Source organism: Ensifer sp. 22460, from assembly GCF_052044935.1.
Classification (GTDB): domain Bacteria; phylum Pseudomonadota; class Alphaproteobacteria; order Rhizobiales; family Rhizobiaceae; genus Ensifer.
In genome coordinates, this window is sequence record NZ_JBQENZ010000012.1 from 112,606 (window position 1) to 168,356 (window position 55,751).

Below are 55,751 nucleotides of genomic sequence, written 5' to 3' on the forward strand. Positions count from 1 at the left end.
ACGGCGACTGAGAGCGCGGTCACGGTAAGGATCAGGATCTTGTTCGGCATCATGCTTCCTTTCGATCGGGTTGTCCCTGATCGAAAGGATAGCCGGTGAAGAGCGCCGTTCCAGTTAAACTTTGGTAATTTAAGTCATTGGCCGCAAAGAGGTTTTTTGCTGGCCAAATTGTGTCGGTCAGAGATCGGACAGGACGTGGCGCAGGAAGCCGGTGAGGTCCTCCGTCACGTAGTCGATCTGCTCATCCGTATCGTTCGACTTCTCCCAGGACTCCGCAAACGTGTATTCGAGGTTGTGCGGCACCAGCAGCACCGTCTTCATGCCGAGCGCCTTCGGCACCAGGAGGTTGCGCGGCAGGTCCTCGAACATCACGGCGTTCCGGGTGTCGACCCGGTGCAGGCTCATGAACTTGTCATAGGTCTCACCAGCCGGCTTCGGCACGAAATCGGCGGCAACGATGTCGAAGATGTCGTCGAAATGGTCGAGGATCCCGAGCGCTCGCGCCGTCATCTGCGCATGCGCGACACTGCCGTTGGTGAAGATGAACTTGCGGCCTGGAAGCGACTTGATGGCTTCGCCGAGTGCCGGATCCGGCGGCACGATCGAGTAGTCGATCGCATGCGCCTGCTCGAGGAACTCGTTCGGGTCGATGCCGTGGTGGATCATCAAACCTTTGAGCGTCGTGCCGTGGTCGCGGTAGTAGTCTTTCTGCAGCTTCTTCGCATCGGCCGGGTCCAGCGACAAAAGCTTCGCCACATAGGCCGTCATGTTGCGGTCGATTTGCGCAAACAGGTTGACGTGGTGCGGATAGAGCGTGTTGTCGAGGTCGAAGACCCAGTCGGTGACATGGGCGAAGTCGGATTGGTTCGGCAGGCGGTTGAGCTTTTTCATGACCGCCTTATGACATGGGGAAAGGTGGCGGCAAATGAGAAAAATGCAAATCGCTGCTCGGGCCGCAATGCTGGCGCATAGAATTCCACTTTGAATTGTCAAACCGGCGTGGCATCTTCCGGCGCGCGGTTTTGGCTCGGGGGAATGTAGGTGCCAATGTCGGACGAACTGTTCTATCTGCTGTTTCTGTTCGGATTCTATTCGTTCACTGTCGGGACCTATTTCGCGCTCGGTTACGGCATCACTTGGCTCAACGAGCGCAATCCCGAGCGAAAGATCCAGAAGGGACGCGGCTCCGACAAGCGGCGCAAAGCCGAGATCCGCCAGAGCCTGGCATCGATGTTCAGCGCCTGCCTGCCGCTGACGATCGGCCTCTATGCGCAGCAGAAAGGCTGGGCGCCGGCACCCTGGGATTTCAGCTGGTGGTGGGCGGTGCCGTTCTTCGTGCTCAGCATGATCCTCTACGATGCCTGGTTCTATTTCATGCACCGGCTGCTGCACACCAAGTGGCTCTATCCGCTGCATGCCCTGCATCATAAAAGCGTCGCGCCGACGATCTGGAGCACCTATTCGGAAGATGTCTTTGACAACTTCCTGCTTCAGAGCTTTTCCGCCGTCGTCGTTTTCGTCGTGCCGTTTCCGCCAGTGATCCTCATCGGGCATAGGCTGTTCGAGCATTTCAATGGCATGATCGGGCATTGCGGCTTCGAGTATTTCGCCACGTCGACGGCCCGTTATCCGTCTCCCCTGTTGTGCACGACGTTCCATGACCAGCACCATTCAGGCTTCAAATACAATTACGCCAACTATTTCTCGTTCTGGGATCGTGTGCTCGGCACGCTCGCACCCAACTACGATCAGCGCGTGAAGACGTTTGAGGACGAGGCGCCGCGGATCGCGATCAATCCGTCCGTTGTGCTCGCCGAGGCTCAGGAAAAGGCGGACTGAAACGCTGGAGCGCGCGGGGCCTTGGCAATGCCGGGAGCCGCGTGCTAGCTCGCAGCCATGGAAACCTGGGTCCTCATCACCGTCGCTGCGGCATTCCTTCAGAACGTCCGCTCGGCCATGCAGAAACACCTGAAAGGCGTCATGGGCACGACGGGCGCGACCTTCGTGCGCTTCGGCTTCGGCCTGCCTTTCGCCTTTCTCTATCTGTTTCTGCTCTGGCAGGTGGCCGGTCGTCCGCTTCCAGTGCCGAATGGCACGTTCTTCCTCTGGGCTATTATCGGCGGGCTGGCGCAGATTGCTGCGACCTTCCTGCTCGTCCACCTCTTCTCGTTCCGCAACTTTGCTGTCGGCACTGCCTATTCCCGCACCGAGCCGGCGCAGGCGGCGGTGTTTGGCCTTATCTTCCTCGGCGAAAAGGCGAGCCAGGGAACCCTGGTGGCAATCGCCATCTCGGTCGTCGGCGTGATGCTGATCTCGGTGGCGCGCACGACACTCAGCCCACGCACGCTCGTGACCTCGGTGTTCAGTCGCACGGCCGGCATCGGTCTGCTGTCAGGTACGTTCTTCGGTCTTTCGGCCGTTTCCTATCGTTCGGCCTCACTGGCGCTCGCGCCGAGCCTTCCGGCGCCCGACTACATCATGCAGGCGAGCTATACGCTCGGATTCGTCATCCTGCTGCAGACCGTGGTCATGCTGATCTGGATCGTGCTTCGCGAGCGTGACGAGCTGCCACGCATCGCCGCCGCCTGGAAGCCCGCCTTCGTCGTCGGCTTCGTCGGCGCATCCGCCTCCTTCGGCTGGTTCATGGCGATGACGCTGCAGCAGGCCGCTGTCGTCAAGGTCGTGGCGCAGGTGGAAATGCTCTTCACCTTCGCCTCGTCCTTCTTCATCTTCCGCGAATGGATCAACCGGCTCGAACTTTTCGGCTGCCTGCTGATCGTGCTCGGCGTGGTGATGCTCGTACTGATCTGAAAACGCGTGCTGATCTGAAAAAATAGGCGCCCGAAAACCGGCGCCTTCGCGCATGCGGGCGTGGTAGAACGCCTGCATGTTGTTCGATCTTCCCTCCGATGAAACGCTCTACGACGCGCTGATCGCGCGAAGCACCGAATACGAAGGTGCTGCCTTCGTTTGCGTCAAGACGACAGGCGTCTTCTGCCGCCTGTCTTGCCCCGCCCGCAAACCGAAGCGCGAGAACACGATCTTCGTGGGCTCTATCGGGACCTGCCTGGAGACGGGTTTCCGTCCATGCCAGCGCTGCCGGCCGCTCGCGACGTTCGGCGCCAAGGACCCGCTCGTCGAGGACCTGCTGCAGGCGCTGGAAGCGGCACCGGAACGGCGCTGGAGCGAGGACGATATCGTTCGTCGTGGCCTCGATCCCTCGACGGTCCGGCGCGCTTTCAAGCGCAGCCTCGGCATCACTTTCCTCGATCTCGCGCGTCATCGTCGCCTGGGGCTGGCCGCCCGCCAGCTTGCCGACGGCGGCCGGGTGATCGATGCCCAGCTCGAGGCCGGATACGAATCGCCAAGCGGCTTTCGTGCCGCATTCCAGAACCTGCTCGGCGACGCACCGGCGGCAGCGCAGGGGAGGGCCCTGCTTTTCTCCGACTGGATCGAAACGCCGCTCGGGCCCATGGTCGCCGTTGCCGATGCCACGCATGTGCATCTGCTCGAGTTCCACGACCGCAAGGCGCTGCCGACCGAACTGGAGAAACTGAAGAAAGGGACACGCTCGGCCATTGTATCAGGCAGAACGGCGCCGATCGACCAGATCGAAAGCGAGCTCAACGGCTATTTCGCGGGCAAAACGGGTGCTTTCGAAACGCCGCTCGCACCGGGCGGCACGGCCTTCGAACGCAACGTTTGGGCGCAGCTTGCAAAAATTCCCGTCGGCGAAACGCGATCCTATGGTGACATTGCCCGCGAGGTCGATACGATCCAGGCCGCGCGTGCCGTGGCCAAGGCCAACGGTTCCAACCGGATCGCCATTGTCATCCCCTGCCACCGTTGCATCGGCTCGGACGGTTCACTGACGGGGTATGGCGGCGGGCTCTGGCGGAAGCAATGGCTGCTCCGGCACGAAGGAAAACTGAAACCCAAGGGATTGTTCGTGGAGGAAATGCAATGAGCCAGAAGGAAAAGGCGCTCGCCTTTGCTGCCCTGCATCGGAAGGGCGACCCGGTGGTGCTCTATAATATCTGGGACGCCGGCAGCGCCAAGGCCGTGGCCGAAGCCGGTGCCAAGGCTCTTGCCACCGGAAGCTGGTCGGTGGCGGCCGCCCATGGTTTCGGCGATGGCGAGAAGGTGCCGATGGCGTGGCTCGCCGATGTCTCGCGGCTGATCGTGGCTTCGACGGAGCTGCCCGTCACCGTTGACTTCGAAGGCGCCTATTCCGACGATCCGGCGACCGGCGCTGCCAATGTCTCGCGCATTCTCGATGTCGGTGCCATCGGCATCAACTTCGAGGACCAGGTGGTCGGCAAGGGCGGCGTGCATGCGGTCGAAAAGCAGGCGGCACGCATCCGCGCCATTCGCGAGATGGCCGATAGGCGCGGCATCCCGTTGTTCATCAATGCCCGCACCGACCTGTTCCTGCAGGAGAGCGATGAGACGCGGCACGGCGGCCTCGTCGACGAGGCGATCGCGCGCGGCAAGGCTTTCGCCGAAGCAGGCGCTAACGGCTTCTTCGTGCCGTGGCTGGTGGACGAAGGCCTGATCGCCAAGGTTTGCGCCGCCTCCAGCCTGCCGGTCAACATCATGATGCGGCCGGCAGCGCCCGACGTGAAGACGCTTGCCCGCGCCGGCGTCGCGCGCATCAGCCATGGCCCGTTCCCCTACCGGGCGATGATGGAGAAGCTGAAAGCCGCAGCGACCGAGATCTACAAGGGCTGATCGGGCATCGCCCTCAAAAGGAAAGCGGGAGAAGGCCGATGCCGTCTCCCGCTTCTTTGTTTGATACGGTGTAGGTCGTTAAAGTCGATCAGGGCACGATCAGCGTGCCGGCTCCGCGCTCGGTGAAGATTTCGAGCAGCACCGAGTGGGCCGTCTTGCCGTTGAGGATGACGACGCCCTGGACGCCCGCCTTGATCGCCTCGATGCAGGTCTCGACCTTGGGGATCATGCCGCCGGAGATCGTGCCGTCGGCGATCAGCGCGCGGGCCTGGGAAACCGAGAGCTCCTTGATCAGGTTGCCCTGCTTATCGAGAACCCCGGGAACATCCGTCAGGAACAGGAGGCGCGTGGCGTTCAGCGCACCGGCGATGGCGCCGGCGAAGGTGTCGGCGTTGATGTTGTAGGTGTGGCCGTCGCGGCCGGGCGCCACCGGTGCGATGACCGGGATCATCTCCGAGCGGGCGAGCAGGTCGATCAGCGTGCGGTCGACTTCGACCACTTCGCCGACGAAGCCGAGATCGAGGACGCGTTCGATGTTGCTATCCGGATCCTTGATGGTCTTGCGTGCCTTTTCGGCGAAGACCATGTTGCCGTCCTTGCCGCAAAGGCCGATCGCCCATTCGCCCGTCTGGTTGATGAGCGCGACGATCTCCTTGTTGATCGAGCCGGCAAGCACCATCTCGACGATCTCGACCGTCTTCTCGTCGGTGACGCGCAGGCCGCCCTCGAACTTCGATTCGATGCCCATCTTCGTCAGCATCGCGCCGATCTGCGGGCCGCCGCCGTGCACGACGATCGGGTTGACGCCTGACTGCTTCAGAAGCGCGATGTCGCTGGCAAAGGCGCGGCCGAGCTCGCTGTTGCCCATGGCATGGCCGCCATATTTGACGACGATCGTCTTATTTTCGTAGCGCTGCATATAGGGCAGGGCCTGGGTGAGCAGGCGTGCCTGGATTTCACTTTCATTGGCGGACATGGCGGACCCTCGAAAAATACCGGCTGCTGTTTAGCGCAAGTTCCGGACCGATGGAATGATCGGCGAGCAATATAAAGCCGGAATGACGGAGATGGCTGGTGCATTGTGATCCGCGCCCTATCTCTGTTTACGGACGAGATTTTGGGGCGCACGCTGAATGATCGAGGAGGATGTAGCCGCGTTGCTTGGTCGCGTCTCGCTTGGCGATCGCGACGCCTTCGCCGAACTCTACCGGCAGACGAGCCCGAAACTCTTCGGCATCTGCGTTCGTATCCTCGGAAATCGGGGTGAAGCGGAAGAAGCGCTGCAGGAAATCTACGTCAAGATCTGGCAGCGGGCTGACCGATTTTCCCAAGGACAGGCGGCGGCGACGTCCTGGCTGGCGGCCATTGCACGCAATCAGGCGATCGACGTCGTCAGGGCGCGAAAACCGGCCGCCAACGCGATTGACGAAGCCTACGATTTGGCTGATCCTGCTGCCGATCCGGAAAAATCGGCGGTCGTCAGAGCAGAGGGCAGGCGGATCGACGCCTGCATGGAGGAGCTTGAAAAGGACCGCGCGGAGGCGGTTCGGCGTGCCTATGTCGAAGGTCTGAGTTACCAGGAACTGGCGGATACCTTCGCTGTGCCGCTGAACACGATGCGGACTTGGTTGAGGCGCAGCCTCATGAAGTTGCGAGAGTGTATGGAGCGATGACGACACCAACCCCAGAGGGCCGAGACTTCCGCCGCGACGAGGTGATCGCCGGCGAATATGTGCTTGGCGTGTTGTCTGCTGACGACCGACGCAAGGTCGAGGCCCGTCTTGCCTCCGATCGCAACTTCGCCGCCATGGTCGACCGCTGGCAGAGCAATCTCTCCTCCTTCGACGAGGCCTATGACGCGGTGGTGCCCCCACCCAGGAGCTTTTCGGCAATCGAGCGGCGGCTCTTCGAAACGGCGCGGCCCGAGCCGGTCACGCCGCGCCGCGGGCTGTGGAATTCACTGGCCCTTTGGCGGAGCCTGGCACTGGCTTCGCTGGCCGCTGTCATGGTCATGGGCGCTTCGCTCGCCGGCCTGTTCGAAGCGCCTTCGGCCGGCACCTCGCTCGTCGCGGAACTCGCCGGCAAAGGCACTGCCATCGATCTCGTCGCCCACTTCGATCTGGCATCGGGGCGGCTGAAGGTAACGCCGGTTGCAGCAAGGCAGGCGGAGCAGAAATCGCTCGAGCTTTGGCTCATCAATGGCAGCAATCCGGCGATCTCGCTCGGCGTGCTGCCGCAGTCCGGCGAAGGCGAGATCACCGTTCCATCCGCCTTCCAGTCGAGAATTTCGGCAGGCTCGGTTCTTGCCGTCAGCGTCGAACCACTGGGCGGATCGCCGACCGGATCGGCGACCGGGCCGATCATCGCGCTCGGCAAGGCGCGAAACCTCTAATCCGCCACAGAGCAAGAATTACCATTTTCTATCAGATAGATACGTTTCAGGAAAATTCCTGAAACTCTTTCTCTCGTGCTTCCGTTGCTTGTTATGTTCCCGCGGTGGGAACGGCAGCTTCGGCGGGGCGGCTCACGCGTCGCCTCCCTCAACAGGAAGGAAGAGAAAGATGTTCACGTCTGCTATCCGCACTCTGGCGACAGCGTCCCTTCTTGCGGCAAGCGCACTTGTCGCCCATGCCGAAAATCCGATGGTCGGCGGCGCGCCGATGTATGCGGAGAAGAATATCGTCGAGAACGCCGTCAATTCGAAGGATCACACCACGCTGGTCGCGGCCGTCAAGGCAGCCGGTCTGGTAGAAACCTTGGAGGGCAAGGGCCCGTTCACGGTGTTCGCTCCGACGAACGCCGCCTTCGACGCGCTGCCCGCGGGCACGGTCGAGACACTTCTTAAACCGGAAAATAAGGAGAAGCTCACCAAGATTCTGACTTGCCACGTTGTTGCCGCCGACGCGATGTCCTCGGCGATATCAGGCATGATCAAGGACGACGGTGGCGAACATGACGTGAAGACCGTCGGCGGTTGCGTTCTCAAGGCCAGGGAGGATGGCGGCAAGCTGATGCTGACCGACGAGACCGGCGGCACGGCGACAGTAACGATCGCCGACGTCAAGCAGTCGAACGGCGTCATCCATGTGATCGACAAGGTGCTGCTGCCGAAGGGTTGACGAGCTTGCGCCGAGGCGGCGGTTCGTCGTCCCGGCGCTTTGCCAGCGGCCAGATGGCCGCTGGCTTTTCGAACCGCGCCTCACGGTGCTTTGATCCGCATTGTTTTGCCGTCGTTGTGGCCGGTCGCTATGCTCGCGAAAGGATCGGTAGGGGAGGCTTTCATGATCAACCGGCGCGTCTTCCTGTTGGCGGGCTCCGCATTCGCCGCGGTGCCGATAATCCAAAGTCTCACGCCGCTCGCCCGGGCCGCCGGCGGCGAATCCTTCGAGATCGTTAGGAGTGATGAGGAGTGGCGGGCGGTTCTGACCGACGACCAATACCGAATCCTGCGGCATGAGGATACCGAGCGCCCCTTCACCAGCGCTCTCAACCACGAGAAGCGCAAGGGTCTCTTCCAATGCGCCGGTTGTGCGCTTCCGCTTTATTCGTCCGAGGCGAAGTATGACAGCGGCACCGGCTGGCCCAGCTTCTGGCAGTCATTGCCCGGCGCCGTGGCAACGCGCGAGGACACTTCCCTGTCCATGACCCGCACGGAGTGCCATTGCCGCCGCTGTGGCGGGCACCTCGGCCATATTTTCGATGACGGTCCACCGCCGACCGGCAAGCGCCATTGCATCAATGGCCTGGCGCTTGCCTTCGTACCGGCCGCCAAATCCAGCTAGCACTCCGGCTGGTGCGCTACAGCGCCGCGCGTCTTATCAGACGCGCAACGGTCGCTGTAGCACTTTGATTTACTGCATGTCTTCGTCCTTGAATCGAGGTCGATCTAAGGAGACATGCAGTAGCATCGGGCGTTCCGAATGTTCAGAACGACCCGGCCGGCGGCGAGGCTGCCGCGGCGCCGGAGAGTGCAGCCTGAAGCTTCTGCTCCTGTTCCGGTGAAAGCGACGTCTTCAGGACGCGGCCGCGCAGGTCCGGGAATTCGGCGAGCACTTTCTCAGGCTGAACCTTCCGCACGAGGATGAACAGTGCCGAGGAATTGTTTGGAATGGTGTTGCCGAGCGATTTGATGAACTCGTCGTCGATGCCGTAGTCCGTCAGCGAACCGGAGAGGGCGCCGGCACCGGCGCCGAGCGCGCCGCCGATCGCAAAGCCCGCCAGCGGGTTGAGGAAAAGAAGGCCGACGAGCCCGCCCCAGATCGAACCGGAAAGCAGCCCGGACGTGGCACCGACGGCCGTCAGGTTCAGGCTCTGCTTGAGATGAACCTTGCCTTCCGTGTCGCGCACGACCACGACCGCGTCCTCGAGGTCGATCAGGTATTCCTTCTTCAGCCCGGCGAGCCGGACCAGAACCCTATCGGCTTCCTCAGGGGAATCGAACCCGACAACGATCAAATCGGACATGACTTTCTCCTATCTCTGGCCGCGCCACCGATGTGGACGCAACGCAGAGATAGAGCGGATTGCATGTCGGGGTAGTGACAGAGATCAAAGACTTTGGGTCGATCGACCCCGTGCGCAGCGCGCGGTTCAAGACGCGCTTCGAACGCTTTCCAGGATCCCCTTAGCGGGCGATCGCCGTGCCGATCGCGGCACGCAGTTCGTCGATCCCCTCGCCCTTTTCCGAGGAGGTCGAGAGAACCTCCGGGAAGGCTGCGGGATGCTTCTTGATCTTCTCGAGCGTCTCGGCGATCAGCCGCGGCACGCCGGCGGCCTTGATCTTGTCGGTCTTGGTGAGCACGACCTGGTAGGAAACAGCCGCCTTGTCGAGCAGGGCGAGCACGTCCTCGTCATTCTTCTTGATGCCGTGGCGGGAGTCGATCAGCACATAGACGCGCTTCAGCGTCGAGCGGCCGCGCAGATAGTCGAACACCAGCTTCGTCCAGGCGTCGACCTGCTCCTTCGGCGCCTGGGCATAGCCGTAGCCCGGCATGTCGACGAGCGCCATCGGCGGCAGGTCGTCGGCCTCGCCGGAATAGCCATCGGGTACGAAGTAGTTGAGTTCCTGCGTGCGGCCCGGCGTGTTGGAGGTTCTCGCCAGCCCCTTATGGCCGACCAGCGCATTGATCAGCGACGACTTGCCGACATTCGAGCGGCCGGCAAAGGCGATTTCCACCGGTCCCTCCGGCGGCAGGAACTTCATGGCGGGCACGCCGCGAATGAAAATCCACGGCCGGCCGAACAACGGCTTGTCGTCTTTGGTTTTGCTTTCGGCCATCGGCGGTCGGTCCTTCATCGAGAAAGTCCATGGCTTCCCGGTTTTGGCCGTGGATGTCAAGGCGTCGGCGTGCGGACCGGCCGTGTGGGGATGGTTTGCGCCCGCCGGAACTCGTTGAAGAGATAGGCAAGCAGCGCCAGAAAGATGAAGGTGCCGCCGATGATCGTCCGGCTGCTCGGCACTTCGCCATGAATGATCGCGACCCAGAGCGGACCGAGCACGGTTTCGGCGGTGCCGAGCAGGGCGGCCAGCGCCGAAGGCACCAGCCGGGCACCGGTGACGAAGAGCGCCATGCCAAGCCCGAGGTTGAAGGCGCCGAAGACGAAGAGAAGTGCCAATTCGCCCGATGTCACCGCAAGCCCGGAAGACTGGCCCCCCGCAATGGCGCTGGCGGCGAAGCAGCCGAAGCAGGTGGCGGGCGTCATCCGCACATGCGGATAGCGGCGCGTGATGACGGTTGCCAGCGCGAAGACCACAGGGATCAGCAGCGCCAGCGCATCGCCAACCGGCGACACGCTGCCCGTCAGGCTTTCCGACACCATGATCGCGACCCCGACGATGACGGCCGTGATCGCGCCCCAGGTGAAGCGCGATACCCGCTCGCGAAACAGGATCCAGCTCATCAGCGCCGCAAACAGCGGCACGCCGGCGCCGAGCAGCACAACATTGGCAATCGTCGTATAGGAAATGGCGATTATGAAGGAGGTCGAGGCGATGGTGAAGCAGAGCCCGACGGCGATGCCCGGCCAGCCCATGCCCTTGAAGAGTGCCAACGTGCCGCGCGGTCCGTCGCGCACCAGCATGAAGGCAAGCAGGAAGAGGCCGGCAAACAGGCAGCGCCAGAAGACGATCGTCCAGCTGTCGGGGATCTCCAGGAAGCGGGCGATGGCTCCTCCGAAACTCCAGAAGAAGGCCGAGCCGAAGACGAGCAGGGCGCCAAGCTTCTCGTTGGCGGCGAACGGAGCGGAGGTGGCCGACGGGTCGGTCATGGCAAATTGTCCTGGAGCGAGGCGCAGAGATTTCGATATCGCCTGATGCCCGCGCCGCGCGCCCGCGTCAACGCCATTGCGTGTCGCGCGAGGGCGCAGAAACGAAAAAGCCCCGGACCGTGGTCCGGGGCTTTGGGATTGTCGTGCCGGCCGGCGTCATTCCGCCGGTTTGGGTTTCTTCGAAAACAGGCCCTTCAGGTTGTCGAAGAGCTCGATCTTCACGCCCTGGCGCTTCATGATGATCGACTGCTGGAGCACCGAAAGGGTGTTGTTCCAGGCCCAGTAGATCACGAGACCGGCCGGGAAGGATGCCAGCATGAAGGTGAAGACCACGGGCATCCAGGTGAACAGCATTGCCTGGGTCGGATCCGGCGGCGTCGGGTTCATGCGCATCTGCACGAACATGGTAACGCCCATGATGATCGGCCAGACGCCGAGATGCAGGAAGGTCGGACCGTCGAACGGCAGCAGGCCGAAGAGGTTGACGATCGTCGTCGGATCGGGCGCCGAGAGGTCGTGGATCCAGCCGAAGAACGGCGCATGGCGCATCTCGATGGTGATGTAGATCACCTTGTAGAGTGCGAAGAACACCGGGATCTGGATGAGGATCGGCCAGCAGCCCGCCAGCGGATTGATCTTCTCGTCCTTGTAGAGCTGCATCATCGCCTGCTGCAGGCCCATGCGGTCGTCGCCGAACTTCTTCTTCAGTTCCTCCATCTTCGGCTGAACCTTCTTCATGTTCGCCATCGATGCGTACTGCTTGTTGGCGAGCGGGAAGAAGAGGCCCTTGACCACGATCGTGGTGATCAGGATCGCGATGCCGAAGTTGCCGAACAGACGGAAGAAGAAATCCATCATTTTGAACATCGGCTTGGTGATGAAGTAGAACCAGCCCCAGTCGATCAGCTTGTCGAAGTTGGGGATCGAGTAGGCCACTTCGTAATTGTCGACGACAGGAACTTCCTTGGCGCCGGCGAAGACGAGGTTCTTGACCTCGGACGTCTGGCCGGGGGCCACGGTCACGGCGTCGCTCTTGTAGTCGCTCTGGTAGCGGGCGCGGCCATCGGTGAAGTGCGTGAAGCGGGTGTCGTAAGGGGTCGCCTGCGGCGGGACGATCGCTGCTGCCCAGTACTTGTCGGTGATGCCGAGCCAGCCGCCGGTCGCCTTGCCGGGTTCGACGGACTTTTCGTCTTCGATCTTGCCGTATTTCAGTTCCTGCAGGCCGTGTTCGCCGAGGACGCCGATGAAGCCTTCATGCAGCACGTAGACGCTCGGCGTCGTCGGCTTGTTGAAGCGGGTCACGCGGCCATAGGACGAAAGCGCCAGCGGCTCGGCCGTGCCGTTCTTGATGCTGTCGACCACCTGGAACATGTAGTGGTCGTCGACCGAGACCGTGCGGGTAAAGGTGACGCCCTTTTCGTTGGTGAAGCTCAGCGTTACCGGGGTCGCCGCAGTCAGCTTGTCGCCGCCTGCAAGCGTCCACACGGTCTGCGGGCCGGGCACGCTGCCGGTCGCATCGCTGCCGACATAGCCGAGTTCGGCGAAGTAGCCGTCGGTGGTCTCTGCCGGACTGAAGAGGGTGATGACGGGGCTCTTCGGATCGACCGTCTCGCGGTATTCCTTGAGCTTGAGGTCGTCGAAGCGCGCGCCGGTCAGGTTGATGGAGCCGGAAAGGGCTGGCGTGTCGATCGCAACGCGGGCCGATTTGGCAATTGCCTGGTCGCGGTTCTCGCCGGCGCCCGGAATTGCACCGCTGCCCGGCAGAGCTTGGCCCGAAGGCTGCTGCGTCGGGGTCGCTGGCTGCGACTGCGACTGCGCCTGTTGCGCCTGCAGGGCTTCCGCAGCGATGCGTTCCTTTTCCATCTTCGGATTGACGTAAAGGAACTGCCAGGCAATGAGGATCAGCACGGACAGGCCAATCGCCACGAAATAGTTGCGGTTTTTTTCCATCATGGTTTCCTGGAACCGGCCGGCGGCCGCTTCTGTTTCGGCTTGTTTTCGATGCGCTCGCCAAGCCCCCGGGTCAAGGCGTCGAAGGGGGCGTTCAGGAGATCGCGTCGGGCGACAATCACATAGTCGTGTCCGGGTTTCATTGCAAACCCGGCGGAAAGCCGCACCGCCTCTTTCAGGCGTCGGCGCATCCGGTTTCGCTCGACGGCATTGCCGTGTTTCTTGGTAACGGTGAAGCCGACGCGGGCTTCGCCCTCCGGATCGTTGCGGTCGAGCACTTCGAGGAGAAACAAGGGGCCTCTACGGCTTTCTCCTGCCCGAACGGCCAAAAACTGCGGACGGCTTTTCAGCCGCCCGACAGTCGTTTTGTCTTTATCTGACGTCATGTGCCCGGACACTGGTTTCGGGCAGTTTCGGCTTAAGCCGAAAGACGCTTGCGGCCACGAGCCCGGCGGGCTGCGAGGACCTTCTGGCCACCCTTGGTAGCCATACGCGAACGGAAGCCGTGACGACGCTTGCGGACAAGCTTGGACGGTTGGTAGGTACGCTTCATTTATTTAATACCGCGGTGTGCGGCCCTTCTTGGGTTTGCGTGTAGCAAGGAGCGTTTACGTTACCGGACGCGGCTCCGCCTTGCGGGCAGGAGGGCTTGACCGGACGTGCGCGGCTTATAAGGGGAAATTTCCCGGAAAGTCAATTGCGGCCGGCGATTCAGTGGCCGCGGGATCGTAAAAGTAACCGGCACACTGGATTGAGGCGTGTCACAGGCGCGCGAAAGGCGGGCATCTAGCCGAGATTGGTAAACAGAACTCTAACCGGCGCTCCCCAGAATGCCTGCCGGCTGCGACGAGTTTTATTAACTACGGCTATTTTAGGGTCGCCTCGGTGCAATGGGGTGGCGGCGTGTCCGATAAGCGGACAGGTCTCGCGACCTTGTGGAGGTCGGGATGAAAATACGCGGTAAAATCTATCTGATCGTCGGGATCATGAGCCTGCTGGCGGTTGCGGTGACCGGGATGTCGCTGGTCGCTGTCAGCAGATACAACGAGAAATTCCACCAGTACGAGAATGTTGCGACGCGCGCCTTCAACGCGGAACGCCTGAACCGTCTGGTGACCGCGGTCGTCATGGAATCGCGCGGTATTTACGCCGCCCCGACCATCGAGAAGGCCAAGCCCTTCGCCGAAGGCATCCGCAAGAACCTCGACAAGATCGACGCGCTGCTCACCGAGTGGCGCCCGCTGATCCCGGCTGAAACGAAAGCGTCCTTCGATACGTTGGTCGCCCGCGCCGCGGAGTTCAAGACTTTCCGCGTCGAGACGGCGCGGCTTGGCGAGGAGGTCTCGCCGCAGGCCGCCAACGAGCAGGGCAACACCGATGCCAATCGCGCGAACCGCAAGGCTTTCCAGCAGCAGATCGACGGCGTTGTCGACATAAACCTGAAGACGCTTGAAGTCGTTACGGCTGACGTTGCCACCTTCGAGCGCGGTGTAATCATCACCATTCTCGCCATCGCCGGCCTCGGCATGCTCGCCGGCCTCGGCGCGGCCTTCTATATCGCAACGAACCATTTGAGCCGCCCGATCCTCGAGCTGACCGGCAAGATGAAGCAACTGGCTGGCGGCGATCTGACCGTCGACGTGCCCTTCGCTGGCCGCAAGGACGAAATCGGCGAAATGGCTGAAGCCGTTCAGGTCTTCAAGCAGAACGGCCTTGCCGTTCGCGACCTCAATGCACAGGAAGCGGTGCTGCGTGAAAAGAGCGCCGACCTCCAGTCGAGCATCGGCGTCGTCGTGGCGGCCGCTGCCGCCGGCGATTTCACCAAGCGCATCGGCAAGGACTACGAGAACGACGACCTCAACCGGTTCGCCGCAAGTGTCAACGAACTGGTCGGCAGCGTCGATGCGGGCATCGCCGAGACCCGCCGGGTCGTCGCGAGCCTGGCGGGCGGCGACCTGACCCAGAGCATGAACGGCCATTTCCAGGGCGCCTTCGCCGAACTGCAGAAGAACGTCAATGAAACGCTGTCGACGCTGCAGAAGACGCTGCGTGAAGTCCGCGTGACGACTGACACGATCAACGGCAACTCGTCCGAACTGCGTGCCGCAGCCGACGACCTCTCGAAGCGCACCGAGCAGCAAGCCGCGGCCCTCGAGGAAACCTCGGCCGCCCTGGACGAGATCACCGTTGCGGTGAAGAGCTCGACCGAGCGGGCGCAGGAAGCGACCGTCATGGTCAACGAGGCCAAGCACAGCGCCGCGCAGTCGGCCGCTGTCGTACGCAACGCTGTCGACGCCATGGGGCGCATCGAGCAGGCTTCGAGCGAGATCGGCCAGATCACCAACGTGATCGACGAAATCGCCTTCCAGACCAACCTCCTGGCGCTGAACGCCGGCGTCGAGGCGGCGCGTGCCGGTGATGCGGGCAAGGGCTTTGCGGTCGTCGCACAGGAAGTGCGCGAGCTTGCCCAGCGTGCGGCAAGTGCCGCCAAGGACATCAAGTCGTTGATCTCGAAGTCCGGCAGCGAAGTGGCGACCGGCGTCCGGCTGGTTCAGGAAACCGGTTCGGCTCTTGGTGAGATCGAAGACCGCGTCCTGAAGATCAACGATCATATCCATTCGATCGCAACGGCGGCGCGCGAGCAGTCGACGGGCTTGAGCGAAGTCAGCACCGCGGTCAACCAGATGGACCAGGTGACCCAGCAGAACGCGGCGATGGTGGAGGAGGCGAATGCCGCCACCCACAAGCTCTCCGCCGAGGCCAACAACCTCGCCAACCTGATCGCCTACTTCAAGGTGGACAATACCGTGGCAAGGCCGGTGGTCGTCGCGCGTGAAATCGCCCGCCCGGTCGAATCGCCGGCGCGCCGCATGATGGGCAACGTCGCCCGTGCCTTTGGCGGTAGCTCCGCTGCGGCTGTGGCGAAGGACGATTGGCAAGAGTTCTGATCGGCGCCTTGCCTCGCGACTGCTTGTTTCCGCAAGAGGTAGGCGATTAAGGGCGAAAGCAGGCAGCATTTGAAAGCGCTACAGCGACCTTTGCGCGTCTGAGAGGACGCGCGGCGCTGCAGGTGATCGGAGCCCGCGGTACCGTCATGGTGCCGCGGGTTCGCTTTTTTGGCAGCCTCGAATGCCAGCCGCCGGTCTGGCGTCACAGCCGCCGACAACGCACCGGCCAGACGATTGCAGAACTGTTCCCTGGGTGACTTACACCGATCCGGATTCTGTGCAGGTAGGCCAGACCGAGGCGGCAGCGCGCCGAAGATTTCGCTTCGGCGATGCGAGGGGAGGGAGATAAGCGGGATGTGGTCCTTTGCAATTGCCAACGGCGCGACACTGAATGATGTCCGCGCCTATGTCGCACCCCGCCCGGCCGCTCCGAGATTGGAAAACAGACGGCCATCTCCTATTATGGACCCTTGGCGCGAAGCCGATTGGCTCGGGCACGTGTGCGGGCTCTCGGGCGTTTTGGTTGACGGGCAGGGAAGTTTGTAAGGCATGGCGGAAGAGACGCGTCCGGCAACGGCAAGTGAGCCACTGAAGACGAGTGCGGGGTTCTTCCGGGGCCTTTCCGGCAAGCTGCTCCTGCTGACGATCGTCTTCGTCATGCTGGCGGAGGTGCTGATCTTCGCGCCGTCTGTCGCCACCATGCGCATTCGTTGGCTTGAGGATCGGCTGAACACGGCTGCCGCCGCTGCCGTCGTTGTCGACGGCTTGCAGAATGTCGAGCTGCCGCGCAGCGTGCAGAAGGACACGCTGATGGCGACCGGCACCAAGGCGATCGTCATCCGCCGCAAGGATGCGTCGCGCATGATCGCGCTCACCGACATGCCCCTTGAGATCGAAGGCGAATACGACGTCGCCAATTCCACGGCCTTTGCAGCGATCCGCGATGCCTTCGATACCCTGCTCTTCGGCGGCGATCGTGTGATCCGTGTCTACGGGCCGCTCGGCGAAAGCGACGCGACGATCGAGCTCCTGATGAAGGATGCGAGCCTGCGCAAGGCGATGCTCGTCTATTCGCGCAACGTCTTTGTCCTGTCGCTTATCATTTCGCTGATCACGGCGGCGCTGATCTTCCTCGCCATCAACCGCATGCTGATCACGCCGATCCGGCGGATGACGGCGAGCATGCAGGAATTCTCGGACGATCCGGCCGATCCGGGTCGGGTGCTCGTGCCGCCGGAGGGGCGAGATGAGCTTGCCGTCGCCGGCCAGCATCTCGCCAGCATGCAGCGCGAGTTGCAGAAGACGCTGAAGCAGCAGAAGAGCCTTGCCGAGCTTGGCCTTGCCGTGTCGAAGATCAACCACGACATGCGCAATATTCTGTCTTCGGCACAACTGATCTCCGACCGCTTGGCCGACGTGGATGATCCCGTGGTCAAGCGTTTCGCCCCGACCCTGCTGCGCACCATCGACCGGGCTGTCGGCTATACGCGCGAGGTCCTCTCCTATGGCCGCACCACCGAGGCCGAGCCGCATCGCCGCTTCGTGGCGTTGAAGCCGCTTGTTTCCGATGTCGCCGAACTGCTGGCGATCGATCCCCAAGCGGGCATCGATTTCCAGATCCAGATGCAGGACGACATCGAGGTCGATGCGGACAGCGAGCAGCTCTTCCGGGTGGTGCACAATATCTGCCGCAATGCCGTCCAGGCCCTGACCAACCATGAGCCGGAGGACGGCCGTCCGCGGCTTGTCACGGTGTCGGCCATGCGCATCGGCAGCGTCGTCACCATCTCCGTCGACGATACCGGCCCCGGCATGCCGCCGAAGGCGCGGGAAAACCTGTTCGCCGCTTTCCGCGGCTCGGCCCGCTCCGGTGGCACCGGACTTGGTCTCGCGATCGCGCGCGAGCTGGTGCTTGCCCATGGCGGCACGATCGCGCTTGTCGAAAAGCGGACGCCCGGCACGCTCTTCCGCATCGAACTGCCCGACCGGCCGGTGCCGCTCGACGCATTCCGCTCGAAGTTTCGCCACTAGCGCACGGCAATTCCCGCCCCATGAGGCGGGTAGCCGCTAAGGCTGGCGCCTCCAACAAATTTTTCCGGGGCCGCTTCCGCGGCGCAACACCCTGCTTTTCAGGGCATTGCTGCACCGCAGTCGTAGCGACTGTCCACAGCAAGTCGGGGCATCGTCGTAAAAATGAAATTTTTTTGCCGAACGGCGCTTGCAATCCCCGAAAGGACCCTTTAGAGAACCGCTCACGCAAGCGGTTCGACCGCTTCAGGCAAGCACCCGTAGCTCAGCTGGATAGAGCACCAGACTACGAATCTGGGGGTCAGGAGTTCGAATCTCTTCGGGTGCGCCATTCTTCTTCAATAGCTTAGGCTAGTCCAGATCCCCGTCGTTTGTGCGGGGATTTTTGCGTTTTGGGGCCATCCTTTCAGTCAAGCGCGGCGCTGTGCGACGTTGGCGCAGCTGTCGGTCGCGCAGCCGTTCGGCCACGCTTGGTTGCGAGCCGATTGCTTTGGCGGCGGTGCGCGAACGGCCGAGCGATCCCGCTCGCTCGGATGGCGGCCCGAGTTTCTCGATATGACGCAAACCCCACCGCTGCGAAGATCGCAAGGATGGTCACGGCGATCGCGCTGAGGATGGCCGCGCTGTTGAAGCCTGTCGTAAAGGCCGCCCGGGCATTCTCGATGAGGCCCGCCGGCAGTTCCGCCTGCACCGCCCACGGGCCCCACAGACTGTCGCTGACAGCCTCGCGGGCCGCGTCCCCGAGGTCATCGGGTGTGCTGAGACCAATCGAATGGCGATAGATCGCAGTCGAGATGCTGCCGAGCACGGCGATGCCGAGCGAAATGCCGAGATTCCTGCACGGTTTCGGTCATGGCCGAGGCGGAGCCTGCCTTCTCGGGCGGTGCGGAGCCGACGACGAGGTCGGTACCGACTTCGCACATGAGACGTTGCTCGTCGACGAGCATCGTCATTTGCGGATGACCGTCCACTTCGAGGGGTAGGGGCCTTGCCCACAGTCACGACGATTTTTGCTACTGCGACATATTCGCCGCGCGGAGCGTGGGGGCAATTGTTCAATGCTCCGAAGTGGTTACGTGACAAGGAATATATATTAGTATAATGTAATTTCTAGAGGTCGTGGAGGCGCCGAACCCGTCTCGGAGCCTTTGGGGGATAGTGACTCCGGATCACAAAAAGGCGGAAGCGCCTTCACGAACTTTTGACGCCTGTGTCTGAGAATTGGCCCAATGACTTCCTATATTCACGAAGATATCGCGGCCGCTGAAGGAAAGGAGGTGCCGGATGTATCGCTATATGATGAAAGAACTGCTGGTGATCGTAGCTGGCCTTTCGATATGTGCCTTCACGATCCTGTTCTTCCTGGTTAACTCGACGCCCAATCTCTGACGGACGCCAAACGGCGTTCCGCGAGCGTTGGTGTCACCGAAGGTGCGCCAGTATGTCCAGAGTGCGCCGATCCTTCTCTCCCCCGAAATAGTGCTCAAGCGCCTGTTCGAACAGGTGCCCGCCCTCGTCGGCCTCGGCAAACAAGGTCATCGATGACCGGAACTTCACGTCGTCGGGGCTGGAGAAGATGTCGTGTGCCGATTTCCCTGAAACCGCATTGACCAGTTCGGTGCATTGCCGAAGCCGCAGCCCCAGCAGCGGGTGGGCGAGATAGGCCCGCGCTTCGTCGAGCCCGGAGATCGCATAGCGCTCTGCCATCGGCGAATGGCCGAGGCCGGCGATCTGCGGGAAGACGAACCACATCCAATGTGTCCGTTTGCGGCCGTGGCCGAGTTCGTCCAGAACCGCGGCATAGACACGGTCCTGGGCTTCGACGAAACGTTTGAGCTCGAAGGGATCAGGCATTACCGCGTCTCCTTCTCCACGCCTGCGGCGGTGGCGTCAGTTACCAGCGATGATGAACATGAACCTTCACCAGCCGCTCGTAAACTGCGGTGATGGCCGCCTTGGTCTGCTCGTCTATGGCTGCAAGCGCGCTGGCGGCTGCGTTGGATTTTGCCTGCGCCTCGTTGCGGGCGCCGGGGATGACCACCGAGACGGCCTGCTGCTCGAGGATCCAGCGTAGCGCGAACTGTGCCATCGGCACGCCTTCGGGCACCAGCGGACGAAGTTGCTCGACGGCTTCCAGCGCCGCTTCGAACGGCACACCGGCAAAGGTCTCGCCGACGTCGAAGGCTTCGCCGTGCCGGTTGAAGTTGCGGTGATCGTCAGCGGCAAAGGCGGTTTCCCGGGTGATCTTGCCGGAAAGCAGGCCGGAGGCGAGCGGCACGCGTACGATGACGCCGACATTCTTCTTCTGAGCTTCCGTGAAGAACAGGTCGTGCGGGCGCTGGCGGAAGATGTTGTAGATGATCTGCACGGTCGCAACGCCGGGATATTCGATCGCCTTCAGCGCTTCCTCGACCTTTTCGACCGACACGCCGTAGTGCCGGATCTTGCCCTTGGCGACGAGCCGGTCCAGCGCACCGAACAGCTCCGGACGATAGTAGACCTCGGTCGGCGGGCAGTGCAGCTGTACGAGATCGAGCGTCTCGACGCCGAGATTGGCGAGGCTGCGGTCGATGAAGGCCTCGATGTTCTCGCCCGTATAGCCTTCGGTCACGTGCGGGTTGAGCCGGCGGCCGGCCTTGGTTGCAACGAAGGGCCTGTCGCCGCCGCGCTCCTTCAACACTGCCGCGATGATCTTTTCGGACCGGCCATCGCCATAGACGTCGGCCGTATCAACGAAGGTGACGCCGGCATCAAGTGCGGCATTGAGTGCACGCTTGCCGTCTGCCTCGCTGACATCGCCCCAGGAGCCTCCGATCTGCCAGGCGCCGAAGCCGATCTCGGAAATGGTTGCGCCGGTCTTGCCAAGAACTCTCGTTTTCATGGTGCTGTCTCCTGTTTTGCGTCGTCGATCATAGGCTGTGTGGAGCGCTTCTATTATGACCGGTCTGATCGAGTAAATTAGAGCGAGATAGAGAGCGGGAAACCGCGCACACTTTTCTCGACAGGCTGGCTGAGAACGCGTTTTCGGGCGGAAGCTGATCGCTTGGGGCGTGGGCGCGCCGGGAGCTAGTCGTCGAGCGAGACTAAGGCCTTGCCGCGGCTGAGATCGACGACCATGGAAAGGATCGCCTCCGCTTCATCCTTGCGCAGGTCCACGGTCAGAACCGGGCCCTTGTCCGTGAAGCTCTCGCCGGCAATGGTCACGTCGCGGGCGAGGAGCCGCGCCTTGATCAGCGCCATGTCGGAAAAGTCGACTGCGACGGTCGCACGCACGGTTTTGATCATCTCGATCTTTTCCGCAGCCCTGAGGCAGAGCGCCGCCGTGCCGCCATAGGCGCGCACCAGGCCACCGCTGCCAAGCAGGATACCGCCGAACCAGCGGGTGACCACCACGGCGACCCGGTCGAGCTCTTGGCCGTCAATCGCGGCGAGAATAGGCTTGCCGGCCGTGCCGCTCGGCTCGCCGTCGTCGCTGAAGCGATAGGCCTGGCCGATGCGCCAGGCCCAGCAATTGTGGTTCGCCGTGGGATCGGAATGGGCGCTCAGGAAATCCTTCGCCGCCTGTTCATCGGCAATAGGCGCGGCAATGGCCAGAAACCGGCTCTTCTTGGCGTCCTGGGTTGCCGTTTCGATGCGCGTGAGGGTGAACATGGCTGCTTCCGTTTCTGAAACGCTGATAACGGATTGCGGGCAAGGGCGCCACCATGGTTTGGGGCGCGACACAGGGCTTGAGTATCGGAGCGGGTCCGAACTTTTCCGGCCCTCATTTCTGTGCTTGTCACGGAAATGCAGTCACGGCGCGTCTGCGGCGCCGTCTGCAGTGTCGCCTTGAAAGGTTCTTTCGCGCCGCCGACGCGGCGCAGCTGGATCTCTGTGACAAGCACAGAGATGAAGAGGAGAGGGCAGCGCCACGACGACCGGGTGAAGCCCCAGCCCCTTCATCGCCTCTCCCGCGTTCGGGAGAGGCATTCTTGTCTGTGAGGACGAGTGACGATCAGCCGATCGCCATCAGGCTGGCATTGCCGCCGGCGGCCGCCGTGTTGATCGAGGTCGAGACCTCCTCGAGCAGCCAGTTCAGGCAATAGGCGTCGGGGTTCCTGCCGATCTCTTCGGTCGAAGCCGCCTGGACGAGAACGAGCGGGCCCGGCAGGCCGGCAATCGCCTTGCTGACCTCGCGCACGCGTTCGCCGTCGCCTTCGACGAGTGCACCAGCGAACGGACCATCGGCCGCCCATTCCTTCGACCAGGAAAGTCGGGCGGAAACGCTCGCCGGCAGGTCCTTCAACGAGGCCTGGAGGCCGGAAGCGGCGTCGACGACCACGGTGTTGCCGGTCGCAAGCGCAGCACCCAGCTGGTGGTAGAGACCGGTTTCCGTCGCCGGAACCAGCAGGACGCGGCCGCGCGGGTGCAGCGCATAGAGGTTGCGTTCGCCGACCGGGCCCGGAAGCTCCGAAAGCAGGCCGAGGGCCGAGTTGCTGCCGGCGGTGCGGGCAGCTTCTGCCTCAGTCTTGGCACCCTTGCCGTCGAGCCACTTGGCAAAGTCGAGCAGCGCCGGATCGGTGTGAACCGAGCTGTGCTGTGGCGGAACCGGTGCGGTGGCGACGAGACGGCCGAGATAGAGCGGGCCGCCGGCCTTCGGGCCGGTGCCGGAGAGGCCGCGTCCGCCGAAGGGCTGAACGCCGACGACAGCGCCGATGACGTTGCGGTTGACATAGAGATTGCCCGCCTTCACCCGTGCGGTCACATGCGCGATCGTCTCGTCGAGGCGCGTGTGCAGGCCGAAGGTCAGGCCGTAGCCGGTGGCGTTGATGTCGTCGATCAGCTGGTCGAGATCGTCGCGGCGGTAACGGATGACGTGCAGCACCGGACCGAAGACTTCGCGCTTGAGGTCGGAGAGCTTGTCGAGCTCGATGATCGTCGGTGGCACGAAGGTGCCCTCTTCGGTTCCGGAGGCAAGGCCGATCTGCTCGACCTTGCGGCCGAGACCGCGCATCGCGTCGATATGCTTCTCGATGATGCCCTTGGCTTCGGCGGTGATGACCGGGCCGACATCGACCGAGAGCCGGTCCGTGCGGCCGATCTTCAGCTCGTGCAGCGCACCCTTCAGCATCGAAAGCGTGCGGTCGGCGACGTCTTCCTGCAGGCAGAGAACACGCAGCGCCGAGCAGCGCTGGCCGGCGCTGTCGAAAGCCGAGGCGATGACATCGCCGACGACCTGTTCGGCAAGTGCCGAGCTGTCGACGATCATGGCGTTCTGGCCGCCGGTCTCGGCGATCAGCGGGATCGGTCGGCCGGCGGGCGAAAGCCGGTCGGCAAGCTGCGCCTGGATCAGGCGCGCGACTTCGGTCGAGCCGGTGAACATGACGCCGGCGATTTCCGGTGCAGCCACCAGGGCCGCGCCGATACGGCCGTCGCCGGGGAGCAACTGCAGGGCGTCGGCGGGGATGCCGGCCTCGTGCAGGATGCGCACGCCTTCAGCGGCAATCAGCGGCGTTTCCTCGGCCGGCTTTGCCAGCACCGGGTTGCCGGCAACGAGGGCCGCGGCAATCTGGCCGGCGAAGATCGCCAGCGGGAAGTTCCACGGGCTGATGCAGACGATGGGTCCAAGCGCCTTGTGGGCCGGGCCGAGCGTGCGGCGCGTCTGTTCGGCGTAGTAACGCAGGAAGTCGATCGCTTCGCGTACTTCGGCAATGGCGTTCGGCAGAGACTTGCCGGCTTCGCGGGCAATCAGGCCGAGCAGCGTCGGCATGCGTGCCTGCATCAGATCGGCGGCGCGCACCAGGCAAGAAGCACGTTCGGCCGGCGAGACGGCGGCCCAGCTTGCGGCGGCCTTGGCGGCAAGGGTCGCGGCCTGACGGGCATCGGCTTCGGAAGCCTCGGTGACCGAGCCGACCACGTCGCGGTGGTCGCCGGGGTTGACGACGGCCCGCGTTTCGCCCGAGGCCGGGCCGGTTGCCAGCTGCGGAACGGCCTTCCAGTCGACGGCCGCACTGGCCTGAAGTGCTGCGGTCAGCGAGGTGAGGCCCGCTTCGTTCGAGAGATCGAGACCGGCCGAGTTGCGGCGCGTTTCGCCGAAGAGATTGTCGGGCAGAGCGATCTGGTCATGCGGCGCGCCGACGATGGGCATGGCGCGGACGATCTCGACCGGATCGGCAATCAGTTCGTCGACCGAGACCTTCGGGTCGGCGATGCGGTTGACGAAGGAGGAGTTCGCACCGTTCTCGAGCAGTCGGCGAACGAGATAGGCAAGCAGCGTCTCATGTGTGCCGACCGGCGCATAGATACGGCAGGGACGGTCGAGATTGCCCTTGCCGACCACCTCGTCATAGAGCGGCTCGCCCATGCCGTGCAGGCACTGGAACTCGTACTTACCGACCTTGAAGTCCTTGCCGGCCATTTCGTAGATGGTCGCAAGCGATTGGGCGTTGTGCGTGGCAAACTGCGGGAAGATCACGTCGGTTGCGGCCAAGAGCTTCTTGGCGCAGGCGATGTAGGAGACGTCGGTGTAGATCTTGCGGGTATAGACCGGGAAGTCTTCGAGACCGTCGAGCTGGGCGCGCTTGATCTCGGCGTCCCAATAGGCGCCCTTGACGAGGCGAACCATGACGCGGCGTTCGGCGCGGCGGGCAAGATCGATGATGAAATCGAGCACGTAGGGGCAGCGCTTACCGTAGGCCTGGACGACGAAGCCCATGCCGGCCCAGCCGGCGAGGTCCTTGTCGAGGCAGAGTTCTTCGAGCAGGTCGAGCGAAAGTTCGAGGCGATCGGCTTCCTCGGCGTCGATGTTGAGACCGATGTCGTATTTCTTGGCGATGAGAGCGAGCGCCTTCACCTTCGGCAGCAGCTCTTCCATGACGCGCGAGGCTTGCGAACGGGCGTAGCGCGGATGCAGCGCCGAAAGCTTGATCGAGATGCCGGGACCTTCATAGATGCCGCGGCCGGCGGACGCCTTGCCGATGGCATGGATCGCCGTCTCGTAGTCGCGGTAGTAGCGCTCCGCGTCGGCAGCCGTCGTCGCCGCTTCGCCGAGCATGTCGTAGGAATAGCGGAAGCCCTTCTGTTCGAGCGCGCGCGAACGGCGCAGCGCCTCGTCGATGGTCTCGCCGGTCACGAACTGTTCGCCCATCATGCGCATCGCCATGTCGACGCCGCGGCGGATGACCGGCTCGCCGCAACGGGCGATGAGACGGGTCAGAGCGGCCGAAAGGCTGCGGTCGTTCACGGTGGCGGTGAGCTTGCCGGTGACGACGAGACCCCAGGTGGCGGCGTTGACGAACAGCGAGCGGCCGCCGCCGATATGCGACTTCCAGTCGCCGTCGGAGATCTTGTCGCGGATCAGCGCGTCGCGCGTTGCGGTATCAGGAATGCGCAGCAGCGCTTCGGCAAGGCACATCAGCGCCACGCCTTCCTGGCTCGACAGCGAATACTCCTGCACCAGACCCTCGACGCCCGAACCCTTGTGCTTGGCGCGCAGTGCCTCGATCAGCTTGCGTGCGGTCTTGGCCGCTGCCGCGCGGGTCGCGGCGTCAAGCGTTGCGGCTTCGATCAGCGCCGGCAGCGCTTCCGTTTCCGGGCGGCGGTAGGCGGCAGTGATTGCCTGGCGCAGCGTGCTCTGCGGCCGCACCGGCGGGGCGAAATCGGCGAAGGGAGCCTGCGGCGCGCCGGTTTCGGTCGTGGTCTTTTGAAGCGGTGTCTGGCTCATCGAGCGCTATCCTCCGGGAAGCGGTTTGGAGGGCGCGGCGCGCCCCCGATCGTGGGCGGAAAATACGCTTCCTTTCGCCGTACATCCATCCGGCATTTTTTGTCTTTTGCGGAATGTTTCACCGCTACGGCCGAACATTACCGGAGACAATGCGGATTGTTCGCGATATCACCGGATGATCAGAGATCAGGCTGCCTTACCGAAATGCTTCTCGCGCGCCATCAGGCACTCGTCATCGCCGGGCATGCAGGTGCGGCAGACGATTGGCCTGATCGCATAGATCTTGCAGCCGACGTGCTCGCCGAGCTTGCCGCCGAGTGCGGAGCAACGATCGTCCTCGCAGCGCATGCCGCCGAGATCGGTCGACACATATTCCGCCGGGATCAGGTCGAGCTCCTCGTCCGTCTCCAGCGAGAAGCGCGGCCAGTCGGCCGAATAGGCGCAGCAGGCGCCGCAGCTCTGGCAATCGAAGATGTCGTCGGAAGCGGAATGGGTCATGCGCCAAACTAGCATGAAGGTCTGCTGTCCGAAATGGCCCTCACGCGATGGTCGCGTCACGGCGGGCAATCTCGTAGTCTTCCGTATGCACCAGCACGCCATCGTCGGTCACGACGGCGATGCCGTAGGCCGCCGGCTCGTCGACAGACAGAGACGTATCGGGTGTGTCGAAGGGCATCGGCTGCTGGTGCACGGGGCTCTTGAAGATCGAGAACGGAATGCCGCGGCTGGAGCCGCTGATCGTGCGGTGCACGTGGCCGGCAAAGATATGCCGCACGTTGCCGTGTCGTTTGACGAGCGCGTAGAACTCCGTCTCGTTGGCGAGCCGGATCATGTCCATGCCGGTAAAGCCCGTTCTGTGTGGCGGATGATGCATGAACAGCAGCGCCGGTTTGTCGCCGGCCTCGGCAAGCTGCCGGTCGAGCCAGGCAAGACGTTTGGCACAGAGCACGCCGACATGGCTGGTGGGATAATCATAGGGCGGCGCAAAGAGCGTATCGAGCAGGATGACGCGGCAATCCGGAAAATCGATCGCCTGCTGCACGAAGCCGTGTTCGTCTGTCGCCGTATCGGCAAAGACGTCGAGGAAGACCTCGCGCCGATCGTGGTTGCCGATGGTTATGGCAACCGGCGGCGTGAGCTGATCGATGAGCCGTTTCAGCCGTTCGTAGGAGGTGCGATCGGCGTAGTGGGTGAGGTCGCCGGTGAAAATCACCCGGTCGGCGTCCGCATGGTAACGGTTGACGTGTTCGATGCCATTGGCCAGGCGCTGGTAGGGATCGAGCCCGATGATCGTCGTGCCTTCGGGCACCATGTGTAGGTCGGTAAAGATGATCAGCTTTGTCATGGAGATCCAGAAGGTTGCGTCGCGGGTGGCCCAAGCTGTCGCGCGGCGTATGACGCGTCAAGCGGCAACTTTGGGGCGACTCTCTCGGAGCTCGGCGGTTCTTCTTGCGGCGGGCCTAGGAAAGCGCTAATGCAAACGCATCTGATATATCAGCTATGATCGCCGCTAGGGCGACGGCAAGCGAATTGGAGAAACTGCATGCGGTGGAAGCGCACAATCCAGTTGCTGGACGTTCATTGCGAGGGTGAGATCGGCAAGGTCGCGATCGGCGGCGTGCCGAAGATCCCGGGAAACTCGATCGCCGAGCAGCTCAACCACATCAACACGGTCGATGACAGCCTGCGCCGGTTCCTGTGCCTGGAGCCGCGCTCCGGTTCGATCGGCTCGGTCAACCTGCTGGTGCCGCCGAAGCGGCCGGAGGCAGACGCCGGCTTCATCATCCTCCAGGCCGACCAGGCGCATGCCATGTCCGGCTCGAACTCGATCTGCGTCACGACGGCGCTGCTCGAATCCGGCATCATCGAAATGAAAGAGCCCGAAACGGTGGTCATGCTCGACACGGCCTCCGGCCTCGTCAAGGCCACTGCGACCTGCCGCGACGGCCGGTGCGAGAAGGTGAAGCTGACGATGGTCCCGTCCTTCGTGCATGAGCTCGACGTCGAGGTCGATACGCCGAAGTGGGGCAAGATCAAGCTCGACCTCTGCTACGGCGGCATCTTCTACGCGCTGGTCGATGTCGGCCAGATCGGCACAACGATCGACAAGGCGAACGCCCGCGAGATCGTCGAAGCGGGCATGATCCTGAAGGATATCGTCAACCGCACCATCCCCGTCGTCCATCCGGAGATCCCGGAAATCAAGGGCGTCGCCTACGTCATGTTCCGCGATGTCGAGGCGGACGGCACGATCCGCACCTGCACGACCATGTGGCCGGGCCGCGTCGACCGCTCGCCTTGCGGCACCGGCAGCTCGGCCAATCTCGCGACGCTGCACGCCCGCGGCAAGGTCAAGGTCGGCGACGTCCTGAAGTCGCGCTCGATCATCGGCTCCGAGTTCGAAGTGGGCCTCGAAGGCGTGACGACCGTCGCCGGCCGCGAGGCGATCATCCCGACGATTGCTGGCCGCGGCTGGACCTTCGGCCTGCACCAGGTGGCGCTCGATCCCTTCGATCCGCTGGCCGACGGCTTTGCGCTGACCGATACCTGGGGACCGCAGGCGGGCGAAATTCGCTAACCCGACCTGCTTTGAAACATGCAGTTCCGAATGAATCGTCGCTTCACACCGTTTCTGGAATTGCCCAAACGAAAACGCGGGCCGAAGATCCCTATGATCTCCGGCCCGCGCGGCCCTTGGGAGGCGTGTTGGATTATTTGATGCGGCTGGTCTTGCCGAGCATGGCCGTCTGCAGGGCGTCGTTGCCGGTAAGTTCCGCGAGCTTGCGTTCGGCGAAGGCGTCACCTTCGTTGGCGGCCTTGCGGAAGATCGCACGGGCGGCCGGGATATCCTTGGCGGTGCCTTCACCGTTCTCGAGCATCAGGCCGAGATTGACCATGGCATCGACATTGCCGCGGTCTGCGGCCAGGCGATAAAGCTTGGCAGCCTTGGCGTTGTCTTCCGGCACCAGCTTGCCTTCGTCCAGGATCACCGCGAGGTTGAAGGCGGCGACGTCGTCGCCGGCGAGCGATGCCCGTTCGAACCATTCGATCGCCAGCTTGCCGTTGACCGGCGTGCCCATGCCGTCGCGGTAGGAGACGCCGAGATTGTAGGCCGCGAGAACGTTGCCGGCAGCAGCGGCCTTCTGGTTCAGCGCGAATTCGGTTGCCGTGTCGCCCTGTTCACCGACGAGAACGGCATAGTTGGTCATCGCCAGCGCGTGGCCATGTTCGGCGGCTTCACCGAGAATGCGCAGCGACTGGGTCTTCTGCCCGGCCTTGTCGAGCACGCGGGCGAGCTGAAATTCGGTGCGGGCGCCGCTCTTCTGGTTGTAGGCCTCGCGGCAGGCCGAAAGCGCCACGCCGATCCTGATGTCTTCGGCGGAAACGGCCGGGAAAGTCTGGTTGCGCTGCAGGTCGAAGATGCTGCCCGCTTCGCGGTCGCAGACTTCGGCGGCGGAGAGATCGGCAGCGCGTGCCGACGGGAGGGCGATCGCGGCCACTGCCAGCAGACTGACGATCGCCAGGAAGAGGGCATTGATGATGCGGGTTCCGGATGTGCTGCGCTTTTCCATGATGCTCTCCCCGTGTCTTCAGGATCAATTTATCGGCGACCGTCACGGAGGGCTGTTACGGCGGGAACAGCCTGGTGGCGAAAGCTCTGGCGAAGTGACGGAGGGACATAGAGAGCCGGGCCCTTGAGCCGGCTTGCATCCGGGAACGCCGGGGCTATCCTCGAAGGTCGCAACGCTCAAACGGGAGAGGGCAATGGAAGATCTGGCAGCGCCAATGCGCAAGATGCTGGTGAGCCGACGCGTTGTCGTCGGCGGCCTGCTGCTGACGGCGGCCGGCGGCGGTGTCGCCACCTCCTGGGCAAGCCCTTCACTTGGCGAGGCAACGGAGGTCCGCGGCGACGTTAGACGGAAGCAGGCGAAAAAGGACGACCCGCTCACGGTCGGTAGCCAGCTCTTCGAGAACGACCGCGTGCGCACGAACGTCGAGAGCTATGCGACCTTGAACCTCGGCACCGATACGCGCGTGCTGCTCGGCGCCGAAACCGAGCTGCTCGTCGACAGCTTCATCGCCGGTCAGGGTGGTACGCTCGAACTCGGAACGGGCCGCATGGTGTTCGATCGGCCCGAGGGCCTGCCCAAGGTCGATGTGGCGGTCCGCACGGCCTTCGGCATGATCGGCGTGCGCGGCACCAAGTTCTTTTGCGGACCGAGCCGGGCCGCATTTGCCGTCTTCGTCGAACATGGGAGCGTTTCGGTCGCGCGTGGCGGCGTGACCCGGATCGTCGCTGCGGGGCAGGGGGTGGAGTTTCATCATCGCGGTGACGCCCCGAGCGAGCCCGTCAACTGGGGTGAGCCGCGCATCAGGGAAGCCTATGCCAGCGTCGGGCTAACGCGTTGAGCCGTCGCTACTCCCGACGAAAAGCGCGCTCCGCGCATTGTGTCCCAGGCTTTGCGGCGCTTTACTCCGAAACCGTGAAAAGCTCCATCGTCGAGAAGCCGCGAATTTCGTGGCTGCCGAGCGGGCGAAGCGGCTGCTTGCTTTCCGCCGCTGCAGCAGGCCCGACGCAGATCGATGTGCCTAGGAACTTGTTCGCCTCCTGAAGCCGCGCCGCCAGATTGATCGCGTCGCCATGGGCGGTGTAGTCGAGCTTGCCGCCGGCGCCGACTTCGCCGACCACCGCCGGTCCGGTCTCGACGCCGATCCGGGTCCTGCCGAAGCTGTTGGCGGCAAACTGCGGGCGTCCCCGCATCTCTTCCGTCAATGCATGGATCGCTCTGGCACACGCGATCGCCCTGTCGACGTGTTCCGGCAGGTCCTCGGGCGCGTTGAAAAAGGCGTGCACGGCATCGCCCACCACCTTGTCGACCATGCCGCCGTGCTCGGCCACCAGCGCGTTGACCTCCGAAAAGTAGATGTCGAGCAAGGCAATGAGGTCCCGCGGCTTCAGTCTCTGCGACAGGGAGGAAAAGCTCTCGATGTCGGTGAAGAGCGCTGTCACCTGCCGTTCCTCGCCGGCCACGCGTGCAAGCCCGGGATTGTCGATATAGCGGGCGACGACCGATTGCGGCAGGTATTGCGAGAATTTCTGCCGTGCCGCCGCTTCCGATCGCCGCACCCGAGCAAATTGCAGGATGCTCGTCACCGCCAGAACGACGGCGAGCGCGACCGAAATGCTGACCGCATCGATAAGCCAGCCACTGGTGTCATAGATGAACGCTGCTGCCGCGACGACGGCGGCGACGGCGATAAGGCCAAGGGCCGCCGATATCAGTGGCCGAAGGCGCGCGGCCGCGAAGGCGAGACCACATCCGGCGACGAGGACCATGGCGGCCTCGGCGAGCGGAAGCCGGCTTTCGCGCTTCGGTATGAAGCCGGTCAGGACCGCGTTGGCGATATCCGCGTGGATCTGCACCGAGGGTTCGAGCGGCATCGAGGCGCTGGGCCGTAAGCCCCCGAGGCTCGGCAGGCTGCTGCCGATGAGTACGAGTTTGCCTGCAAACCGGTCCGCCGCCGCCTTGCCGGACAACACGTCGGCGGCGGAAACGGTGCGGGCGGCGAGCCGGTCCGCAGCACTGGCGACGAAGCGCAGGCTGCCGGTTTCATCGAGCGCGATCACCCGTCCGTCGATGCGCAGCCAGGCCGGTGCGCCGCCGAGGATCGGCGTGCCGGCCCCGCGCATCAGCCGTGTCGCCTCGATCGCCAGCGTCGGATAGGCGTCGTTGCCGAGGATGGCATAGGCCTGCACCCGCCGGATCCGCGCGTCTTCGTCGCCAACGAGAAACGAAGCGGCGGCCGCCTTCGCCCGGTCCATGAACGCGGCACAGGAGGTTTCGGCGCCGTCGAGGAACCAGAGTTCGGGCGGGGCGAAGGGGCGGCTCAGTGCCAGCGGTGGCACCGGACGTGGCCGCTCCTGGATCGTATCGGCAATCAGAAAGCCGAGCACGACGGGGACACGTCCAAGCGCGGAGGCGAGGGCCGCATTGCCGTCGCCGGTCGTGTTGCAATCGGCGCTGAAGACGAAGTCGACCGCCACGGCCTCGGCGCCGGCCGTCGCAAGCCGCGACAGAAGATCGGCGGTTGCCGTCCTGTCCCATTCGCCTGACGGGCGCGATTGATGGGCCTGGCGGTCGATGTCGACCACAATGATGTCAGGCGACTGCGGCGCGGGAATCCACTGTGTCAGGCTGTCGAAGAACAGCTCGCGCTGCGTTTCTAATACCGGCTCGGCGAAGAGATAGAGGGCGACGGCAACCAGCAAGCTCGTCAGGAACCCGCCGGCAAGCGGAGTGAAACGCAATTGCCGGCGCGGCTCAGCGGCCATGCGCGCTAGTCCTCCTCCGGATCGGCGATGCTTTGCAGGCGGCCGACCTTGCAGGCGATGATGCCCTCGTTTCTTCTGATCGCGCCGCTTTCCTCCAGCCACTGGATGGCGCGGTTGACCTTCGGCCGGCTGGCGCCGAGCACACCGGCGATGTCCGTCTGGCTCATGGTCAGCCTTAGATTGGCGCTTTCCGGCAGCTCGTTGCCGTGGATCTGGCGGAGCGTGGCGAGGAAGAAGCGCGCGACGCGGGCATTGAGATCATAGAGCGCGATGGTCTCGAGTCGCTCGGTCGTGTCGCGCAGCTGGGCGCAGAGGAAGCGGATGACGGCCTCGGCCGCTTCCGGCCGGTTGGTGACGATATCGAGGAACGACTTCTTGCCGATGACATACCCTTCCGACGCTGTCATCGCCGTTGCGTCGGCCGACCGCGTCTGGCCATCGAGCACCGCCATCTCGCCGAAGATCGCGCCGGCTTCGTGCTGGCGCAGCATTAGTTCCCGGCCTTGCGGCGTGATCAGCGACAGCTTGATGCGCCCGGAAATGACGACAATCATGTAATTGCCTTCGTCGCCACGCTGGAAGATTACGGTGCCGGCCGGCCACTTCCTGTAGGTCGCGATGTCGGCAAGCTCGGCAATGGCATTCTTGTCGAATTCTTCAAAGATCGGAAACGAGCGCCAGAAAGTCGGGCTCCTGTTGATTTCGTTCATGACATGCCCCCGCGCGGCGTCCCCTGCCGCGCCGAAATTCTTCGCCCAGCCGCCTCGTCCTTGCAATAGAAAAGAACGATGTGCCGACGATGTAGTTCCGTGTTTGTCTGCGGATAAGTCAGAAAGCGCCAAGCTCGGAGGTTGACGATGCCGGCTGGTCGTTTCATTTTCTTGAACGATCTGTCGCTCTCGGAGCGGCTAGATGAATTTCAAAATGCTGATACTTCTGTTGCCAACAACCGTTTCTCACAGGAGCCTCGCATGCCTCAGAATGTTGTCGTCCTCATCGGACGCGTCCTCCTCTCTATCATGTTCATCATGTCCGGTTTCAGCAAGCTGATGGATCCGTCGGGCACGGCCCAGATGATCACCGGCGCTGGCTGGCCGGCACCGACCGCACTCGCTTACCTTGCCGGCCTCTTCGAACTCGTCGCCGGTCTTGCCGTTCTCGTCGGCTTCCAGACGAAGATTGCCGCCTATCTGCTTGCGGCGTTCAGCCTTATCACCGCTTTCGCCTTCCACAGCGGAGCGATCAACATCCCGAACTTCCCGCCGGAAGCCAACGGCCTGCTGACCGTCTTCAACGGCCTGATGATGATGAAGAATATCGCGATCGCCGGTGGTTTCCTCGTGCTCGCCGTCTTCGGCCCCGGCGCTCTGTCGGTCGACAAGCGCGGCGCCTGAGACCGAACATGCCGCGCGTTGGGATCAACGCACAAGGCATACTCTGGTTTACCGCAGTAACATCAAGCCCGTCGCTCGTTCGGCGGGCTTCTTGCATTTCAGGGATAAATCACGCCCTTGCGCAGAATGACGTTGCCGTAGAGCCTGGGCTCGCTCGTCTGGACGACCGTGTGGGCGGCTCTTACGCGCGGGTAAAAATCCGCTCCGAGCAAGGGCACGACACGGCGGCCGGGCTCGTGCCGGGCGCAGCACGCGACGATCTCCTGATGCACCGGGTCCAGCGCCTCCCTGTCCTGTTTGACGGTGGCGCGGAAGATCGCTTCGGGCACGAAATCGTCGATTGGCAAAACGCTGAGGATGGCGTCGAGCACCGGGATCAGCGGGTGCCCGTCGAGCCGGACGAGACGGCGTGCATGTTCCTGGCCCGGATAGTTGCCGTCGACCAGCGCGATTTCATCGCCGTGCCCCATCGCCCGGAGCGTTGCGAGCAACTCGGGACTGAGGATCGGGTTTAGTCCTTTCAGCATCAGCCGAGCTCCTTGAAGAGGACATTGGTGTCGAGCAGATAGCGGGAGAAGAGCGGCAGGCTGGCGCCGCCGATGGCGCGCGCGTGGCTACCAACCAGGCCTTCCACCAGTTCAGGGATGGTAACGCCCTGGAGGTCGAGCTCGTAGAGCGCCCTGCGGGTGGCGGCGAGCAACCGGGCCCGGACCCAGGGTGGGAAGCCGCCGTCGATGACAACGGCCGAGAAGTCGACGATCGAGACGGCCGACACGACAGCCTGGGCAAGCGCCGCGCCACAGTCGTCGATCCAGATGTCGAGCGGTTCGCCGAAGTCGATCCAGTCGTCAGCCGAGTACCAGAGCGGCCGCGGGTCGATGCCGCGTTCGCGCAGCAGATTTTCGAGCACGAAGACCGAGGCGATCTTGAGGAGCTGGATGGTCCTGCCGTCCTTGCCCGAGACCGGCAGGGGGCCGATGGCGCCAGCCGTTCCGGTACGCCCGGAGAAGAGCGCCGAGTTCAGGACGACGCCGCCGCCGATGAACGAGCCGATATAGAAATAGACGAAGTCCGGGTAGATGGCGCCGACGCCGAAGGCGAGCTCGGCGCCGCAGGCGCTGGTGCCGTCGTTCTGCAGGAAGACCGGATAGGTGGTGCGGGCCGAGATTGCCGCCTGCAGATCGATGTCGCGCCACTTGTTCATTTCTTCCCGCGGCGCGCCCACTTCCTCCGCCCAGTTCCACAGTTCGAAGGGCGTGGCGATGCCGATGCCGGCGATCCGCTTGCGCTGATCGGGGTTGAGTTGCTGTTCGAGCTTCGCCATGCCGGAAATGATGAAATCGACGAGATCGCCGGGCAGCGGATAGGCATGCACATGATGCAGATGCAGCCGGATGGTGCCGACGAAATCCATCAGCACGAGATCGGCGCTGCGCCGGCCGATTTTCACGCCGAAGGAAAAGACCGCGTCCGGATTGAGCCGCATCGGTGTCGATGGTTGTCCAACCTTGCCGCGAACGGGATCGCCCTTGACCAGCAGGCCGTCGCTTTCCAGCGCCCGCATGATCACCGATACGGTCTGCGCCGAAAGGCCGGAACGCCGGGCGATATCGGCTTTGGAGAGGCCGCCGTGACGCCTGACCAGCGACATGACCAGGCGCTCGTTATAGGCGCGCACGCGCGTCTGGTTGGCCCCGCCGCTAGGGTCAATGACCTCAGGTTGCATCGGTCCCCGATCAGGACCGTCTGTCAGTGACATGCCACCGTCTCCTCCCGTTGGCATTAGATCACGATGGTTCAGGGTCGGATCGACCCAAAACCATAGACGTGATCGCTTCTCAAAAGCTGGAGCGGGATCAGGCGGAAAACCGCATGCACTTTTCCTCATTCCGCTCTGGTGCCCGCTTGGCGCAGGTCTGTTGTTTCCGCTTGCTGTGACTCTGTCAATTTGTCTGACGCTCCGCTTCTCGGACGGAGCGTCGTCATCCCAAGAATGCCACATCGAAATAATAATTCAATTTGATTTATTTATTGACACCCCGGAATTTTAATGTTTGTTTTTGTCTCGGAAGCGTCGATTGCAACGGAGGAAAATGTTGCTGTCGCGTGGCCTGGGGCGGTCCGCCGACCCGATTTTCAATCCTTGGGAGGATTTCATGAAGAAGACTGTTCTTTCCGCTGCTTTCGGCGCGCTGTCCCTTGGCGTCGTTTTCGCCGCGCCGGCACAGGCTGCTGATGTCGGCGCCTGCCTCATTACCAAGACCGACACCAACCCCTTCTTCGTCAAGATGAAGGAGGGTGCTACCGCCAAGGCGCAGGAACTCGGCGTGACGCTGAAGGCCTATGCCGGCAAGATCGACGGCGACCACGACAGCCAGGTGGCTGCAATCGAATCCTGCATCGCCGATGGCGCCAAGGGCATCCTGATCGCCGCCTCCGACACCAAGGCGATCGTCGATCAGGTGAAGAAGGCGCAGGACGCTGGTCTGCTCGTGATCGCGCTCGATACACCGCTCGATCCGCCGACCGCTGCCGACGCGACGTTTGCAACCGACAACCTGCTCGCCGGCAAGCTGATCGGCCAATGGGCCGTCGCCACCATGGGCGAGGGTGCCAAGACCGCCAAGATCGGCTTCCTCGATCTACTTCCGTCGCAGCCGACGGTCGACGTCCTGCGCGACCAGGGCTTCATGATGGGCTTCGGCATCGACACGAAGGATCCGAACAAGATCGGCGACGAAGATGATCCGCGCATCGTCGGCCACGACGTCACCAACGGCAACGAAGAAGGTGGCCGCAAGGCGATGGAAAACCTTCTGCAGAAGGATCCCGACATCAACGTGATCCACACCATCAACGAGCCGGCCGCCGTTGGCGCCTATCAGGCGCTGAAGGCCGTCGGCAAGGAGAAGGACGTGCTGATCGTCTCGGTCGACGGCGGTTGCCCGGGCGTCAAGTCGGTCGCTGAAGGTGTCATCGGCGCCACCTCGCAGCAATATCCGCTGATGATGGCGGCCCTCGGCATCGAGGCGATCAAGAAGTTCGCCGATACCGGTGAAAAGCCGAAGCCGACGGAAGGCAAGGACTTCTTCGACACCGGCGTTTCGCTCGTCACCGACAAGCCGGCTGCCGGCGTCGAGTCGATCGACACCAAGGTCGGCACGGAGAAGTGCTGGGGCTGATCGCCTTTGCTCTTCGAACGCATGAGCCATTAACGGAAGGGCGGCCCCGGCCGCCCTTCGCGTAAGCGCCGATGTCTTTGACACGGCGATGAAAACCGCGCAGCTTCTTAAGAGTGCTTATGCCCGCGTCTTTGTGGGCGGGCTGTGCACGACTGCATCGCAACCCCTTGGGAGCGGGGTTCACGGGAGGAAGGTCCATGGGCGAGCCCAACACAGCCGCACAACCATCCCAGGAATTCGAAAAAGTCCTGGTCAACAGTTCGACGCAGGTCGCGTCGTTCGATACGCATGACAAGACCGCGATCCAGAAGATCCAGCATTTCCTGCATTCGACGCCGGCGGCCGTGCCGTTCATCGTGCTTGTCGCAGCAATTCTGATCTTCGGCATTGCCATCGGCGGGAAGTTCTTCTCGTCCTACACGCTGACCCTCATCCTCCAGCAGATCGCCATCGTCGGTATCCTCGGCGCCGCGCAGACCCTGGTGATCCTGACCGCCGGTATCGATCTTTCGATCGGGGTGATCATGGTGCTTTCGGCGGTCATCATGGGCAACTGCGCCGTGACCTATGGGCTTCCGGCACCGATCGCGATCTTCCTCGGCTTCGTCGTCGGCGGCGCCTGCGGCTTTCTCAACGGCTTCCTCGTCTCCAGGGTCAAGCTTCCGCCGTTCATCGTCACGCTCGGCACCTGGTACGTGATCATGTCGACGAACTTCATCTATTCGGCCAATGCGACGATCCGCGAGGCCGATGTGACGGCCGTCACCCAGATGCTCCACGTCTTCGGTGTCAGCTTCAAGGTGGGCTCCGCTGTGTTCACGCTCGGTGTGGTGATGATGGTCTTGCTGGTCTTCGGCCTCTGGTATGCGCTCAATCACACGGCCTGGGGGCGTCATCTTTACGCTGTCGGCGACGATCCGGAAGCGGCCAAGCTCTCCGGTATCCGCACCAGCCGCGTCCTGCTCAGCGCCTATACACTGGCCGGGCTGATCGCCGCACTCGCCGCCTGGGTCTCGATCGGCCGCAATGGTTCGATCTCGCCGTCGGCAGCCGTCACCGACTACAATCTGCAGGCCATCACAGCAGCCGTGATCGGCGGCATCTCGCTCTTCGGCGGACGTGGGTCGATCCTTGGAACCCTGATCGGCGCGATGATCGTCGGCGTCGTCTCCATGGGCCTCAACATGCTGGGCGCTGACCCGCAATGGAAGGTCTTCCTCACCGGCGTGCTGATCATCACCGCCGTCGCCATCGACCAGTGGATCAGAAAGGTAGCTGCCTGATGACACAGGAACCCATTCTCACAGCCCGCGGCCTCGTCAAGCGCTACGGTCGCGTGACCGCCCTCGACTATGCCGACTTCGACCTCTATCCCGGCGAGATCCTCGCCGTGATCGGCGACAACGGTGCCGGCAAGTCCTCGATGATCAAGGCGATATCGGGCGCCGTCACGCCCGATGAGGGTGAGATCATGCTCGAGGGCCAGCCAGTCCACTTCCGCTCGCCGATGGATGCACGCTCGGCCGGCATCGAGACGGTCTACCAGAACCTGGCGCTGTCGCCGGCGCTGTCGATCGCCGACAACATGTTTCTCGGCCGCGAGATTCGCAAGCCGGGCATCATGGGCAAGCTCTTCCGCACGCTCGACCGTGGGGAGATGGAGAAGCGGGCACGGGCAAAGCTGTCCGAGCTCGGTCTGATGACCATCCAGAACATCAACCAGGCGGTGGAAACGCTTTCGGGCGGCCAGCGCCAGGGTGTGGCCGTGGCGCGCGCCGCAGCCTTCGGCTCCAAGGTGGTGATCATGGACGAGCCGACGGCAGCACTTGGTGTCAAGGAAAGCCGGCGGGTGCTGGAGCTGATCCTCGACGTGCGTTCCCGCGGTCTGCCGATCGTGCTGATCTCGCACAACATGCCGCATGTGTTCGAGGTGGCTGACAGAATCCATGTCCATCGTCTCGGCAAACGGCTATGCGTCATCAATCCGAAGGAGCACACGATGTCGGATGCTGTCGCCTTCATGACCGGGGCGAAGGAGCCGCCGCGCGAAGCGCTCGCGGCATGAACGTCGAGCCGATCGCCAACGAAATCCTGAAACGGGCGGCTGGTGCTGCCCGTTTCGTCGTCGCCATTGCCGGCCCTCCGGGTGCCGGCAAGTCGACGCTGTCGGACGCGCTCGCCGAGGCCCTGGTCGCCCGCGGCGAAAAGGCGGCGGTGCTGCCAATGGACGGCTTCCACATGGACAATGCCGTCCTGGAAGAAAAGGGCCTGCTCCCTCGCAAGGGCGCGCCGGAAACGTTTGACGTTAGGGCGTTCCTGTCGACGGTTCAGGCGGTCCGCGCCAATGACGGCGAGGTGCTTGTTCCGGTTTTCGACCGGTCGCGGGAATTGGCGATCGCCTCGGCCCGGATCGTTGCGCCCGAAACACGCATGGTTCTCGTGGAGGGCAACTATCTGCTTCTCGACGAGGCCCCCTGGAACAAGCTCGCGGGTGCCTTCGATTTCTCCATCTTTATCAACCCGGGGATCGAGGAGCTGGAGCGGCGTCTTTTGAAACGCTGGTACGATCACGGTTACGAGGAGGAGGCGGCGAAGCGGAAAGCCCACGGCAACGACATCCCCAACGCGCATCGCGTCGTCGAGCACCAGCGACGCGCAGATCTCGTGCTTGCGGATTTCTGATCGATGGTCGGATTGCGGATTGTGTTTCCTGGCGCATTGGTGTTATCGAGACGCGGTTCCACCACATGAGTAACCGCCCGCCACCCGCACCTGCCGGCTGCAAAGCCGCGCGCGCGGATCGGGCGCGAGCAGAGCGGGATGAGTGTAAGCGGTTTCCGCCTGCATTCCGTTCTGAGCTAGGAGAACGCTGACCATGCAAGACCTCGTTATCCGCCGGCCGGATGATTGGCACCTTCACCTGCGCGACGGCGACATGCTGAAAGGCGTTATCGCCGATACCAGCCGCCATTTCGCCCGCGCGATCATCATGCCCAACCTGGTGCCGCCGGTCGTGACGACCGCCGACGCCAGCGCCTATCGCGAGCGCATCCTCGCCGCGCTTCCCGCGGGCGACCGGTTCGAGCCGCTGATGACGCTCTATCTCACCGCAGGCACCAATCCTGACGACGTCGAGGCCGGCCACAGGAGCGGCCTCGTCAAGGCGGTCAAGCTTTACCCGGCGGGCGCGACGACCAATTCGCACAGCGGCGTGCGCAACATCGATGAAGCGATGCCGGTGCTGGAGCGCATGGCGAAGGTCGGCCTGCCGCTCTGCGTCCATGGCGAGGTCACGAGCTCGGATGTCGACATCTTCGACCGCGAAGCCGTGTTCATCGAGACCGTGCTCGATCCGTTGCGCAAGCGGCTGCCGGAACTGAAGGTGACGATGGAACACGTCACCACCAAGGACGGCATCGATTACATCAAGGCGTCGAAGGCAAACCTTGCCGGCTCGATCACCACCCATCACCTGATCATCAACCGCAATGCGATCCTGGTCGGCGGGATCAAGCCGCACTACTACTGCCTGCCGGTCGCCAAGCGTGAGAACCACCGTCTGGCGCTGCGCGCGGCCGCCGTCTCCGGCGACAAGCGCTTCTTCCTCGGCACCGACTCCGCCCCCCATGTCGATCCGCTGAAGGAATGCGCCTGCGGCTGCGCCGGCATCTACACCTCGATCAACACCATGAGCTGCCTGGCGCATGTGTTCGAGGAGGAGGGTGCACTCGACAAGCTCGAAGCCTTCGCCTCGCTGAACGGCCCCACCTGGTACGGTCTGCCGGTCAACGAGGAAACGATCACGCTGCGCAAGCAGGCTGAAGCGGTCACCTATCCCAAGAAGATCGAGACCGGCGCCGGTCTGGTCACCGTTTTCGATCCGATGTTCCCGCTGCACTGGGCCGTCGTCTGATCACTGCATAATTCCTTGTATCGGATGGATCCAAGGACAAAATTATGCAGCAGTTAAAAATGTTACAGCGACCTTTGCGCGTCTGAACAGACGCGCGGCGCTGTAGAGTTTTGAAGGAGAGTTTGATGTTTTCCAACGCGTTCACCGACAAGGCCGTTATGGCTGAGCTGGTCGCCAAGATGCTCTGGGAGATCAAGGCTGTACACTTCCGTGCCGATGAGCCCTACAAGCTGTCGTCCGGCATGGCGAGCCCCGTCTATATCGACTGCCGCAAGCTGATTTCCTACCCGCGCATCCGTTCGGCTGTGATGGATTTTGCCGCAGCCACGATCCTGCGTCAGGCCGGTTTCGAGAAATTCGACGTGGTTGCCGGCGGCGAAACGGCCGGCATTCCCTTCGCGGCCATGCTCGCCGAGCGCCTGGGCCTGCCGATGATCTATGTCCGCAAGGCGCCGAAGGGCCACGGCCGCAACGCCCAGATCGAAGGGCACATGCCGGAAGGCGCACGCGTGCTCGTTATCGAGGACCTGACGACGGCCGGCGGTTCGATGTTCAAGTTCATCGACGCCATTCGTGCGGCCGGCGGCATCGTCGACCACGGCATTGCGCTCTTCTACTACGACATCTTCCCGGAAGCGGTCGGCGAGATGAAGGGCAAGGGCGTCGATCTGCACTGGATCGCGACCTGGCGCAACGTCCTTGCGGTTGCCCGCGAGCAGGCGCTGTTCGACGAGAAGACGCTGAGCGAAGTCGAAGCCTTCCTCAACGCGCCGCTCGCCTGGTCCGGCCGCAACGGCGGCGTGAGCGCCCTGGCCTAACGATTGAAGAGGCCCCNGGGGCCTCGCAACTCCTGAGTTTTCGTTTTTAAATCGATTGAAGTCCATCGAGGAGGAAGAGCCGATGATCGTATGTTGCGGAGAAGCGCTGATCGACATGCTGCCGCGGGACACGGCCGCGGGCGAGAGCGCGTTTGCGCCCTATGCCGGCGGAGCGATCTTCAACACGGCAATCGCGCTCGGGCGCCTTGGCATCCAGACCGGTTTCTTCACGGGCCTCTCCGACGACATGTTCGGCGATATCCTGCGCGAAACGCTGAAGGCGGCGAATGTCGATTTCGGTCCGTGCGCGACGCTTTCGCTGCATACGACGCTTGCCTTCGTTAAGCTCGTCAATGGCCATGCAAGCTACGCCTTCTTTGATGAAAACACGGCAGGCCGGATGATCACGTCAGAGCACCTGCCGGCGCTTGGCGATTTCTGCGAGGCGCTGCATTTCGGTGCGATCAGCCTGATCCCCGAGCCCTGCGGCTCGACCTATGAAGCCTTGATGACGCGCGAGCACGAGAAGCGGGTCATCTCCTTCGATCCGAACATCCGGCCCGGCTTCATCCGGGACCGCGAGGCACATCTCGCCCGCATGAACCGCATGGCGGCGATGTCGGATATCATCAAGTTCTCCGACGAAGATCTTGCCTGGTTCGGCATGGAAGGCAGCCACGACGACCTTGCCGCCGAATGGCTGAAGCGCGGACCGAAGCTGGTGCTGATCACCAAGGGCGCCGATGGCGCCGTCGGCTACACGGCGCGCCACAAGGTCGAAGTTGCGGGCGAGAAGGTCACGGTGGTCGACACTGTCGGCGCCGGCGACACGTTCGATGCCGGCGTGCTGGCATCCCTCAAGCTCGGCGGTCTCCTGACCAAGGCCGATGTCGCCGATCTCAGCGAAACTGCCGTTCGCAACGCGCTGGCGCTCGCCGCCAAGGCCGCCGCGGTCACCGTCTCGCGCGCCGGCGCGAACCCGCCGTGGAAGCACGAAATCGGCCTCTGAGTCATTTTCTCTGGCCTACTCTTCCTGTTCCGGGCGGTATTCCAGGATATCGCCCGGCTGGCATTGCAGCACGGCGCAGATCTTCTCCAGCGTATCGAAGCGCACGCCTTTCACTTTTCCCGATTTCAACAGCGAGATGTTCTGCTCGGTGATCCCCACCTGCTCGGCGAGATCGCGTGAGCGGACCTTGCGCTTCGCCAGCATCACATCGAGATTGACGACGATCGGCATCCGCTAGACGAAGCTCCTGTTCTCCGCCTCGACCCCCGACGCGATGACCAGGACGTGGCCGAGACCGACGACGAGCCCCGCCATCAGCAGCACGATGATAGCGCCGCCACTGATATCGAAGACCACCGCATGTCCCGTGGTGCCCGGGTTGTCGTAGGTGACAGCCAGGATGCCGATGCCATTGCTGATCGTCATGCATAGTGCTCCCGCAAGCGCCGTCAGCCCCACGCGCCGCAACAGCACGCCATTGCGGCTGGTAAGAATCTCGCCGCGCTGGAAGCCATCGAACAGCTGCCACGCGAAGGCGAGGCCGGCGATGACGAGTGCGTTGTTGATCGCGGTCAGGAAAATGACGGTGGCGATGGCGCGGTAGGAAAGGGTGATGACATCGACGCGGGGAAAGACGACGTCCCGAATACCCTGTTCGAAGCCCTGTCGGTCGAAGAAAATCTGCCAGTGCCCGTAGACGACGGCTGAGCAGAACAGTGCGCCGCTCAACACCACCATGAGCTTCATGAAGCGGCTGAGCTTGCGCAGCCTCTCGGCGGTTTCCGTCATAAAAATTCCCTTATCGTTTGGCTTGTATTTTTATCGTAAAACAATAAGTAATTCTCGTCAATTGTGATTTTGGTGTCGCGGCATGCCTCTTCGATTTCTCAAAAATCCCTGTCTTTTCCTGCAGTTGAATACTATTTTCCGGTCCTATCGAATCTCGATCTGATGCAGGTGCTGAAACCGGCGGGCGCCACGGTGCTGCCGGCCTGCGCTATATGATAAGGCCCGAGGCGCGATCTGCGCTTCGGGCCTTATCGTTTGACGCGATGCGGTTCAGGATGGAACCGCTTGGAGATGCTCCTCAGCGCGCTGCCTTCAGCAACGCTGCGACCAGACCTGCGGTTGAAGAATCGTGGCCGGCAGCACTTTCCTTGCCTTCGACGACCGGAAGCAGGCCTGTTGCCAGCTCCTTGCCGAGTTCGACGCCCCACTGGTCGAAGGAGTTGATGTTGAAGAGCGCGCCTTCGACGAAGACGCGGTGCTCGTAGAGCGCGATCAGGCGGCCGAGCGCGAACGGGTCGAGCTGGTCGTAGACGATCGTCAGCGACGGGCGGTTGCCGGCAAAGACGCGGTGCGGCGCGATCTTGTCAGCCTTGACGTCGGCCATGCCCTTGGCAGTGAGCTGCGCCTTGGCCTCAGCCAGGGTACGACCCTTCATCAGCGCCTCGGATTGCGCTAGGCAATTGGCAATCAGCAGTTCGTGCTGGTGGCGCAGGTTCTTTTCATGGCCGTTTGCCGCGATCATGAACTCGGCCGGGATGATGTCCGTGCCCTGGTGGATGAGCTGATAGAATGCGTGCTGGCCATTGGTGCCGGGCTCGCCCCAGACGACGGGACCAGTCGAAAATTCGACCGGCTTGCTGTCGAGCGTTACCGCCTTGCCGTTCGATTCCATGTCGAGCTGTTGCAGATAGGCAGGGAAGCGCGACAGACGCTGGTCATAAGGCAGGATCGCGCGCGACGGGTAGCCGAGCACGTTGCGGTTATAGAAGCCGAGAAGGCCGAGCAGGACGGGAATGTTCTTGCGGATCGGGGCGGTGCGGAAATGCTCGTCGATGGCATGGCCGCCATCGAGGAAGCGCCCGAAATTCTCCTTGCCGATGGCGATCATCAGCGGCAGGCCGATCGCGGACCAGATCGAGTAGCGGCCGCCGACCCAATCCCAGAAACCGAAGACGCGGGCCTGGTCGATGCCGAAGGCGGCGACCTTGTCGAGCGCCGTCGAGACGGCAGCGAAGTGGTGGCCGACGGCGACCTCGCCGAGCTTGTCGGCGATGAAGGCGCGGGCGGTCGCGGCATTGGTCATCGTCTCGATCGTCGTGAAGGTCTTCGAGGCGATGATAAAGAGCGAGGTTTCCGGATCGACGAGCTTCAGCGTGTCGGCGATGTGGGCGCCGTCGATGTTGGAGACAAAGTGAAGGCGCGGGCCGTCATGGAAGGGCGCGAGAGCCAGCGTCGCCATGACCGGGCCAAGGTCGGAGCCGCCGATGCCGATGTTGATGACATCGGTGATCTTCTTGCCGGTGGCGCCTTTCAGCGCGCCCGAGCGGATGCCGTCGGCAAAGGCGCCCATGGCGTCGAGCACGCCGTTGACGTCGGGCATCACGTCCTTGCCGTCGACGAGGATCGCGCGGTTGCCGCGGTTGCGCAGCGCCGTGTGCAGCACGGCACGCTCCTCGGTGATGTTGATAATGTCGCCGCGGAACATGGCGTCCCGCTTCTCCTCGACCTTGGCCGCCTTGGCTAGCGCTTCGAGGCCGTCAAGCACCCTGTCATTGACGGCGCATTTCGAATAGTCGAGCAGCAGGTCGCCGAGCGTGGTGCTGAAGCGCTGGAAGCGTTCGGCGTCGCTGGCGAAGGCAGCGCGGATATCGGTTGCGTTGGTCTCAGAGGCGGTTGCTTTGAGTTGGTCGACAAGCGCTTTCATCGCAGGGCTCCTTGTGTCGGACAGGGGTGTCGGACAATCGCCTGCGTAGCTATTCGCTTTAAGCCGCTCAAATCAAGCCCGCAAAACCGCCGAAGTGGCGGTTTTCAGGATTTATTAAATCGTTTGAATTTTGGACTAATTCAGCCGCGCAGGTCTTTACGCAGGATCTTGCCGACATTGGTTTTCGGCAGCTCGGTGCGGAATTCGACGTAACGCGGGCGCTTGTAGTTGGTGAGGTTGGCGGCGCAGTGGCGCTTCACGTCGTCCTCCGTCAGCGCCGGATCCTTCTTGACCACGAAGAGCTTGACGGCCTCGCCGGAATGCTCGTCGGGAACGCCGATCGCGGCGCATTCGAGAATGCCCGGATGGGTCATCGCTACTTCCTCGATCTCGTTCGGGAAGACGTTGAAGCCGGAAACGAGGATCATGTCCTTCTTGCGGTCGACGATCTTGACTAGGCCGTCCGTGTTCATGAAGCCGATATCGCCCGAGCGGAAGAAACCGTCCGGCGAGATCGCCTTGGCTGTTTCATCCGGCCGCTGCCAGTAGCCGGCCATCACCTGCGGGCCGCGAATGCAGATCTCGCCGACTTCGCCAATCGGCAGCGTGTTGCCCAGGTCGTCGCGGATCTCGACTTCGGTCGAAGGGATCGGCATGCCGATCGTGCCGGTGAACTCGGTCGCGTCGAGGATGTTGGCCGTTGCCACCGGCGAAGTCTCCGACAGGCCGTAGCCTTCGGCAATCGAGCAACCGGTCATCTGCTTCCAGCGTTCGGCGACCGGACGCTGGATCGCCATGCCGCCACCGAAGGTCAGCATCAGCGACGAGAAATCGAGCTTCTGGAACTCCGCATTGTTCATCAGCGCGTTGAACAGCGTGTTGAGGCCCGGGAAGATATTGATCTTGTGCTTGCCGAGTTCCTTGACGAAGCCCGGAATGTCGCGCGGGTTCGGGATCAGGATGTTGTTGCCGCCGGTGGCAAGGCCCATCAGCGAATTCACCGTCAGCGCGAAGATGTGGTAGAGCGGCAGCGCGCACATGAAGACGAGATTTTCCGGGCGGGCGCGTGAGCGGAACGCCGTGTGGAACCAGATCTCCATCTGCGCCATGTTGGAGAGCAGGTTCGAATGGGTGAGTGTTGCGCCCTTCGAAACACCCGTGGTGCCGCCAGTATACTGCAGGAAGGCGACGTCGCTGGGAACAACGTTCGGCTTCGTCAACTTGGCTCGGCCGCCCTTGGCGAGCACGTTTTTGAAGGAGAGGTGACCGGGGATCGACCAGGCGGGAACCAGCTTCTTGACGCGACGGACCACGAGATTGACGATCGCGCCCTTGAGGCCCAGCATGTCGCCCATCGTTGCGACGACGACGTGCTTGACCGAGGTCTTGTCGGCCACCTGCTGCACCGTATGCGCGAAGTTTTCCAGAACGAAGATCGCCTTGGCGCCGGAATCGACGAGCTGGTGCTGCAACTCGCGCGGCGTATAGAGCGGGTTGACGTTTACGACGGTAAAGCCGGCTCTAAGAATGCCGTAGACGATGACGGGGTTCTGCAGGATGTTCGGCATCATCACGGCGACACGGTCGCCCTTGACGAGGCCGAGAGATTGCAGCCAGGCACCGATCTTGGCGGATTCGGCATTGAGGTCCGCAAAACTCAGCGTCTTGCCCATGCAGGTGAAGGCTGGGCGGGTCGAATAGCGGGCGACGGCGTGGTCGAAAAATTCGCCGATCGATTTATAGGGCAGGGGGCCGATTTCGGCGGCTATGCCGGGTGGATAGGATTTCAGCCAGATCTTGCCTGGGCTGGTACCCGTTTGTTGTGCGCTGACTTCCACCATGACCTCTCTCCCTCTGGTCGCCACAGGCTGGCCTGCTCGCGGCCTGAGAAAATCCCTCCTGACCTTCTCATGCCGATGAAGATGATGCTTTTGAGACACCTCTTCAAGCTGAGATTCGGGATTATATAACTTTGACGTAAACGTCAACTGAGCTTACGGTTAACGGGCGCGGATTGCGCCCTTGAAAAAGTATGACGAGAGCTGCAAAGCCTTTGCCTGCTAGGGCAAAACACTGTATTGCATTGCAGCATATCCCTGTTGGTTCGATCCAACATCCGCCGACATATCCCCCAGATTCTTCTCCGGTCCGCTCGGGCCGGACGACGCAGGCCATTGCTCATGTGTGACGAAGCTTGTTCTTCCGCCGTCGAACCGCGCCGTGCCCGTGTTTCTGCTGCCGAAGTGGCGCTTGCAGTCGGCGGCTTCGGGATCGGCACCGGCGAGTTCGCGATCATGGGTCTCTTGCCGCAAGTCGCTGAGGATGTCGCCGTTTCGGTGCCGCGGGCAGGGGCAGTGATCAGCGCCTATGCTCTCGGCGTCGTCGTCGGCGCGCCGCTGATCGCGGTGCTTGCTGCCCGCTTCTCCCGCTTCCGCGTGCTGCTCGCGCTGATGCTGGTTTTCGCCGTCGGCAATTTTGCAAGCGCGATCGCACCGGATTTCTACACGCTGATCGCCGCGCGCTTCTTCGCCGGCCTGCCGCATGGTGCGTATTTCGGTGTGGCCGCCTTGGTGGCCGCCGGCCTCGCGGCGCCGAACCAGCGGGCGCGCGCAGTCGGCCGGGTGATGATGGGGCTGACGATCGCAACCCTCTTCGGCACGCCGCTTGTCGCGTGGTTCGGCCAGGCGCTCGGCTGGCGGTCCGCTTTCGCCATCGTCGGCGCCATCAGCCTTTTGACCGTGGCGCTGACCTTCGTCCACGTGCCGCGCGACAAGGGCAATCCGAAGGCAACGCCGCTTCGCGAGCTCGGCGCGCTTGGCAAGCTGCAGGTCTGGCTGATGCTTGGCATCTGCGCCATCGGCTGCGGCGGCATGTTCGCAGTCTTCAGCTACATCACGCCGGCGCTGACCGAGGTCGCAGGTGTTTCTCTTGCCAATGTGCCGGTCATGCTCTCGGTCTTCGGCGCCGGCATGATCCTCGGCAACATCGTCGGCGCGCGACTGGCCGATTGGGCGCTGCTGCCGGCAATCGGCATCGCCATCGTCTTCAACATCTTCGCCTATGTGCTTTTCTATTTCACCATGGGCAATCCGTGGATCGCGATCGTCAACGTGCTCTTCATCGGCGGCGGTTTCGCCGTCGTGCCGGGCGTGCAGACCCGGCTGATGGATGTCGCCGGCGAGGCACAGACGCTTGCCGCCGCCCTTAGCCATTCCGCCTTCAATCTCGCCAACGCGCTTGGCGCCTGGCTCGGCGGTGCCTCGATCGCTGCAGGCTATGGCTGGACCTCCACAGGCCTCGTCGGCGCCGTTCTCGGCGTTGCCGGCTTCGGCATCTTCCTCGCATCCGTCTTTGTCGATCGCGCTCAACCGGCCGGCATGCGTGCCAAGCCTGCGGCGGAATGACCGATCAGGCCGAAAGAAAGCCTGGGGATCTTGAACCCTCCTAAATTTTTCTGTCATGTCCCGCCGCTAGCGTCAGTTATCGCCCTCAAACTACCGTAAAGCAGGGGCAAAGGGCCGCGCTTGGCGCTGCAAAGGCTGGCAAGGCCTCTGGATTGTTGTAAGCTCGTCGAAAGACGGAGGATCATTGGTGCAATTGGGCAATCGCGAACGAGAAAACTTCGCCGTGGAGCCACGGCTTCTCGGGCACACCGCGATTTCGCGCCATGCCCTCGTTGGACCGATGACGGCTGCCCGCTGGATGCTGGTCTTCGTTCTTCTTGCCGGCGTTTACTTTTTCCACGGTTTCCTCGTCCCGGTTCTGGCCGCCGTCGTCATCGGCTTTGCCAGCTGGCCGATCTATCGCCGGCTGCTTGCCGCCGTGAACGGCAACCGCACGCTTGCGGCCACCATCGCCATCGTCTGCGTCATCTCCTTCATCGTCGTGCCGATTTCTCTTGCTGCCGTCTATGCGGTGGACGAAGTGCGCGACTGGGTCGTCTGGGCCGTCGAGACCAATGCCAACGGTGCCGTGGTTCCCGCCTGGCTGACCAGCATTCCGATTGCCGGCGTTTGGCTTGGCGAACAATGGGTCAAGCATGTCGGTCATCCGGGTGCGCTCGGGGAACTGGTCCAGTTGGTCAGCGGCTCCAACATCGGCAACATCTACCGCGGCGTCCTCGTCGTCGGCGCGTCGACCTTTCACGCCTTCCTGACGCTGCTCTTCATGCTGATCACGCTGTTCTTCGTCTATCGTGATGGCCAGTCCTTCTCCGGCCAGCTCGACCGTCTCGGCGAACGCATCTTCCCGATGCGCTGGGAGCGCTTGTCGCGCGTCGTGCCAATGACGATCAGCTCCACAGTCACCGGCATGGGCATCATCGCCATCGGAGAAGGCATAGTTCTCGGCGTCGCCTACTGGCTCGCCGGCGTTCCGTCGCCGGTCACGCTCGGCATCATCACCGGCCTGATGGCGCTTGTTCCTGGTGGTGCGCCGCTGTGCTTCTCGCTGGTCTCGGTCTATCTCGTCGCCAGCGGTTCGCCGGTTCACGGCATCGCGCTGTTTGCCTGGGGCACGACCGAACTCTTCATCGTCGACAAGACGCTGCGTCCGCGCCTCGTCGGCGGGCCGATCAAGCTTCCCTTCCTGCCGACCTTCTTCGGCCTCGTCGGCGGCGTGAAGACCATGGGTTTCCTCGGCCTCTTCGTCGGCCCGGTGCTGATGGCGCTGCTGGTTGCCATCTGGCGCGAGTGGATGCGTGAAGTCACCACCCCCACCCCCACCGACACGACCGTCAACCACATCATCAAGGGCTGAGTCACCAATGGCTGAGCCGCCGGTTGCCTGGGCGCGGCCGGTGAGACCGTCTCCCTGTTTCATTGGAAACGCGAGATGATCCGATGCCTCGTATCTGCGCTTTCCGCCTCTCTCGGAATGTCGTCGGCGGGCGTCTTTATCTTTTCCTTACACCCCCTCCCAACCATCGCAATCGATAATTGACCCTGAGCGGACGCAAGATCCGGACTTCAATAGTCCGGAGTATTTTTGCATGTCCGATGTTCTTTTCCTTGCCGCCGGCATCGGCGGCTTTGTCGTGTTTGCGCTTTATGCGCGCGCGCTGAGCCGTCTTTGAGGAGGGCGTCATGTTCGAAGCCCTGATTGGTCTCGCAGTCGCCGTCGCCCTTGCGGCCTATCTCGTCGTCACCCTCGTTCGCCCCGAACGATTCTGACGCCCTTCGCGGAGAAATCTCATGTCTATCATCGGGTGGCTGCAGATCAGCCTCCTCTTCATCGCCGTCCTGATCGTCATCAAGCCGCTGGGGCTTTACATGGCGCGGGTCTTCTCCGGTGAACGCAACGTCTTTTCACCTGTCCTCGGTCCTGTCGAGCGCGGTCTTTGTCTCGCCGCCGGCGTCGATCCGAACAAGGAGCAGGGCTGGCTCGCCTACGCGATGTCGATGCTCGCCTTCAGCCTTGCAGGCTTCGTTTCTCTCTATGCGATTCTGCGGCTGCAGGCTTACCTGCCGATGAACCCGCAGGGTTTTGCCGGCATGCCATCCGATCTCGCCTTCAACACGGCGGTCAGCTTCGTCACCAACACCAACTGGCAGAACTACGGCGGCGAAACCACGCTCAGCCATTTCAGCCAGATGGCGGGGCTGACGGTGCATAACTTCGTGTCGGCGGCGACCGGCATCGCCATGGCGCTCGCCGTGACCCGCGCCTTTGCCCGCTCGAACGCCTCAACCGTCGGCAATTTCTGGGTCGATCTCACCCGTTCGACCCTCTACGTGCTGTTGCCGATCGCCGTCGTCATGGCGCTTGCCATGGTCTGGACCGGCCTGCCGCAGACCTTCCACGCGGACCTCACCGCAACGACGCTCGAAGGCGCCAAGCAGACGATCTCGCTCGGCCCGGTCGCGAGCCAGGAGGCGATCAAGCAGCTCGGCACCAATGGTGGCGGCTTCTTCAACGTCAACGCCGCCCACCCGTTCGAAAACCCGACGGCCCTCTCCAATTACCTCAACATCTTCGCGATGCTGTCGATCTCGGCCGCCCTCGTCTACACCTTCGGCCAGATGGTCGGTAACCGTCGCCAGGGCTGGGCCTTCATCGCCGTTACCGGCATCCTTTTGATATCGGGCGTCGCGGTGGTCTACTGGGCGGAAGCGCAGGGCAACCCGATCCTGACGACACTCGGTCTCGATGCTGCCCAGGGCAACATGGAAGGCAAGGAAGTCCGTTTCGGCCAGGCGATGACGGCGCTCTATGCCGCGGTCACCACCGGCCTGTCGGATGGCGGCGTCAACGGGATGCACGGCTCGCTCACCGGTATCGGCGGTCTTGTACCGATGTTCCTGATGCAGCTCGGCGAAGTTCTGCCTGGTGGCGTTGGGTCCGGTCTCTACGGCATGGTCGTCTTTGCCATCCTCGCCGTCTTCGTCGCCGGCCTGATGGTTGGCCGCACGCCGGAACTGCTCGGCAAGAAGATCGAATCTCGCGAGATGAAATACGCGATGTTCGCGGTCCTCATCCTGCCGGTGACGATCCTCGGCTTTGCCGCCGTCTCCGCCATGCTGCCTTTTGCCGTCGCAAGCATCGGTACCGCAGGCCCGCACGGCCTGTCGGAAATCCTCTATGCCTTCACTTCGGCTGCCGGCAACAACGGCTCGGCCTTTGGTGGCCTTACCGGCAATACGCCCTGGTACAACACCACGCTTGGTCTCGCCATGCTGCTCGGTCGCTTTGCCTATGCGGTGCCCGTCATGGCGATCGCCGGCTCGATCGCGGTCAAGACCCGTGTACCGGCCTCCAAGGGCACCTTCCCGACCGACACGCCGCTCTTCGTCGGCCTGCTCGTTGGCATCATCCTCATTCTCGGCGGGCTGCAGTTCTTCCCGGCGCTCGCTCTCGGTCCCATCGTCGAGCATTTCTCGATGCTTGCCGGCCAGACCTTCTAAAGGAATTCGACACATGTCTTCCAAACCAGTTGCTCCAAGTCTTCTGGATCCGGCAATCCTCCTGCCGGCTATCAAGGCGGCCTTCGTCAAGCTCGATCCGCGCCAACTCGTGCGCAACCCGGTGATCTTCGTCACCGAAGTGGTTGCGGCCGTGGTCACTGGCCTCTTTGTCCGCGATCTTATGACCGGCACCGGCAGCCCGCTCTTCTCCGGGCAGATCGCCGCCTGGCTGTGGTTCACCGTGCTCTTCGCCACCTTTGCCGAGGCTGTCGCCGAAGGCCGCGGCAAGGCTCAGGCCGACAGTCTGCGTCGCACCAAATCCGAACTGACGGCACGCAAGCTCGTATCGGCCGAGGGTCGCGAAACCCAGACGATCCCGGCGACTTCGCTGAAGGTCGGCGACGTCGTTCTGGTCGAAGCTGGGGAACTGATCCCCGGTGACGGCGACGTCGTCGAGGGTGTCGCTTCCGTCAACGAAAGCGCGATTACCGGTGAATCGGCTCCTGTCATTCGTGAATCCGGCGGCGACCGTTCGGCCGTCACCGGCGGCACGCAGGTGCTTTCCGATTGGATCAAGGTCCGCATCGGCGTTGCGCCCGGCAATACCTTCGTCGACCGCATGATCGCGCTGATCGAGGGTGCCCAGCGCCAGAAGACCCCGAACGAGATCGCGCTGTCGATCCTGCTCTCGGGCCTGACGCTGATCTTCCTCGTGGCCGTCGTCACACTCTGGGGGCTCGCCGGCTATTCCGGCACTCTGCTGTCGGTCACCGTGCTTTCTGCGCTGCTCGTCACTCTGATCCCGACCACCATCGGTGGCCTGCTCTCGGCCATCGGTATCGCCGGCATGGACCGCCTGGTCCGCTTCAACGTGATTGCCACCTCCGGCCGCGCGGTCGAGGCCGCCGGCGACGTCGACACGCTGCTGCTCGACAAGACAGGTACGATCACCTTCGGCAACCGCATGGCCGCCGACTTCATGCCGGTGCCGGGCGTCAGCGAGGCGGAGCTTGCCGACGCAGCGCTGCTTGCGAGCCTTGCCGACGAAACGCCGGAGGGACGCTCGATCGCAGCGCTTGCGACCGGCGAGTTCGGCCGCCAGGCGCCGGATGTTTCGCTTCCCGCGTCCGGAAAGGGGGAGGTCGTCGCGCTTGCCGTCGGCGGTGGCGCAAGCTCGGCCGGTACGACCGGCATCGATGCGGTCATCCCCTTTGCTGCGGAGACGAGGCTTTCGGGCGTCGATTTCGGCGGCCGCCGGCTGCGCAAGGGTGCGGTCGACTCGATCCTGAAGTTTACGGGCATCCGCGACGAGAATGTGCCGGCCGAGTTCCGCCGCGCCGTCGACCAGGTGGCGCGCACCGGCGGCACGCCGCTCGCCGTCGCCGACGGCCCGCGCCTGCTCGGCGTCATCCACTTGAAGGACGTCGTCAAGCCGGGCATCAAGGAGCGCTTTGCCGCCCTTCGCGCCATGGGCATCCGCACCGTCATGGTGACCGGCGACAACCCGGTGACCGCTGCAGCGATCGCATCCGAAGCTGGTGTCGACGACTTCCTGGCCGAAGCAACGCCTGAGGACAAGCTTGCCTATATCCGCAAGGAACAGCAGGGCGGACGCCTCATTGCCATGTGCGGCGACGGCACCAACGATGCGCCGGCGCTTGCCCAGGCCGATGTCGGCGTTGCCATGCAGACCGGCACGCAGGCCGCCCGCGAGGCCGCCAACATGGTGGATCTCGATTCCAGCCCGACAAAGCTCATCGAAATCGTCGAAATCGGCAAGCAGCTCCTGATGACCCGCGGTTCGCTGACGACCTTCTCCATCGCCAACGACGTGGCGAAGTACTTCGCCATCATCCCGGCGTTGTTCATCACCACCTATCCGGCGCTCGCCGCACTCAACGTCATGGGCCTTGCCTCGCCGCAATCGGCGATCCTCTCGGCGGTCATCTTCAACGCGTTGATCATCGTCGCGCTGATCCCGCTAGCGCTGAAGGGCGTCAAGTATCGGCCAGTTGGTGCCGCAGCGCTCTTGCGTCGCAACCTCCTCGTCTACGGTCTCGGCGGCATCCTGTTGCCCTTCGCAGGTATCAAGCTCGTCGATCTCGCCGTCAACGCACTCAATCTGGTGTAACCATGCTGAACCAACTTCGCCCTGCCATCGTGATGACATTGCTCTTGACGCTCATCACCGGGCTTGCCTATCCCTTCGCCATCACCGGCATGTCGCAGGTGCTGATGCCGGCACAGGCAAACGGCAGCCTCATCGAGAAGGACGGTGCCCTGATCGGTTCCGAGCTGATCGGCCAGAACTTCACCTCCGACAAATACTTCTGGCCCCGCCCATCGGCGACCGGACCGGAAGCCTACAATGCCGGCGCCTCGAGTGGCTCCAACCTTGGCACGACCTCGGTCAAGCTGAAGGATCGCGTCGCCGCCGACGTCGAGCGACTGAAGACCGCCGGCTTTACGGGCGAAATTCCTGCTGATGCGGTGACGACGTCAGGCTCCGGCCTCGATCCGCATATCACGCCGGCTTTTGCCCAGGCGCAGGTGGCCCGCATTGCCAAGGCGCGCGGTCTCAGCGAGGCGGATGTCACAGCTCTGGTCGACAGGGCGACGGAAGGTCGTCTGCTCGGGGTCGTAGGCGAGCCGCGCGTCAATGTGCTAGAACTCAATCTGGCCCTTGATGCGCCCCGAACCTGATACCTCACGCCTGAGACGATGAATGCCCGACAGTGAACGCGACGCCAAAAGTCGCCCGGATCCAGACGCACTGCTGGCCCTTGCCGCGCAGGACCGCCGAGGAAAACTGACCGTTTTCCTCGGCGCAGCCCCAGGCGTCGGCAAGACCTATGCGATGCTGAGCCGGGCCCGTCGTCTGAAGGAAGACGGCGTCGATATCGTCATCGGGCTTGTCGAAACCCATGGGCGCAGCGAGACCGCCGCGCTGGTCGAGGGACTAGAAATCTTGCCACGCCGCGATGTGCCCCTTCGCGGCCGCGTGCTGTCCGAGTTCGACCTGGATGCGGCCCTTGCCCGACGTCCCAAGATCATCGTCGTTGACGAGCTCGCTCACAGCAACCCGGCTGAAAGCCGGCATCCGAAGCGCTATCAGGACATCGAGGAACTGATCGCCGCCGGCATCGATGTCTGGACAGCGCTCAACATCCAGCACCTGGAAAGTCTTTCCGATGTCGTTGCGCAGATCGCTGGCGTGCCTGTGCGCGAGCGGGTGCCGGATACGGTACTGAAGCGGGCCGACGAGGTGCTGCTCGTCGATCTCCCGCCGGCCGAACTGATCGAGCGGCTGAAGGAGGGCAAGGTATACCTGCCCGACAGCGCCAAGCGTGCTGTCGATCGCTTCTTTCGCCTCGGCAACTTGACGGCACTGCGCGAACTGGCGCTCAGGCGCACGGCCGACCGGGTCGACGACCAGATGGTCGACTACCTCAAGCAGAATGCGATCGAAGGCGTTTGGGCGAGCGGCGAGCGCCTGCTCGTCTGCATCGGGTCCGATGCGCTTTCCGAGAAGGTGGTCCGCACCGCAAGCCGGCTGGCAGAGGGATTGAACGCTCCCTGGATTGTCGTCTTCATTGAGCGCGCCGACCGTGAGAGCGGCGATGGTGAGGATGTGCGCCGGCTCGACGAGACCTTTCGTCTTGCCGAACAGCTTGGCGCCGAGACGCGCCGCATCATCGGCAACGACTTCGTCGAGGAGATCTTGAAGCTTGCGCGTCGCGAACATGCGACGCAGATCGTCATCGGTGCGCGCCGCCAGTCCTTTCCGATGCGCTTTCTGCGTCAATCTCTTCCCGACGCCCTGGCCGAGCGCGTGTCCGGGGTCGGCATCCACCTTGTCA

At 63.0% G+C, this 55,751-nt stretch carries 52 protein-coding genes, 1 tRNA gene and 1 pseudogene (2 of these 54 only partly in view); 28 read left to right on the top strand and 26 right to left on the bottom strand.

The features are described 5' to 3' along the window. A protein-coding gene (locus ACTJKM_RS16825) for an EF-hand domain-containing protein (protein ID WP_162261268.1) crosses the window boundary here: on the bottom strand, positions 1-50 show its start. The gene continues 472 nt to the left of window position 1, outside the view; 50 of the gene's 522 nt are visible here — the first part of the coding sequence; its start codon is at positions 48-50; its stop codon lies beyond the left edge, outside the window. Between the two features lie 127 nt (positions 51-177). Further along, positions 178-891, bottom strand: a complete 714-nt coding sequence (locus tag ACTJKM_RS16830) for a pyrimidine 5'-nucleotidase (protein WP_082615700.1) — start codon at positions 889-891, stop codon at positions 178-180. A gap of 156 nt (positions 892-1,047) precedes the next feature. Here ACTJKM_RS16830 and ACTJKM_RS16835 point away from each other — a divergent pair, with 156 nt between their 5' ends. The 4 genes from ACTJKM_RS16835 (at position 1,048) to ACTJKM_RS16850 (ending at position 4,731) form a co-directional block, all read left to right on the top strand. Next, positions 1,048-1,839, top strand: a complete 792-nt coding sequence (locus ACTJKM_RS16835) for a sterol desaturase family protein (RefSeq protein ID WP_057248045.1) — start codon at positions 1,048-1,050, stop codon at positions 1,837-1,839. A 57-nt stretch (positions 1,840-1,896) separates the two neighbouring features. Then, positions 1,897-2,811 carry a DMT family transporter gene (locus ACTJKM_RS16840; protein WP_057248046.1) on the top strand — a complete coding sequence of 305 codons (915 nt, stop codon included), beginning with the start codon at positions 1,897-1,899 and terminating at the stop codon, positions 2,809-2,811. 76 nt (positions 2,812-2,887) lie between these two features. Next, positions 2,888-3,967 carry a bifunctional transcriptional activator/DNA repair enzyme AdaA gene (locus ACTJKM_RS16845; RefSeq protein ID WP_058329081.1) on the top strand — a complete coding sequence of 360 codons (1,080 nt, stop codon included), beginning with the start codon at positions 2,888-2,890 and terminating at the stop codon, positions 3,965-3,967. Beyond that, positions 3,964-4,731, top strand: a complete 768-nt coding sequence (locus tag ACTJKM_RS16850; protein WP_058329080.1) for an isocitrate lyase/PEP mutase family protein — start codon at positions 3,964-3,966, stop codon at positions 4,729-4,731. The genes ACTJKM_RS16845 and ACTJKM_RS16850 overlap by 4 nt, the downstream gene beginning before the upstream one ends. Positions 4,732-4,819: 88 nt before the next feature. On the opposite strand, the gene argB is transcribed toward ACTJKM_RS16850, so the two are convergent. After that, positions 4,820-5,707 (bottom strand): acetylglutamate kinase, encoded by an 888-nt coding sequence (argB, locus tag ACTJKM_RS16855; RefSeq protein ID WP_058323632.1) that lies wholly within the window; start codon positions 5,705-5,707, stop codon positions 4,820-4,822. 157 nt (positions 5,708-5,864) lie between these two features. On the opposite strand from argB, the gene ACTJKM_RS16860 reads away from it, so the two are divergent. The 4 genes from ACTJKM_RS16860 (at position 5,865) to msrB (ending at position 8,513) form a co-directional block, all read left to right on the top strand. Next, positions 5,865-6,404, top strand: coding sequence for a sigma-70 family RNA polymerase sigma factor (locus tag ACTJKM_RS16860; protein ID WP_058329079.1), 540 nt, complete (start codon positions 5,865-5,867; stop codon positions 6,402-6,404). Beyond that, positions 6,401-7,123: an anti-sigma factor gene (locus tag ACTJKM_RS16865; RefSeq protein WP_058329078.1), complete on the top strand. Its 723-nt coding sequence runs from the start codon at positions 6,401-6,403 to the stop codon at positions 7,121-7,123. The genes ACTJKM_RS16860 and ACTJKM_RS16865 overlap by 4 nt, the downstream gene beginning before the upstream one ends. Before the next feature lie 169 nt (positions 7,124-7,292). Beyond that, positions 7,293-7,850 (top strand): fasciclin domain-containing protein, encoded by a 558-nt coding sequence (locus ACTJKM_RS16870; protein WP_058329077.1) that lies wholly within the window; start codon positions 7,293-7,295, stop codon positions 7,848-7,850. Positions 7,851-8,012: 162 nt separating this feature from the next. After that, complete coding sequence (gene msrB / locus ACTJKM_RS16875; protein WP_058329076.1) at positions 8,013-8,513, top strand: peptide-methionine (R)-S-oxide reductase MsrB; 501 nt, start codon at positions 8,013-8,015, stop codon at positions 8,511-8,513. A gap of 142 nt (positions 8,514-8,655) precedes the next feature. On the opposite strand, the gene ACTJKM_RS16880 is transcribed toward msrB, so the two are convergent. The 6 genes from ACTJKM_RS16880 to rpmH form a co-directional block, all read right to left on the bottom strand. Further along, positions 8,656-9,195 (bottom strand): DUF1269 domain-containing protein, encoded by a 540-nt coding sequence (locus ACTJKM_RS16880; RefSeq protein WP_057248054.1) that lies wholly within the window; start codon positions 9,193-9,195, stop codon positions 8,656-8,658. A gap of 160 nt (positions 9,196-9,355) precedes the next feature. Next, positions 9,356-10,009, bottom strand: coding sequence for a ribosome biogenesis GTP-binding protein YihA/YsxC (gene yihA, locus ACTJKM_RS16885; protein WP_058329131.1), 654 nt, complete (start codon positions 10,007-10,009; stop codon positions 9,356-9,358). Positions 10,010-10,065: 56 nt separating this feature from the next. Continuing rightward, a complete protein-coding gene (locus ACTJKM_RS16890) occupies positions 10,066-10,998 on the bottom strand; it encodes a DMT family transporter (protein WP_057248055.1) in 933 nt (310 codons plus the stop codon). Between the two features lie 156 nt (positions 10,999-11,154). Beyond that, complete coding sequence (yidC, locus tag ACTJKM_RS16895) at positions 11,155-12,948, bottom strand: membrane protein insertase YidC (protein ID WP_058329074.1); 1,794 nt, start codon at positions 12,946-12,948, stop codon at positions 11,155-11,157. Next, positions 12,948-13,346 carry a ribonuclease P protein component gene (gene rnpA, locus ACTJKM_RS16900; RefSeq protein WP_057248057.1) on the bottom strand — a complete coding sequence of 133 codons (399 nt, stop codon included), beginning with the start codon at positions 13,344-13,346 and terminating at the stop codon, positions 12,948-12,950. The genes yidC and rnpA overlap by 1 nt, the downstream gene beginning before the upstream one ends. 20 nt (positions 13,347-13,366) lie before the next feature. Continuing rightward, a complete protein-coding gene (rpmH, locus tag ACTJKM_RS16905) occupies positions 13,367-13,501 on the bottom strand; it encodes a 50S ribosomal protein L34 (RefSeq protein ID WP_077962533.1) in 135 nt (44 codons plus the stop codon). 394 nt (positions 13,502-13,895) lie between these two features. Between rpmH and ACTJKM_RS16910 the strand changes: the two genes are divergently transcribed. The 3 genes from ACTJKM_RS16910 to ACTJKM_RS16920 all read left to right on the top strand — a co-directional run bounded on the left by ACTJKM_RS16910 (position 13,896) and on the right by ACTJKM_RS16920 (position 18,255). Continuing rightward, positions 13,896-15,896, top strand: a complete 2,001-nt coding sequence (locus ACTJKM_RS16910) for a methyl-accepting chemotaxis protein (protein WP_112994430.1) — start codon at positions 13,896-13,898, stop codon at positions 15,894-15,896. 549 nt (positions 15,897-16,445) lie between these two features. Beyond that, on the top strand, positions 16,446-17,927 hold the full coding sequence (locus ACTJKM_RS16915; protein ID WP_112994429.1) for a sensor histidine kinase: 1,482 nt from the start codon (positions 16,446-16,448) through the stop codon (positions 17,925-17,927). Positions 17,928-18,178: 251 nt separating this feature from the next. Then, positions 18,179-18,255, top strand: a tRNA-Arg gene (locus ACTJKM_RS16920). Positions 18,256-18,330: 75 nt separating this feature from the next. On the opposite strand, the gene ACTJKM_RS16925 is transcribed toward ACTJKM_RS16920, so the two are convergent. The 7 genes from ACTJKM_RS16925 to spdA all read right to left on the bottom strand — a co-directional run bounded on the left by ACTJKM_RS16925 (position 18,331) and on the right by spdA (position 26,971). After that, a complete protein-coding gene (locus ACTJKM_RS16925) occupies positions 18,331-18,732 on the bottom strand; it encodes a hypothetical protein (protein WP_058329073.1) in 402 nt (133 codons plus the stop codon). A gap of 614 nt (positions 18,733-19,346) precedes the next feature. Further along, entirely contained in the window at positions 19,347-19,778 is a 432-nt protein-coding gene (locus tag ACTJKM_RS16930) for a DUF1810 domain-containing protein (protein WP_058329072.1), read from the bottom strand. Between the two features lie 40 nt (positions 19,779-19,818). Beyond that, entirely contained in the window at positions 19,819-20,805 is a 987-nt protein-coding gene (locus ACTJKM_RS16935) for an aldo/keto reductase (protein WP_058329071.1), read from the bottom strand. A 185-nt stretch (positions 20,806-20,990) separates the two neighbouring features. Beyond that, on the bottom strand, positions 20,991-21,575 hold the full coding sequence (locus ACTJKM_RS16940) for an IMPACT family protein (protein WP_058329070.1): 585 nt from the start codon (positions 21,573-21,575) through the stop codon (positions 20,991-20,993). Positions 21,576-21,918: 343 nt separating this feature from the next. Next, positions 21,919-25,626 (bottom strand): trifunctional transcriptional regulator/proline dehydrogenase/L-glutamate gamma-semialdehyde dehydrogenase, encoded by a 3,708-nt coding sequence (gene putA, locus ACTJKM_RS16945; RefSeq protein WP_058329069.1) that lies wholly within the window; start codon positions 25,624-25,626, stop codon positions 21,919-21,921. 186 nt (positions 25,627-25,812) lie between these two features. Continuing rightward, positions 25,813-26,139, bottom strand: coding sequence for a YkgJ family cysteine cluster protein (locus ACTJKM_RS16950; protein ID WP_440635215.1), 327 nt, complete (start codon positions 26,137-26,139; stop codon positions 25,813-25,815). Positions 26,140-26,164: 25 nt separating this feature from the next. Beyond that, entirely contained in the window at positions 26,165-26,971 is an 807-nt protein-coding gene (spdA, locus tag ACTJKM_RS16955) for a 2', 3'cyclic nucleotide phosphodiesterase SpdA (protein WP_058329068.1), read from the bottom strand. 198 nt (positions 26,972-27,169) lie between these two features. Between spdA and ACTJKM_RS16960 the strand changes: the two genes are divergently transcribed. Continuing rightward, positions 27,170-28,204: a proline racemase family protein gene (locus ACTJKM_RS16960; RefSeq protein WP_034797259.1), complete on the top strand. Its 1,035-nt coding sequence runs from the start codon at positions 27,170-27,172 to the stop codon at positions 28,202-28,204. 133 nt (positions 28,205-28,337) lie between these two features. Here the strand turns inward: ACTJKM_RS16960 and ACTJKM_RS16965 are convergent, their stop codons facing one another. Beyond that, positions 28,338-28,676, bottom strand: coding sequence for a tetratricopeptide repeat protein (locus ACTJKM_RS16965; protein ID WP_306341304.1), 339 nt, complete (start codon positions 28,674-28,676; stop codon positions 28,338-28,340). Next, positions 28,653-29,198 (bottom strand): annotated as a pseudogene (locus tag ACTJKM_RS16970) (sel1 repeat family protein); the annotation flags it as partial. The pseudogene ACTJKM_RS16970 and the gene ACTJKM_RS16965, both read right to left, overlap by 24 nt. Before the next feature lie 214 nt (positions 29,199-29,412). Between ACTJKM_RS16970 and ACTJKM_RS16975 the strand changes: the two are divergent. Next, on the top strand, positions 29,413-30,036 hold the full coding sequence (locus tag ACTJKM_RS16975) for a FecR family protein (RefSeq protein WP_058323708.1): 624 nt from the start codon (positions 29,413-29,415) through the stop codon (positions 30,034-30,036). 61 nt (positions 30,037-30,097) lie between these two features. Here ACTJKM_RS16975 and ACTJKM_RS16980 read toward each other — a convergent pair whose 3' ends face one another. After that, positions 30,098-31,960 carry a CHASE2 domain-containing protein gene (locus ACTJKM_RS16980; RefSeq protein ID WP_058329067.1) on the bottom strand — a complete coding sequence of 621 codons (1,863 nt, stop codon included), beginning with the start codon at positions 31,958-31,960 and terminating at the stop codon, positions 30,098-30,100. 5 nt (positions 31,961-31,965) lie between these two features. Further along, positions 31,966-32,670 (bottom strand): Crp/Fnr family transcriptional regulator, encoded by a 705-nt coding sequence (locus ACTJKM_RS16985; RefSeq protein ID WP_058323618.1) that lies wholly within the window; start codon positions 32,668-32,670, stop codon positions 31,966-31,968. 261 nt (positions 32,671-32,931) lie between these two features. Between ACTJKM_RS16985 and ACTJKM_RS16990 the strand changes: the two genes are divergently transcribed. Further along, entirely contained in the window at positions 32,932-33,354 is a 423-nt protein-coding gene (locus ACTJKM_RS16990; protein ID WP_057248255.1) for a DoxX family protein, read from the top strand. Between the two features lie 98 nt (positions 33,355-33,452). Here ACTJKM_RS16990 and ACTJKM_RS16995 read toward each other — a convergent pair whose 3' ends face one another. Both ACTJKM_RS16995 and ACTJKM_RS17000 read right to left on the bottom strand, forming a co-directional pair. Beyond that, positions 33,453-33,881 (bottom strand): RbsD/FucU family protein, encoded by a 429-nt coding sequence (locus ACTJKM_RS16995; RefSeq protein WP_057248068.1) that lies wholly within the window; start codon positions 33,879-33,881, stop codon positions 33,453-33,455. Then, positions 33,881-35,113 (bottom strand): ROK family transcriptional regulator, encoded by a 1,233-nt coding sequence (locus tag ACTJKM_RS17000; protein WP_057248069.1) that lies wholly within the window; start codon positions 35,111-35,113, stop codon positions 33,881-33,883. The genes ACTJKM_RS16995 and ACTJKM_RS17000 overlap by 1 nt, the downstream gene beginning before the upstream one ends. Before the next feature lie 397 nt (positions 35,114-35,510). Here ACTJKM_RS17000 and ACTJKM_RS17005 point away from each other — a divergent pair, with 397 nt between their 5' ends. The 7 genes from ACTJKM_RS17005 to ACTJKM_RS17035 all read left to right on the top strand — a co-directional run bounded on the left by ACTJKM_RS17005 (position 35,511) and on the right by ACTJKM_RS17035 (position 42,276). After that, positions 35,511-36,536 carry a sugar ABC transporter substrate-binding protein gene (locus ACTJKM_RS17005; protein ID WP_057248256.1) on the top strand — a complete coding sequence of 342 codons (1,026 nt, stop codon included), beginning with the start codon at positions 35,511-35,513 and terminating at the stop codon, positions 36,534-36,536. Positions 36,537-36,733: 197 nt separating this feature from the next. Continuing rightward, positions 36,734-37,819, top strand: a complete 1,086-nt coding sequence (locus ACTJKM_RS17010) for an ABC transporter permease (RefSeq protein ID WP_057248070.1) — start codon at positions 36,734-36,736, stop codon at positions 37,817-37,819. Continuing rightward, a complete protein-coding gene (locus ACTJKM_RS17015; RefSeq protein ID WP_057248071.1) occupies positions 37,819-38,601 on the top strand; it encodes an ATP-binding cassette domain-containing protein in 783 nt (260 codons plus the stop codon). The genes ACTJKM_RS17010 and ACTJKM_RS17015 overlap by 1 nt, the downstream gene beginning before the upstream one ends. After that, positions 38,598-39,218 carry a nucleoside triphosphate hydrolase gene (locus ACTJKM_RS17020; protein WP_057248072.1) on the top strand — a complete coding sequence of 207 codons (621 nt, stop codon included), beginning with the start codon at positions 38,598-38,600 and terminating at the stop codon, positions 39,216-39,218. The genes ACTJKM_RS17015 and ACTJKM_RS17020 overlap by 4 nt, the downstream gene beginning before the upstream one ends. 193 nt (positions 39,219-39,411) lie before the next feature. After that, positions 39,412-40,449, top strand: a complete 1,038-nt coding sequence (gene pyrC, locus ACTJKM_RS17025; protein WP_057248073.1) for a dihydroorotase — start codon at positions 39,412-39,414, stop codon at positions 40,447-40,449. 125 nt (positions 40,450-40,574) lie between these two features. Then, a complete protein-coding gene (locus ACTJKM_RS17030; RefSeq protein WP_057248074.1) occupies positions 40,575-41,267 on the top strand; it encodes an orotate phosphoribosyltransferase in 693 nt (230 codons plus the stop codon). A gap of 82 nt (positions 41,268-41,349) precedes the next feature. Beyond that, a complete protein-coding gene (locus ACTJKM_RS17035; protein WP_057248075.1) occupies positions 41,350-42,276 on the top strand; it encodes a carbohydrate kinase family protein in 927 nt (308 codons plus the stop codon). A gap of 15 nt (positions 42,277-42,291) precedes the next feature. Here ACTJKM_RS17035 and ACTJKM_RS17040 read toward each other — a convergent pair whose 3' ends face one another. The 4 genes from ACTJKM_RS17040 to ACTJKM_RS17055 all read right to left on the bottom strand — a co-directional run bounded on the left by ACTJKM_RS17040 (position 42,292) and on the right by ACTJKM_RS17055 (position 46,830). After that, on the bottom strand, positions 42,292-42,507 hold the full coding sequence (locus ACTJKM_RS17040) for a helix-turn-helix domain-containing protein (protein WP_058329066.1): 216 nt from the start codon (positions 42,505-42,507) through the stop codon (positions 42,292-42,294). Between the two features lie 3 nt (positions 42,508-42,510). Then, a complete protein-coding gene (locus ACTJKM_RS17045; protein WP_058329065.1) occupies positions 42,511-43,065 on the bottom strand; it encodes a DUF2975 domain-containing protein in 555 nt (184 codons plus the stop codon). Positions 43,066-43,363: 298 nt separating this feature from the next. Beyond that, positions 43,364-44,989, bottom strand: coding sequence for a glucose-6-phosphate isomerase (pgi, locus tag ACTJKM_RS17050; protein ID WP_058329064.1), 1,626 nt, complete (start codon positions 44,987-44,989; stop codon positions 43,364-43,366). A 140-nt stretch (positions 44,990-45,129) separates the two neighbouring features. Further along, positions 45,130-46,830 (bottom strand): long-chain fatty acid--CoA ligase, encoded by a 1,701-nt coding sequence (locus ACTJKM_RS17055; RefSeq protein ID WP_440635224.1) that lies wholly within the window; start codon positions 46,828-46,830, stop codon positions 45,130-45,132. Positions 46,831-47,169: 339 nt separating this feature from the next. Here ACTJKM_RS17055 and ACTJKM_RS17060 point away from each other — a divergent pair, with 339 nt between their 5' ends. The 7 genes from ACTJKM_RS17060 to ACTJKM_RS17090 all read left to right on the top strand — a co-directional run. Next, a complete protein-coding gene (locus ACTJKM_RS17060) occupies positions 47,170-48,393 on the top strand; it encodes an MFS transporter (RefSeq protein WP_057248080.1) in 1,224 nt (407 codons plus the stop codon). A 187-nt stretch (positions 48,394-48,580) separates the two neighbouring features. Further along, entirely contained in the window at positions 48,581-49,747 is a 1,167-nt protein-coding gene (locus ACTJKM_RS17065) for an AI-2E family transporter (protein ID WP_057248257.1), read from the top strand. Positions 49,748-50,073: 326 nt separating this feature from the next. Further along, complete coding sequence (gene kdpF / locus ACTJKM_RS17070; RefSeq protein WP_057248082.1) at positions 50,074-50,160, top strand: K(+)-transporting ATPase subunit F; 87 nt, start codon at positions 50,074-50,076, stop codon at positions 50,158-50,160. Between the two features lie 21 nt (positions 50,161-50,181). Next, complete coding sequence (kdpA, locus tag ACTJKM_RS17075; protein ID WP_058329062.1) at positions 50,182-51,891, top strand: potassium-transporting ATPase subunit KdpA; 1,710 nt, start codon at positions 50,182-50,184, stop codon at positions 51,889-51,891. Between the two features lie 13 nt (positions 51,892-51,904). Further along, positions 51,905-54,022, top strand: coding sequence for a potassium-transporting ATPase subunit KdpB (gene kdpB / locus ACTJKM_RS17080; protein ID WP_058323707.1), 2,118 nt, complete (start codon positions 51,905-51,907; stop codon positions 54,020-54,022). Positions 54,023-54,024: 2 nt separating this feature from the next. Next, positions 54,025-54,594, top strand: coding sequence for a potassium-transporting ATPase subunit KdpC (gene kdpC / locus ACTJKM_RS17085; RefSeq protein WP_058329061.1), 570 nt, complete (start codon positions 54,025-54,027; stop codon positions 54,592-54,594). A 22-nt stretch (positions 54,595-54,616) separates the two neighbouring features. Continuing rightward, positions 54,617-55,751, top strand: partial view of a sensor histidine kinase gene (locus ACTJKM_RS17090; protein WP_058329060.1) — the start only. It continues 1,562 nt past the right edge of the window; 1,135 of the gene's 2,697 nt are visible here — the first part of the coding sequence; the start codon lies at positions 54,617-54,619; the stop codon falls past the right edge of the window.

Excerpts from the sequence above, each read along its gene's own strand:
- ACTJKM_RS16830 (WP_082615700.1), bottom strand. The coding sequence starts at position 891 with ATGAAAAAGCTCAACCGCCTGCCGAACCAATCCGACTTCGCCCATGTC.
- ACTJKM_RS16835 (WP_057248045.1), top strand. The coding sequence starts at position 1,048 with ATGTCGGACGAACTGTTCTATCTGCTGTTTCTGTTCGGATTCTATTCG.
- ACTJKM_RS16840 (WP_057248046.1), top strand. The coding sequence starts at position 1,897 with ATGGAAACCTGGGTCCTCATCACCGTCGCTGCGGCATTCCTTCAGAAC.
- ACTJKM_RS16845 (WP_058329081.1), top strand. The coding sequence starts at position 2,888 with ATGTTGTTCGATCTTCCCTCCGATGAAACGCTCTACGACGCGCTGATC.
- ACTJKM_RS16850 (WP_058329080.1), top strand. The coding sequence starts at position 3,964 with ATGAGCCAGAAGGAAAAGGCGCTCGCCTTTGCTGCCCTGCATCGGAAG.
- argB (WP_058323632.1), bottom strand. The coding sequence starts at position 5,707 with ATGTCCGCCAATGAAAGTGAAATCCAGGCACGCCTGCTCACCCAGGCC.
- ACTJKM_RS16860 (WP_058329079.1), top strand. The coding sequence starts at position 5,865 with ATGATCGAGGAGGATGTAGCCGCGTTGCTTGGTCGCGTCTCGCTTGGC.
- ACTJKM_RS16865 (WP_058329078.1), top strand. The coding sequence starts at position 6,401 with ATGACGACACCAACCCCAGAGGGCCGAGACTTCCGCCGCGACGAGGTG.
- ACTJKM_RS16870 (WP_058329077.1), top strand. The coding sequence starts at position 7,293 with ATGTTCACGTCTGCTATCCGCACTCTGGCGACAGCGTCCCTTCTTGCG.
- msrB (WP_058329076.1), top strand. The coding sequence starts at position 8,013 with ATGATCAACCGGCGCGTCTTCCTGTTGGCGGGCTCCGCATTCGCCGCG.
- ACTJKM_RS16880 (WP_057248054.1), bottom strand. The coding sequence starts at position 9,195 with ATGTCCGATTTGATCGTTGTCGGGTTCGATTCCCCTGAGGAAGCCGAT.
- yihA (WP_058329131.1), bottom strand. The coding sequence starts at position 10,009 with ATGGCCGAAAGCAAAACCAAAGACGACAAGCCGTTGTTCGGCCGGCCG.
- ACTJKM_RS16890 (WP_057248055.1), bottom strand. The coding sequence starts at position 10,998 with ATGACCGACCCGTCGGCCACCTCCGCTCCGTTCGCCGCCAACGAGAAG.
- yidC (WP_058329074.1), bottom strand. The coding sequence starts at position 12,948 with ATGGAAAAAAACCGCAACTATTTCGTGGCGATTGGCCTGTCCGTGCTG.
- rpmH (WP_077962533.1), bottom strand. The coding sequence starts at position 13,501 with ATGAAGCGTACCTACCAACCGTCCAAGCTTGTCCGCAAGCGTCGTCAC.
- ACTJKM_RS16910 (WP_112994430.1), top strand. The coding sequence starts at position 13,896 with ATGAAAATACGCGGTAAAATCTATCTGATCGTCGGGATCATGAGCCTG.
- ACTJKM_RS16915 (WP_112994429.1), top strand. The coding sequence starts at position 16,446 with ATGGCGGAAGAGACGCGTCCGGCAACGGCAAGTGAGCCACTGAAGACG.
- ACTJKM_RS16930 (WP_058329072.1), bottom strand. The coding sequence starts at position 19,778 with ATGCCTGATCCCTTCGAGCTCAAACGTTTCGTCGAAGCCCAGGACCGT.
- ACTJKM_RS16935 (WP_058329071.1), bottom strand. The coding sequence starts at position 20,805 with ATGAAAACGAGAGTTCTTGGCAAGACCGGCGCAACCATTTCCGAGATC.
- ACTJKM_RS16940 (WP_058329070.1), bottom strand. The coding sequence starts at position 21,575 with ATGTTCACCCTCACGCGCATCGAAACGGCAACCCAGGACGCCAAGAAG.
- putA (WP_058329069.1), bottom strand. The coding sequence starts at position 25,626 with ATGAGCCAGACACCGCTTCAAAAGACCACGACCGAAACCGGCGCGCCG.
- ACTJKM_RS16950 (WP_440635215.1), bottom strand. The coding sequence starts at position 26,139 with ATGCTAGTTTGGCGCATGACCCATTCCGCTTCCGACGACATCTTCGAT.
- spdA (WP_058329068.1), bottom strand. The coding sequence starts at position 26,971 with ATGACAAAGCTGATCATCTTTACCGACCTACACATGGTGCCCGAAGGC.
- ACTJKM_RS16960 (WP_034797259.1), top strand. The coding sequence starts at position 27,170 with ATGCGGTGGAAGCGCACAATCCAGTTGCTGGACGTTCATTGCGAGGGT.
- ACTJKM_RS16975 (WP_058323708.1), top strand. The coding sequence starts at position 29,413 with ATGCGCAAGATGCTGGTGAGCCGACGCGTTGTCGTCGGCGGCCTGCTG.
- ACTJKM_RS16980 (WP_058329067.1), bottom strand. The coding sequence starts at position 31,960 with ATGGCCGCTGAGCCGCGCCGGCAATTGCGTTTCACTCCGCTTGCCGGC.
- ACTJKM_RS16985 (WP_058323618.1), bottom strand. The coding sequence starts at position 32,670 with ATGAACGAAATCAACAGGAGCCCGACTTTCTGGCGCTCGTTTCCGATC.
- ACTJKM_RS16990 (WP_057248255.1), top strand. The coding sequence starts at position 32,932 with ATGCCTCAGAATGTTGTCGTCCTCATCGGACGCGTCCTCCTCTCTATC.
- ACTJKM_RS16995 (WP_057248068.1), bottom strand. The coding sequence starts at position 33,881 with ATGCTGAAAGGACTAAACCCGATCCTCAGTCCCGAGTTGCTCGCAACG.
- ACTJKM_RS17000 (WP_057248069.1), bottom strand. The coding sequence starts at position 35,113 with ATGTCACTGACAGACGGTCCTGATCGGGGACCGATGCAACCTGAGGTC.
- ACTJKM_RS17005 (WP_057248256.1), top strand. The coding sequence starts at position 35,511 with ATGAAGAAGACTGTTCTTTCCGCTGCTTTCGGCGCGCTGTCCCTTGGC.
- ACTJKM_RS17010 (WP_057248070.1), top strand. The coding sequence starts at position 36,734 with ATGGGCGAGCCCAACACAGCCGCACAACCATCCCAGGAATTCGAAAAA.
- ACTJKM_RS17015 (WP_057248071.1), top strand. The coding sequence starts at position 37,819 with ATGACACAGGAACCCATTCTCACAGCCCGCGGCCTCGTCAAGCGCTAC.
- ACTJKM_RS17020 (WP_057248072.1), top strand. The coding sequence starts at position 38,598 with ATGAACGTCGAGCCGATCGCCAACGAAATCCTGAAACGGGCGGCTGGT.
- pyrC (WP_057248073.1), top strand. The coding sequence starts at position 39,412 with ATGCAAGACCTCGTTATCCGCCGGCCGGATGATTGGCACCTTCACCTG.
- ACTJKM_RS17030 (WP_057248074.1), top strand. The coding sequence starts at position 40,575 with ATGTTTTCCAACGCGTTCACCGACAAGGCCGTTATGGCTGAGCTGGTC.
- ACTJKM_RS17035 (WP_057248075.1), top strand. The coding sequence starts at position 41,350 with ATGATCGTATGTTGCGGAGAAGCGCTGATCGACATGCTGCCGCGGGAC.
- ACTJKM_RS17040 (WP_058329066.1), bottom strand. The coding sequence starts at position 42,507 with ATGCCGATCGTCGTCAATCTCGATGTGATGCTGGCGAAGCGCAAGGTC.
- ACTJKM_RS17045 (WP_058329065.1), bottom strand. The coding sequence starts at position 43,065 with ATGACGGAAACCGCCGAGAGGCTGCGCAAGCTCAGCCGCTTCATGAAG.
- pgi (WP_058329064.1), bottom strand. The coding sequence starts at position 44,989 with ATGAAAGCGCTTGTCGACCAACTCAAAGCAACCGCCTCTGAGACCAAC.
- ACTJKM_RS17055 (WP_440635224.1), bottom strand. The coding sequence starts at position 46,830 with ATGGTGGAAGTCAGCGCACAACAAACGGGTACCAGCCCAGGCAAGATC.
- ACTJKM_RS17060 (WP_057248080.1), top strand. The coding sequence starts at position 47,170 with ATGTGTGACGAAGCTTGTTCTTCCGCCGTCGAACCGCGCCGTGCCCGT.
- kdpF (WP_057248082.1), top strand. The coding sequence starts at position 50,074 with ATGTTCGAAGCCCTGATTGGTCTCGCAGTCGCCGTCGCCCTTGCGGCC.
- kdpA (WP_058329062.1), top strand. The coding sequence starts at position 50,182 with ATGTCTATCATCGGGTGGCTGCAGATCAGCCTCCTCTTCATCGCCGTC.
- kdpB (WP_058323707.1), top strand. The coding sequence starts at position 51,905 with ATGTCTTCCAAACCAGTTGCTCCAAGTCTTCTGGATCCGGCAATCCTC.
- kdpC (WP_058329061.1), top strand. The coding sequence starts at position 54,025 with ATGCTGAACCAACTTCGCCCTGCCATCGTGATGACATTGCTCTTGACG.